The sequence below is a fragment of the Rhodococcus sp. JCM 9793 genome (assembly GCF_055380405.1).
This window is the reverse complement of sequence record NZ_AP043721.1, coordinates 2866685-2923399: the sequence shown is the minus strand read 5'-3', so window position 1 is coordinate 2923399 and position 56715 is coordinate 2866685. Positions and strand designations below refer to the sequence as shown.

Genomic DNA, 56715 nt, shown 5'->3' with positions numbered 1-56715 from the left:
CGCCGGAGCCCCGGCGTGCGATCGTGCGCGTCCCAGCCGAACCGTCGTGCACCTTCACGGAGGCATTCGACCAGTCTCCGGGACGACCACGGCTTCCCCGTCTCCGGATCCACGTCGGGTTCGTTGCGGAGCCGCAACTCGATCGGATCGATCCCGCAGGCCTCTGCGAGTTCGTCCATCGCAACTTCTCCGGCGTACATACCCGGAGCTTCTCCGGGCGCGCGCATCCAGAACGGCGCAGGTACGTCCAACGCCACCGCGCGGTGCGTAGACCTCAGGTTCGGTACCCGATACAGGTTTCGGGACGACACCGCGGCCTGCTCGACGAACTCCGAGACGTGCGACGACTGCGTGTATGCCTCGTGGATCAGTCCCCTGATGGTCCCGTCGCGGTCGGCGGCGATGCGTACATGCGATGCGGTCGGCGCGCGATAGCCGACGTAGCCGAACATGTCCTGCCGCGAGACGGCGAACTTCACCGCGCGCCCGGGTAGCGTCCGGGCAGCCATGGCGGCGAGCACGTCGTGCGCATGAGGCGCACCCTTGGATCCGAACCCTCCGCCGATGTACGGGCAGATCACGCGGATCTTCGAGGGGTCGATCCCGAGGACCGGCGCGAGCGCCTCGACCACGCCGTGCGGATGCTGAGTCGAGTCGTAGAGCGTCAACTCGTCGTGCTCCCACAGTGCCACCACAGTGTGCGGTTCGAGCGGGTTGTTGTGCTCCTCGGGAGTCGAGTACCACTCGTCCACAACCACATCGGCAGCATCGAAGGCGGCGTCGACGTTTCCCCGCTCGCTGTCGGCCGGGTAGCCGCCGTTGACCTTCTCCGGTGCATACATCGCGGGGTGATCGTCCCGGAATCCGGCGTCGTGCGGTTGCCGGTCGTACTCGATCGCCAACTGATCGCACGCCTGCCGGGCCGCTTCGGGCGTCTCCGCGATCACAGCGGCAACGATCTGCCCCCGATACGCGACCTCCGGGCTCTGGAGGACCACATACTCTCCCTCCGCTTCCGCTGTCAGACGCGGAGCATCGAAGGGAGTGAGTACCTCGAGCACACCGGGGACGGCCAGTGCCGCTGCCGTGTCGATGTTCCGAACCGCGCCGCGTGCGATCGTCGCAGTCGCGGGAACGAGATACACCGGATCCGCTACACGGTGTTCGTATGCGTACGGCGCAGTTCCCGTCACCTTTCCAGGTCCGTCCAGCCTTGCGGTCGACGTACCGATGGCACGGTCCTCGATGTGGTTCATGCAGGCTCCTCACGAGAAATCCGGTCGGAAAGCTCTCGCAACACCGCGACGACGGTGCGCCGGAGCAGCACCACCTTGAAGGCATTGCCGTCGAGTGGTTGCGCGTGGGCCAACTCGGCGTCCGCTGCTGTGGCGAACACCGGATCACTCGGGTGGTGCCCCAACAGCGCGTCCTCGGCACGATGCGCCCGCCACGGACGGTGGGCGACTCCGCCGAACGCGAGCCTGCACCCGCGGATCGCACCGTCGGTCACGGTCAGTTCTCCCGCTACCGACACCAGGGCGAATGCGAACGCGGCGCGATCTCGGACCTTGCGATAGGTCGACGCGCTGCCCTGCGGTGGAGGAATGTGGACGCCCACGATGAGATCCTCGCGCGCGAGGTCGGTGTCGAGTTCGGGTGTGTCCCCTGGCAGGCGGTACAACTCCTCGATCGGGATGCTCCGTTCACCTTCCGGTCCGAGAACAACGACTTCCGCGTCGAGGGCGAGCAAGGCCACAGCCATATCGGACGGGTGCGTGGCGACACATGCATCGGACGCACCGAACAGCGCGTGATACCGGGTGTACCCACCGAGAGCCGAACACCCGCTGCCCGGTTCACGCTTGTTGCACGGAGTCGATACGTCTCGGAAATACACACATCGGGTGCGCTGGAGGAGGTTCCCTCCGGTGGTTGCCGAGTTCCGCAGTTGCGGCGACGCACCCGAGAGCAGCGCACGGGACAGCATCGGATACCGGCGACGCACAACGGGGTGCGCGGCAAGGTCGCTGTTGCGCACATTGGCACCGATCCGGACACCGCCGTCCGCGGCATCGACGATGTCGTCGAGCGGCAAGTGCGAGATGTCGACCAGCAGGTCCGGCGTCTCGACGCCGAGCTTCAGATTGTCGACGAGATTGGTCCCTCCGGCAAGGAAGACCGCGTGCGGATTGTCATGGACGAGCGCGACCGCGCCGGCTGAGTCGGCGGCCCGCTCGTAGCGCAACGACTTCATCCCTCGAGCCTTCCGGTCGATACGCCGGTGTCCCTGCCCGCGAACTCGGAAATCGCCGCAACGATGTTCGGATACGCCCCGCACCGGCACAGATTGCCGCTCATTCGTTCGCGGATCTCGTCGCCGTCGAGAGCAACGGTCGCTTCTAGATCCTCGGTGACGTAACTGGGATCTCCGTGCGCAACCTCGTCGAGCATCCCCACTGCGGAACAGATCTGGCCAGGTGTGCAGTATCCGCATTGGAACGCATCGTCCTCGATGAACTGCTGCTGGAGTGGATGCAATTCGTCATCCGAGGACAGTCCGGCGGCGGTGACGATATGGGCCCCGTCATACGAGACCGCGAGAGCGAGGCATGTGGTGACGCGGCGACCGTCGAGCAGCACGGTGCACGACCCGCACTGACCGTGATCGCATCCCTTCTTCGGGGCGGTGACATCGAGGCGGTCGCGAAGAGCGTCGAGAACAGTGGTGCGTACATCGACTGTGACCCGGCGTTGTGCACCATCGACATGGAGCACTATGTCGCGCTCGTATTCGTTCACGACAGAGGTCGACGCGTTTTCCGTTGCCATGGGTGAAACCTCCGAACGGTGGGCTGTGCCCCCAGCATTCCCGTCGGCGACCCGATCCAATCGTTCTCGGGCGGAATCGCGAATGTCGGGCCACCGCATCCACCCCGCAACTTAGGACATGCTGCCCTAACCGTAAGATCGCTTGACGATGCCGCCTCGGCATCACCACGCAGGAGGAAGATCTTGTCCACAACAATGCATCGCCGCCGCACCCGCGGCGCGCGCCTGGTGGCGGCCGTCGGCGCCCTGGCACTCGGAGTCACCATGACGGCGTGCTCGTCCGACAACGGGTCGAACGACGATGCGTCGACGCCGGCCACCGACTCGAGCGAGTCGAGCGGTGAATGGCCTCGCACCGTGGAGACAGCCGATGGCCCCGTCACTCTCGATGCCCAGCCCGAGCGGATCGTATCGACGAGCGTCACTCTCACGGGCACCCTGCTTGCCCTGGATGCGCCGTTGTACGGCACCGCCGCGCAGCCTCCGAGCACCGTGACCGACGGGGACGGTCTGTTCACACAGTGGGCAGATGTCGCAGCCGAGCGCGACGTAGAGGTCCTCTACCAGGGCGAGCCGAACCTCGAGGCGATCACCGCCGCGGCACCGGATCTCATCGTCGTCTCGTCCAGCGGCGCAGATTCCACCCTCGATCAGGTCCAACTTCTCTCCCAGATCGCACCGACCCTCGTCTACGACTACTCGGACAAGTCGTGGCAGGATCTGACCACGCAGATGGCCGAGGCGGTCGGCGCAGAGGACCGCGCGGCCGAACTTCTCGAAGAGTTCGACAGCAAGGTCGACGAAGCGAAGAACACGATCGCACCCGCACTCGCCGAGGACAATACGGTGAGCATCCTCACCTACAATTCGCCCGAGGATTCCCGGATCTTCACAGACGAGTCCGCCCAGGGCCGTCTCGCCACACGGCTGGGCTTCGAGATCGCGTCCGTTCCCGAAACGGCAGGAGCGGCCGCTGCCGGGCGCTCGGACATCATCGCCGTGGCGACCGAGAACCTGCCGCTGGCGCTGACCGGCGGAACCACCTTCATCATCAACGCCCTACCGGAGGACGCCGACCGCTTGAAGACCGATCCGACGCTGGCCAACACGAAGTCGGTCCAGAACGACGCTGTCCACGCGCTCGGCTACGACAGCTTCCGTCTCGACTACTACAGCGCGAACAACGTCGTCGACCGCATCGTCGACGCGCTCGGCTGATCCCCGACACCCGGTCGCGAACGTCTCCGATATCTGTCGCGAAACACACGGCGGGGCCGGAAACCTCAGCGGTTTCCGGCCCCGTTCGCATGCGACGATCGTGATCAGGCGCTGGCGAGAGCCGCCTTCGCGTCGACGAGAGCGGTCACGACAGCAGCGATCTGCTCCGCGGTCTCGGCGTGCTCCTTGGCGTGGGCCTCACCGAACTTGCCGAAGGTCTCTCCGACGGTGAGCGACCCACCCTCGACGACCTTGCCGCCGGCGATACCCACAACCTTGGTTGCATCCTCGAGCGCCCACTTGCCGGCGTTCTTGCTCGGCGACTGGCCCACGATAGCGACCGGCTTGCCGCTCAGGGCACCCACACCGTACGGGCGGGAGAGCCAGTCGATGGCGTTCTTCAGCACAGCGGACAGGGTGCCGTTGTACTCGGGCGTGACGAGCAGGAACGCATCGGCGTCGGCAGCAGCATCACGCAGAGCGGCAGCGGCGGCGGGGACGGTCTCGCCGTCGAGATCTTCGTTGTAGAACGGGACGTCTGCGAGCCCCTCGTAGACGGTGACCTCTACATCGTCGGGAGACACCGCGACGGCGGTCTCTGCGAGCTGACGGGTCACGGCGGCGCTGCGCAGGCTGCCCACGAGGGCGAGTACTCGGGTCTGGGCCATGATCGGATCCTTAGAGTCTGGGAACAACTACGACGAGCATAACCGGACTGCGGTCCGATTCCATTCCGGGTCGGATAAAGTGTGACCTTGTGAACACCCCGCTACCCATGGCCGGCGAAAGCACCGAACGGTGCGACGCCGCCCGCAACCGACAGCGCCTCCTCGACGCCGCCGCGCTGCTCGTCGCCGAACGCGGACCCGACGCGGTGACCATGGACGCCCTCGCAGCGCGCGCCGGCGTCGGCAAGGGAACGGTGTTCCGTCGCTTCGGCTCACGGGCGGGACTCATGGCCGCACTCCTCGATCACAGCGAGTCCGCATTCCAGTACGCCTGCATGTACGGTCCTCCCCCGCTCGGGCCCGACGCCGAGCCGATCGCGCGGCTGATCGCATTCGGCCGGGCACGCATCGAACTCGTCGAAGTCCAGGGCGAACTGCTCCGCGCGGCGGAGAGCTCCGTCGAGACCCGCCACGGCAACGCTCCCAGGCAGGTCTCGCTGATCCACCTCGAGATGCTCCTGCGCACGATCGGGATGGGCACCCGGTCCGGCCTGCTCGCCCACTCACTGTTGGCAGCACTCGACCCCGGCTTGATCCTGTACCAGTGGCACGAGCTCGGCCATTCGCTGAAAGAACTCGCCGACAACTGGGCCGACCTCGCTCATCGGGTCGTCACCGGCGACAGCATTCCGAGCACGGAGTACTCCACATGAACCCGAGTGCAGAACGCTCCACGTAGCGTGAGCGGATGACTCGCATCCTCGGCGTCCTCGCACTGTGTTCCGTGGCAGTCGCTGTCTCCGCATGCAGCACCGGCGCATCCGCCCCCTCCGACTCCGGCTCGGCCGACGACCTCACCGGTCGTACGTTCATCTCGACCGAGGTGACCGGCGACGCGATTCCCGGCGGCGGGCCGCTCGTCGTGGAGTTCCCCGAGACCGGCCGTCTCGCCGCGACCGCGGGCTGCAACCGCTTCGCCGGCGGGATCGACCTCGCAGACGGCACCCTGAGTGCCCCGAATCTCGCAAGCACGATGATGGCGTGTCCACCGCCTGCAGATGGAGCCGATGGATGGCTCAGCACCCTACTCGCGGGTTCACCGCAGTGGAGCCTCGAGGGCGACGTGCTCACCCTCACGGGCAGTGAGACCACCGTCTCCCTGACCGACAAGAAGGTCGCCGACCCCGACCGGCCGATCACCGGAACCGAATGGGTCGTCACAACCATGCGCACCGCCGACGCGGTCATGTCGTCGGTCGCGCTCGAGACCGCCGCTCCGACCCTGGTCGTCACCGACAACGGACAGGTCTCGGGCAGCACCGGATGCAACCGCTTCACCGGAACCGCCCAGGTCGGCGACGGCACCCTCGCGTTCGGCCCGCTGGCGACCACCCGCGTCGCGTGCACCGACCCCGAACTCACCGAGATCGAAAACCATGTCCTCGCGGTCCTCTCGGGTGAGACAGGCTATGTCCTCGACGGGACGGAGATGACACTCACGGCGTCGAACGGAGTCGACGGTCTGGGCTACCGGGCACGATAGCTACCGGGCACGTCAGGCCGTCGGCCCGGTCAGTACCGCTCCTCGAGCCACTGCGCGAGTGCCCGGGCCGCGGCGTCGATCTGCTTCGGCCAGTCCATCGCGGTGTCGTCGGCATGGTCGCTCACGTACTTGACCAGCCGGACCCCCGCTCCCATGTGGGCGGCGGCGTGGGCGATCGCGAAACCCTCCATGTCGACGAGATCGGCCCGCGCGGCCAACGCGTCTCGAACCTCGGCGTCGGAGACGAACGTGTCGCCGGTCGCGAGGACGCTGCCGTCGCCGCCAGCGACCGAGAGTTCGTCCTCGACCGGATGTCCCAGGCTGCGCAGCACCTTGCTGCTGATGTCGTGATTGATCACTGTCGACGGCACGTACAGGCCTCCGTGATGACCGTGCAGCGCACCCGCCGTGCCGATGTTGACGACGAGCGGCCGTGCGTCTTCGGGGAAGCGCGCGAGCGCCGCGGTGACTGTCACGGCGGCTGTGACCTTCCCGATGCCGGTGATGAGGACGTCGTACCGATCGGGCACATGCGCCGCTTCGGCCTTCGTTGCGGATACGACGAGAATCCCGTTCACGTGCTGCCCTTCCCGGTCCGATGGGTCGTCCTCGCACCACTCGGTGCAGCGACAACCAGTTCCCGCACCGTATCGCGGCGCGTCGCACGCGGGCGACGTGCCCGCTAGAGTTCCCGCTAGAGTTCCCGCATGGAGAATCTTCGCGATCGCATCATCGATGAACTCGGAGTCCGGCCCACCCTCGACGCGCGGGCCGAAATCGACGCGCGCGTGCGGTTTCTCACGGATTACCTGCGCAGCACCCCAGCAAAGGGCTTCGTGCTCGGAATCAGCGGAGGGCAGGACAGCACCCTGGCGGGTCGCCTCGTGCAGCTCGCGGCGGAGGCACTGCGCGCCGACGGGCACGAGGCCGAGTTCGTCGCCGTCCGTCTCCCCTACGGTGAACAGGCCGACGAACACGATGCGCGGATCGCGCTCGACTTCATCAGGCCCGACCGCGAGTTCCGCGTCAACGTCAAGCCCGGTGCCGACGCGACGGCCACCGAAGCTGCAGAGGGCATCCGAGAACTCCTCGGACCCGAGACGGGACTCCGTGATTTCGTCCGCGGCAACATCAAAGCCCGCGAGCGGATGATGCTGCAATACGCCATCGCGGGCCAGCTCGGCTACCTGGTGGTCGGCACAGATCACGCGGCAGAAGCCGTCACCGGCTTCTTCACCAAGTTCGGGGACGGCGGCGTCGACATCACCCCGCTCACCGGTCTGACAAAGCGACAGGGCGCGGCGCTCCTACGCGAACTGGGTGCGCCGGACACGACGTGGAAGAAGATTCCGACCGCAGACCTCGAGGACGATCGGCCGGCCCTGCCCGACGAGGTCGCACTCGGCATGACCTACGCCGAGATCGACGACTACCTCGAGGGCAAGGACATCACCCCGGAGGTGGCAGAGAAGGTCGAGCGCGTATTCCTCGCGACGAGGCACAAGCGGACCGTGCCGGTCACTCCGTACGACACCTGGTGGCGCTGAGCGCTACCCGCCGGCGAAGGGCGGCAAGACGTCCACCTTCGCCCCCGCCGGGTAGGTCAGATCGCGGGTGAGTTCGCCACCCCCCGCTCCCGGTTCGACGAGGTACGCGGCGACCGACAGGACCCGCTCCATGTCGGCGCCGTGCCGCTCGATCAGAGCCGCGCGCAGTGCTGCCAGGTCGGAGCCGACAGCGAGGTCGACCGTCTCCTTCTCACGTCCCGCGGCGTCGGCTGCTGCCGCGAAGTACCGCACCTCGATCCCGGTCACCTGATCAACCACCGATAGCTCCCATACTGCGTTCCGGCGGCACGAAATCCGCCGCATCGATGCCGTGTCCGGCCCACTTGTTCCACATCGCACCGCGCCACAACGCGGCAAGCTCCTCATCGGTCGCACCACCGCGCACCGCCGCCCGCAGATCGGTCTCCCGATCGCTGAACAGGCACGACCGGACGGTGCCCTCCGCGGTCAGGCGGGTGCGGTCGCAGTCCGAACAGAACGACCGGGTGACCGAGGCGATGATCCCCACGGTCGCGGGACCCCCGTCGACGGACCACCGCTCCGCCGGCGCCGACGGATCCTCCCGGGGCGCTTCGGTGAGCGTGAACCGGGCACCGAGCACCTCGAGCAGACGCTGGGCGGTGACCATGTTCGCGCGGGCCCACTCACCGTCGGCGTCGAGGGGCATCTCTTCGATGAACCGCAGTTCGACGCCTTCGTCGAGGCACCACTGCAGCAGGTCGGCGGCACCGTCGAGGGTTTCGGGCATGAGCACGGCGTTGACCTTGACCCGGGTGAATCCGACGGTCTTGGCGGCGCGGATGCCGGCGAGGACCGAGTCGAGGCGGTCGCGGCGGGTCAGCCGGGCGAAGTGGTCGCGGTCGACGGTGTCGAGGGAGATGTTGATTCGTGTCAGTCCGGCGTCGCGGAGGCCGTGGGCGCGGTGGGCGAGTCCGACGGCGTTGCTGGTCAGCGCCAAGGGTACGTCGGGTGCGATGCGGTGGCAGCCCGCGATGATGTCTTCGAGGTCGCGGCGCATCAGGGGTTCGCCGCCGGTGAACCGCACTTCCTGTACGCCGAGCCTGCCGGTGGCGACTCCGACCAGCCGCACGATTTCTGCGGTGGTGAGCAGTTGCTCGCGGGGGATGGCGGGCAGGCCTTCTTCGGGCATGCAATAGGTGCAGCGCAGTGAGCATTTCTCGGTGATGGAGACGCGCAGGTCCCGGGCGACGCGCCCGAACCGGTCGAGCAGGTCGGGCACATCGGGACGATCCGACACGTCGTCCGTCTCCGCGCGCACGGACGGCATTCCCACATCCACTGCTGTCACAGAATCACCGCCCTCATGTCGCCAGTATGCCTATCGAACGCGCCCGGCGATACGAATGCCCCAGAAGGGCACCGGTACGGTAGTCGCCATGACAGGCGGCAGGCGGTCCGTGGAGGAACATGCACAGCACGTAGCGAAGCTTCTCGAGCCGCTACGGTCGATACCTTCTGTCCGGGTACCGCTCGCACGCGCGCTGGACCGAACACTTGCCGAGCCGGTCCACGCACCGATTTCACTCCCTCCGTTCCGTAACTCCCAGATGGACGGTTACGCCGTCGATGCCGCGTCGGTGGCCACGGTGCCTGCGACCCTGCCCGTGCATGCTGTGATCGCCGCCGGCGACGCCGTCTCCACCCTGACCGCGGGTGCCGCTCTCAAGATCATGACCGGGGCCCCGATCCCCGACGGCGCGGATGCGGTCGTTCCGGTCGAGGACACAGAGACCGACGAGGCCGCGAGTACCGTCATCGTGCATCGCACGACCACATCCGGCACGTATGTGCGCGAAGCAGGCAGCGATGTGCACGCCGGCGAGCTTCTGCTCACCGCAGGCACCGTCCTGGCGGCCCGGCACATCTCGGTCCTCGCCGCGGTGGGCCTGACCGACGTTCTCGTTCGCGGCCGGCCCCGCGTCGCGGTGATCTCCACCGGAAGTGAGCTCGTCACCCCCGGCGAAGAACTCGGGCCCGGGAAGATCTACAACTCGAACGGTCCCGCTCTTGCGGCCAGCGCCGCTGCGAACGGCGCCGAGGTCGCCTCGATCGCGCACTGCGAGGACGATCCCGAGCAGTTCGCGGACATGATCGCCCACGCCGTGGCCGTCGCCGATGTCGTCTTCACATCCGGTGGTGTCTCGAAGGGCGACTTCGAGGTCGTCAAGGACAGCCTCGAACCCCGCGGCGGCACGTTCGTGTCGGTGGCGATGCAACCCGGCGGACCGCAGGGCACCGCCGTCGTCGACGGCGTGCCGATCCTGACCTTCCCGGGCAACCCTGTGAGCGCACTCGTCTCGTTCGAGGTGTTCGCCCGTCCGCTGCTTCGCGAGATCGCGGGCCTTCCGGTAATCGCCTCGGGCACACGACCGCTGACGACCGGGCTCGAGTCCATCCCGGGCCGTCGTCAGTTCCTGAGGGCCCGTCTCGACGGCGACGGTGTGCTACCGCTTCCCGGGCACGGATCCCATCTCGTCGCGGGCCTGGCCACCGCCGATGCGCTCCTCGACATCGACCCCGACATCACCACCCTCGAATCCGGAGATCTCGTGAAAGTACTTCCACTGTGAGCGAATTGAGCCACCTCGACGATCAGGGCCGCGCTCGCATGGTCGATGTCTCGGCGAAGAGCGACACCCATCGAGTCGCCGTCGCCGCAGGTGAACTGGCGACCACCGCCGAGGTGATCGCACTCGTCCGCGCCGACGACATGCCGAAGGCAGACGTGCTGGCCACCGCCCGCATCGCGGGAATCGGTGCCGCCAAGCGCACATGGGAACTCATCCCACTGTGCCACCAACTTGCCCTGTCGACGGTGAAGGTCACCTTCGGTTTCACCGACACCACGATCACGATCGAGGCCGTCGCGAAGACCACCGGCCCCACCGGGGTCGAGATGGAAGCACTCACCGCGGTGGCCGTCGCCGGACTCACCCTGCACGACATGGTCAAGGCCGTCGATCCCGCGGCGGTACTCAACGGTGTACGGCTGGTGTCGAAGGAAGGCGGCAAGCGGGGGCGGTGGTTCCGTGACGACGCACCCGAGCAATCCGATGCGTCTGTAGCCGAACCGGCGGCGGCACGATCCGCCGTCGTCGTGGTGTCCTCCACCGGCGTGGCCGCAGGTACCCGCGACGACAAGACCGGCCCGACGATCGAGAAGTGGCTCACTGAGCGGGAGTTCACCGTACGGGGACCGCTGATCTACGCCGATGCGCAGATCGCCTCGGGCCTGGCCGACGCCCTCACCGGCGGCCCCTCCCTGATCATCACCACCGGCGGCACCGGAGCGTCCCCCACCGACTCCACGCCCGAAGCCACACTCGCGGTCCTCGACCGCGAGCTGCCCGGTGTCGCCGACTCCATCCGACGGCGCGGCCTCGACGTCACACCGCACGCCGTGCTCTCCCGCGGAGTCGCCGGCCTCGCCGGATCCACCGTCGTGGTGAACCTGCCCGGGTCGCCGGGCGGAGTCAAGGACGGGCTCGCCGCACTCGACCCCATCCTCGATCATCTGTTGGCGCAAGTATCCGGAGGCGGAGCCCATGAGTGACCTGTTGGCAAGAATTTCGTCGGAGCCGTTGGATCCTGCCGCGGTGGACGCCGCAGTCGCCGGGCCCGAGCACGGCGCGGTGGTGGTGTTCACCGGCGCGGTGCGCAACCACGACGGCGGCCAGGCAGTGACGGCGCTCGAGTACAAGTCGCACCCGGACGCCGAGTCGTTCCTGCGGCGCGTCTGCGAGGAGGTGGCCACGGAATCCGGTCTTCCGGTCGCGGCGGTCCACCGGGTGGGCGAACTCACCATCGGCGATCTCGCGATCGTCGCGGCGGTCGCCGCACCGCACCGAGCGGAGGCGTTCGCGACGTGTGCCGAACTCGTCGAACGCATCAAACATGAAGTGCCCATTTGGAAACGGCAGCAGTTCGCCGACGGCATCTCCGAGTGGGTCGGGGTCTGCTGACCCTCCCTCCCCTTCCGAGCGAAGGGCACCGTCGCCGCCTCGGACGCGGCGACGGTGCCCTTCGCTCACATGCGGGGACGCTGGTTCGGCGACGCGTGGGGTAAGCTGGTCCAGTTCGGGTGTCACGACGACACCCACCGTCGTGGGATACCGGCGGCCCGGGATCGTGCCCGGCCCGCAAGCAAGAACAAGCATCGGCTTTCCTCGCGGCGATCACACCGCACCATCTCGGGATCCCTCCCGTGTGCGTGCACACACGCCGCAGTGAAAGGCAGCGCTGTTCTATGACCACATCCTTTTCCGATCTCGGGGTTCCCCGTCCTCTCGTCGCCGCACTGAGCGACTCGGGCATCACCAGCCCGTTCCCCATCCAGGAAGACACCCTTCCCGACTCCCTCGCAGGTCGCGACGTCCTCGGCCGCGGCCGGACCGGTAGCGGCAAGACCCTCGCGTTCTCCATTCCGCTCACCGCTCGCCTCTCCGGAGGTTCGACGCGGGCTGCCGGGCGTCCCCGTGGCCTCGTGCTCGCTCCCACCCGCGAACTCGCAACCCAGATCGCCGCTGTGGTCGAGCCCCTCGCTCACACCTCGGGTCTGCGGGTCACTACCATCTTCGGTGGCGTGTCCCAGAACCGTCAGGTCGAGGCCCTGCGACGCGGCGTCGACATCGTCATCGCCTGCCCGGGCCGCCTCGAAGACCTGATGCGTCAGGGCTTCGTCAACCTCGATTCAGTCGAGCTCACCGTGCTCGACGAGGCCGATCACATGGCCGACCTCGGATTCCTCCCCGGCGTCACCCGCATCCTCAATGCGACTGCCAAGGGCGGACAGCGGCTGCTGTTCTCGGCGACGCTGGACAACGGTGTCGACAAGCTCGTCAAGAAGTTCTTGACCAACCCGATTCTCCACTCGGTCGACGAGGCCAATTCTCCCGTCGCCGCGATGACCCACCACGTGTTCGACGTCGCCGGTGTCGACGCGAAGAAGGACCTCGTCCGCGCCCTCGCTTCGGGTACGGGGCGTCGAATCCTGTTCATGCGCACCAAGCATCAGGCCCGCAAGCTCGCCAAGCAGCTCACCGATTCCGGGATCCCTGCGGTGGATCTGCACGGCAACCTTTCGCAGAACGCACGCGATCGGAACCTCGCGGCATTCTCGTCCGGCGAGGCACGCGTGCTTGTCGCAACCGATGTCGCGGCCCGCGGTGTGCACGTCGACGACGTGCAGCTGGTCGTGCACGTGGATCCGCCCGCCGAGCACAAGGCCTACCTGCACCGGTCCGGACGGACGGCGCGCGCGGGCAGCGCCGGCGATGTAGTGACCCTCGTTCTCCCGGAGCAGCGCAAGGACCTCGCGGCGATCATGCGCAAGGCATCGATCAACGTCACTCCGCTGAAGTCCACCGCCAGCTCCGAGCATGTCCTCGCGCTCGTCGGCGAGATCGCACCGCACGTGCCGCCGGTTCCGAAGCAGGCTGCATCGACCGGGACGAACCGGCCGGCGCGTTCCAATGGTGCACGCCGCACCGGCGGATCCCGCCAGGGCACCGGTGTGCGCAGCGAAAGCGGAGCACGCCAAGGCGGTTCGGGCAGGCAGGGCTCGGGTGCGCGCACCGGTTCCGCCGCACGCCAGGGCAGCACGGGTGGTCGTCGTACCACTGCCGGTCAGGGCGCTGCAGGCGGCGGCCAGCGTCGGGCACCGCGCCGCAGCTCCGCTGCGCGTTAGACACCGCAGCTCCGCTGCACGTCAGACACCGCAGCTCCGCTGCACGTTGGTCAGGCACCCACGTAGGAGAGTTCTTCAGCGTGGCGTGAACCGGTGGACGGCGTACATCGCGTCCGCCGACACCGGTTCACCCGCCACGCACCGATCCAGCTGCTCGCGCACGGCGTCCGAATCCAGATCGGCGCCGATGACGACGAGCCGGGTGGTACCCGGAGCGTCGTCGCCGCGACCGGGTGGTTCGAATCGGATGTGATCGCCGACCGTCTGCAACAGATATCTCGTCGAGCGCAGTCCCGCGGCGACTGTCACATAGCCCTTGATCCGGAAGACTCCTGCGGGCTGATTCTCCAGAAGATCCACGAGCGCGCGCGGATGCAGTGGTGCGTCGCTTTCGAACGTGATCGAGTCGTACCCGTCATGCAGGTGCCGATGGTCGTGCTCGTCGTGGTCGCGCAGCAGGTCGTCGAGGGTCAGCTGTTCGCCCGGCTGCGGCTCGGCGCGCTCGGGGAAATCGAACAGCAGACCTGGGTCGACCCGACCGTGATCGGTCGAGACCACCGCCGCGCGTGCATTGAGTCCGCACAGGCGACCGAGCAGGTCGTCGTGGGTGTCGGTGTCGACGCGATCGGTCTTGTTGAGCAGAATCAGATCGGCCATCGCGACGTGCTGGTCGAGTTCGGGATGCCGCTCCCGCGTCGTGTCGTACTCGTATGCGTCGACGACGAGCACCAGTCCGCCGTAGGTGATGTGCTCGTTCTCCGAGCTCACGACGAGCCGGATCATGTTGCGCGGTTCGGCCAGCCCGCTCGCTTCGACGACGATGACGTCGAGTTCGGATTTCGAGTGCGCGAGTTTGTCGAGCATCGCGTCCATGTCGCTGACGTCGACCGCGCAGCACAGGCATCCGTTGCTGAGGGACACCATGGAGTCGACCTGGCCCGCGACCATCATCGAGTCGATGTTGACCGAACCGAAGTCGTTGACTATCACCCCGATACGAGCGCCACGTGTGTTGCGCAACAGGTGGTTGAGCAACGTGGTCTTTCCCGACCCGAGGAAGCCGGCAACAACGACGACCGGAATCTTCCGTTTCGCCACATGCTCCTCCTCGACGGTCGTTCACCTGGGCAACCCATGCTAGGACGTGCTCGCAGCGGCCGTGGCACCCGCCCTCGACGCACCGGTGCGCGGTTCCGGTAGCGGGTGCTACCGGAACCGTGCACCGGGGTGTCAGCTACCTCTCTTGATCCACTCCTCGAGATGCGGCGATTCGGTACCGAGGGTGGTGCCGTCGCCGTGCCCGGTGTGCACGGTCGTCTCCGCCGGCAGGACGAACAGTTTGTCGCGGATCGACCCGATGATCGTCGGGAAGTCCGAGAACGAGCGTCCGGTCGCGCCGGGCCCACCCGAGAACAGGGTGTCGCCGGTGAACAGCTCCCCGGCCTCCGGCACGTACAGGCAGGTCGAGCCCGGCGAATGGCCGGGCGTCGCGATCGCCTGGATGTCCGTACCTGCAACCTTGATTCGGTCGCCGTCCTCGAGCGTGCCGTGCGCGACCCCCGGGTGAGTGGCTTCCCACAGCATGTTGTCGGCCGGGTTCAGCAGGATCGGCGCGTCGAGCTTCTCGGACAGCTCGGGCGCCACCGTGATGTGGTCGTTGTGCGCGTGCGTGCACACGATCGCCACGACCCGGCGGTTGCCGACGGCGTCGATGATCGGCTGCGCGGTGTGCGCGGCGTCGATCACCACTACCTCGTCGTCGTTGCCGACGAGCCAGATGTTGTTGTCGACGTCCCATTCGCCGCCGTCGAGCGCGAACACACCCGACGTGACGACCCGATCGACCCTGATGGGGCTCGTGGCGCTCACAACACCACCACCGAACGCAGAACTTCACCGCGGTGCATCGTGTCGAACGCCTTCTCGACGTCGTCGATGCCGATGCGCTCGGTGACGAACTTCTCGAGCGGAAGACGACCCTGCTGGTAGAGATCGACGTAGGTCGGGAAGTCGCGCTCGGGCAGGCAGTCGCCGTACCAGGAACTCTTGAGCGACCCGCCGTGCGAGAAGAAGTCGATCAGCGGCAGTTCGAGGGTCATGTCGGGGGTCGGCACACCGACGAGGACAACCGTACCTGCGAGGTCGCGGGCGTAGAACGCCTGTTTGTAGGTTTCGGGGCGGCCGACCGCGTCGATGACGACATCGGCGCCGAAGCCGCCGGTGATCTCCTGGATTCGCTCTACCGGGTCGACACTGGTCGAGTTGATCACGTGGGTGGCACCGAGGTCGGTGGCCCACGCGAGCTTCTTGTCGTCGCGGTCGACGGCGATGATCGTGCCGGCACCCGCGAGCCGTGCACCCATGATCGCGGCGTCGCCGACACCGCCGCAGCCGATCACTGCGACGGACTGGCCGCGCGTGATTCCGCCGGTGTTCACTGCGGCACCCAGTCCGGCCATCACACCGCAGCCGAGCAGTCCCACGACCGCGGGATCGGCGGTCGGGTCCACCTTGGTGCACTGACCCGCGTGGACCAGCGTCTTGTCGGCGAACGCGCCGATGCCCAGCGCGGGCGACAGTTCGGTGCCGTCCTCGAGGGTCATCTTCTGGGTGGCGTTGAACGTCGAGAAACAATACTGCGGTTGGCCACGCTTGCAGGCGCGACACTGACCGCACACCGCGCGCCAGTTCAGGACGACGAAGTCGCCCACATTCACCGAGTCGACACCCGCGCCGACGGATTCGACGACGCCGGCCGCTTCGTGACCGAGCAGGAACGGGAACTCGTCGTTGATCCCGCCCTCGCGGTAGTGCAGGTCGGTGTGGCACACGCCGCACGCGGCGATCGCGACGACGACCTCACCCGGTCCCGGATCCGGAATGACGATGGGCACGACCTCGACGGGAGCACCCTTCGCGCGTGCAACAACTCCCCGGACTGTCTGCGACATGGTGATGTCTCCTTCGTGACTGTGGCGGAACCCTGATCGGTCTCCCCCACGACCCTATCCACCGCCGCGACTCTCCGAACCTGTTCGAAGTACTGGACCGACCTGTCCGAACGACCAGCCCGACGACCGGCGCCCGATCACCGGCCGAAACCTTCGACGACGTCATACACCCCGAATGTTCTGCCCACCATTTTCTGCGAACAATCATCGATATGTAACGCGGCAGTAAGTTCCTGCGACGTGTGTGGTGACCCGCTCGTAATTCCCGCCCGGATTTTCCGAATGGTGTGAACGGAATGGTAATTGCCCATGGCAACTCATAACTCGTCGTCCCGACGCCGGATCCTCGCCGGCGTACTGGCTCCTGTCACGCTCGGCGTCGCGGCCATCGTCGCGGTCGCTGTGGCCCAGCCGACCGTGCCTACCACTGCCGATCCGGCACTCGTCGCGTCGACGCAGGACTGCTACGACATGGTGACCATCTCACTCGGTGGCAGAGGCGACGCGCCGCGCGACCAGAGCAAGATGCTGGTCACGCCGGACGGAACCGTACTGCCGGCAGCGCTGTCGGACGACTACCACAGCCACTGGGTCGACCCGGTCGTCAACGCACCGCGGAACACTGTGGGCGACGAGTCCTACGCGGCGGTCTACGTCGACTACCCGGCACACATGGACTCCTACGAGGAAGCCGTCAACGGCGGCGTCGAGAACACCAAGACGATCATCCAGGCCATTCAGGTCTCGTGCCCCGACACGAAGTTCGCCATCGTCGGCTACAGCCAGGGCGCGGACGTCGCTCGGCGGGCCGCTCAGGAGATCGGCAACCAGAAACCGAACGACGACGGCTCGTACGACATCATCGATCCCGATTCCGTGGTCGGCGTCGTGATCCTCGCCGACGCCGGCCGCGGCGCGGGTGAGGGACCATTCCCGGGTGCTGAGAACGAGTACGGCAATCCGGACGGATTCGACCAGGTGTATCAGGACGGGAAGGACAGCGCCTCCGGAAGCGGTGCGCTGCCCGACACCGGCGGCGGTTTCGGTGCACTCGACGGAAAGGTCGCGTCGTTCTGCTCCGAAGGCGACCTGACGTGCTCGGCGCCCGAGAACATCGCGCTCCTGCAGCTTGCGATCAACGTCGGACGTCAGCTCAACATCGATGCCATGCAGCGTGACGGCCTCACACCGGAAACCGGTATGAACGTTGCCCAGGTGCTCAGCGGGGTGGCCCTCGCGGCCCTCGCGGACATCTCGTCGAACGACGAGTGGATGCGATCGGACGAGACGTTCCTCGACGTGCTGATCAAGGTGTCGGATCCGGCGTACGTTCCGAACGACCCTGCGGTGAAGAATGTTTCAGCAGGCGACACCGAGGAGCCCATCCCGGCCGACCGTCTCGCGAACCTGGCATACCTGCCGGAGAAGCTGTTCAAGGAGGTGGTCGGTTTCATCGAGGACAACCAGAACACTCTCCAGGTGGCGCTGAGCGATCCGTATCAGCAGACCCTCGGTCCCGACACCGGGCACCATTTCGACTACTGGCGCGACAACGGTGAAGGCAAGCCGTTGACCTCCGCCGAGTACGCGGCTGCATGGCTGACCCACCTCGCCGAGCAGGCGAAGAACGGTGAGCCCGTGAAGACCGACGTCGACCCGAACACCGCGAAGCTCGGTATCGCACACGACGAGGTTCTCGCGGCCGAGACCACGACGACCACGGCCACCACATCGTCGACCGAGGTTCCCGCGACAGGCGCCACCGAAGGCACCATCTCGACCGAGGGCACCGCACCGTTGCCGGAAGCCGGGGTCCCCGCGCCGGTCCAGGGCACAGTGCCTGTCGACGGCACAGCACCGGTGGATCCGCTCGCCGTGCCTGCTCCCGGTGCGACCGCACCGGCGGAGGGACTCGACATCCCGGCACCCGAGCTGACCCCGGCGCCCACGACGACGCCCGCTCCGCCGGCCGGCGACGGCAGCGTGACCTCGCCCGAGCAGCAGGTCTCGGGCTCCACTACGACGACGACCAAGGCGCCGAAGCCGACGACCACCACGGCTCCGCAGCAACCCGCAGCGGCCTGAGCTGCGATCCGAAGAAAGCGCCGAGTGACGAACTCGACGTCAGCCCGCGGCTTTGACACCGGCCTCCGCACCGAGTGCCGCTGCCTCGCCGCGGGTACTGACGTCGAGTTTTCTCATGAGGCTCGCGACGTGGAACTTGATCGTGGATTCGCTGACCCCCAAGCGTTCTGCAATCACCCGATTACGCCGTCCCGCGACGAGGTGTTCGAGTACCTCGATCTCGCGAGCGCCGAGACCGGCCAGGGCATCGGCCGCAGCGCCGCCGGTGGCGAGGACCGGAAGGTCCAGTGGCAGTGTCGCGCTCACGCGGCACCCCCATCCGTCCGTCGATTCGGATTCGATGGTGCCGCCCATGGTTTCGACCCGGTCGCGTAGCTGACGTTCGAGTTCGGCCGCGTCGACCTCCCCTCTCCCGTCGTCACGTATATCGACGCCGAGTTGCGCACCGTCGCAGCTCCACGCGACCCGGATACGCGTGACCTCGCTCTGCGCCGACATCGCCAGGACTGCTCCGCGGGCCAGCGCGCGGGCGGCGTGCGCGACCTCGCCGGGCAGCGCTCGTCCGTGGAGAGGTGGGGCCACCATCTCCAATTCGAGGTCGCGGTGGCGGACGAGAGAGCGCACTTCGCCGTGCATCCGGGCGAACGCTGTCGTGACCGCCTCTTCGGCCAGCTCCCGGTGCGCGTCGACCGCCGAGCGCAGTGCGATCAACGCCCCTGTCGCGGTCTCGCGTGCCGTGGTGCGGGCACGGGCGTCGTCGAGATCGTTCGAACGCAAGGTCGCCAGGATCGTTTCCAAGGTGACCGCATGCGCTTCCGTGAGTTCGGCGACGGTACGTGCACGCTCCGCGGACGCTGCCCTCGATTCCGCAAGGTACGCGGGGCTCGCGCTGTGCACCTGAAGCTGGATGCCGGTCGCGACGATCGTGAACAGCGACCGCACGAGCTCGAGAGACGCGGCGGAGGCTCGCGCCCCGCGTGGTACCAGAACGAGAAGTGTGTCGGTGCGATCCAGCATCACGCACACGTCCCGGTCTCGCCCCGCAACCCGTGCGGGACCGCGCCGGATCTCTCCTGCCGTCAGTTCGATGCGAATACGGTCGAGCTCCGCAATCGTGACCCGATCGACGATTGTGGGATCGCCCGCCACCTTGCGCGGCCGCCCGGTGCATTCCCGTGTGAACACGACGAGTGCGCTGTGCGGAACGAGGGCATCGATCAATACCGAGAAGCGCTGACCGATCTCGGTCAACGGACCCACCAGCACGTCCCTCGTGTCGGTGATCAGGATGTCGGGACGAGGCGGTGCAGTACTCACGGACCCACGATATCGGCCGGTATCATCCCATTCATCCCCTGTCGCGGTAGGAGGTGTTCGGGTATGGGCGCCGGAATCGCTCCGAGCACCGACGGCGAGCCCGGCACCGTGCCGCACCTGCTCCTCGACCGAGTGCGTCGCACTCCCGACGCAGAGGCCTACACGTACCCGGATCACGACGGATGGCACCCCGTCACATGGTCGGAGGTATACGCCGCCGTCATGCCGCTGGCAGCGGGGTTGATCGCCCGCGGTGTCGTCACCGGAGCACGGGTCGCGATGTGCGCCGCCACGAGCTACCGCGCGATCCTTGCCGATCTCGCTATCGCGTGCGCCGGGGCTGTCACGGTCCCGATCTATCCGGCCACCCGGGACGACGAGGCCCGCACACAGATCCACCGAGCCGGGGTTGTGCTCACGATCGCCGACCGGCCGGTTCTCAGCAGTCCCGTTCAACGACTCGATCGGCTCGACGATCTCGCCGCGGAAGGCCGAGCCCTGCTGGCGTCGGACCCCGAAGCGGTGTCACGCCGGATCGAGGCCCAGACCGCGGACGATCCGGCGTGGCTGATCTATACGGCGTGCGACGACGGTCGGACGAAGGGAGCGTGTCTGACCCACCGCGCCGCGACCTACGGCGCGGCCGCGGTGGCACAGACCGGCATCGTCTCCCCCGCCGATCGCCAGCTACTGTGGCTCCCCCTCGCGCACGTGTTCGGTCGTGCATTGCTGCTACTGGGGATCCACGTCGGCTTCCCCACCGCAGTGGACGGCCGCGCAGACCGCGTGACCGACAATCTGCGGGCCACCCGGCCGACGTTTCTCGGATCGGTTCCGCACGTACTCACCAAGGTCTGCGCCCTCGACGACAAGGATCTGGGTCGACTGCGTTTCGTGATCTCGGGTTCTGCACGGTTGAGCAGCGACGTGATCGAGATCTTCGATCGCCGCGGGGTGCCTGTCCTCGAGTGCTACGGGATCACCGAGACCGCCGGACCCGCATGCGCGAACCTTCCTGGGATGCGGCGCGTGGGTACCGTCGGTGTTCCCTTGCCCGGAACACGGATCGGCATCAGTGAAGCCGGAGAACTGCTCATTCGAAGCCCGGGGGTCATGATCGGATACGACCACGACCCGGCGGAGACCGCCGCGGCGATCGACACCGAAGGCTGGTTTCACACAGGCGATCTCGCGCGCGTCGATGCGGACGGGTTCGTCACGGTCACCGGACGTAGAAAGGAAGTCTTCAAGACCAGCACCGGAAAGTACGTGTGCCCGGGTGCGATCTCCCAACGATTTCGCGCACTACGGCCGGGTATCGAACTCGTCGTCGATGGCGAATTACGCCCGTACTGTGTGGGACTCGTGTTCACCGCACTCTCAGATCCCGCGGTGGATGCCGTCCTCGGCCGACTGAATTCGACCCTGAACCACTGGGAAAAGGTCCGTCGGTTCGCGGTGATCCGCACACCGTTGGATGCGCAGGACCGGGACGAGGCCGGGAGGCCGATCCGCGACCGGGTGCTCGCACGGTACGCCGCGGTCGTCTCCGGTCTGTACGAGCGCGGTCAGTTCCGGAATTCCGGTTGATCGAGCAGGCGTAGCCAGCTGCCGTCCGGTTGTCGCCGCACCACCTGGGCTCGCGCCCCTGCACCGTCGCCGGGAGGCGTGCTCGTGAGCGCAATATCGTCGCTGACCAGTGTCGGAAGTGGCTCTTCAGGTTCGAATCGTGGCCGGTTCGCGAGGACCGCAGCCCACAGGTCCCGGATTGCAGCTCGCCCGACGGTCGTCTGTCCTGGCGGATACGCCATCACTGCGTTCTCGTCGTAGAGCGCTGCCACGCCGTCCGCGTCGCCCGCGTTCGACCGCTCGACGAAGAAACGGGTGAGGTCCTCCGGGCGGTAAGCCTTCTCGTAGTGCATCTCGTGTGTCATACCTCCAGCGTCGAGCACACCAATCGAGAAGTCCAACAGATTGTTCTTATCAGAACTAGAATCTCTGGTTATGGAACTGAGGCAGCTCGAGTACTTCGTCGCGGTCGCGGAGGAACGCAACTTCACCCGCGCCGCCGAGCGGGTGCACATCAGCCAGTCCGGCGTGAGCGCGCAGATCCGGCAGCTCGAAGGCGAACTGGGCGCCCCGCTGTTCGAGCGTTCCGCGCGTACCGCCACCCTCACTACGGCAGGCAAGGCCGCGCTCGAACATGCCAGGGCAGCACTGAATTCCGCGAAGTCGGTAAGGACTGCGGTCGATGAGGTCTCGACGGTGATCCGAGGCGAGCTGGCTGTCGGAATGGTCACCGCGTGCACGGTGACGCCCCTGTTCGACGCACTGTCGCTGTTCCACCGCGCCCATCCCCGCGTCGAGATCGCCCTGCTGGAGGACTCGTCCGATCGCCTCGTCGAGCGAGTGCGGTCACGCGAGATGGATGTTGCGCTCGTCGGCACGGCGTACGGCCCTCCCGACGACCTCGAGTCGATCCTCCTGGTCCAAGACCGGCTCGTCGCGGTAGTACCCGACGAGCATCCGCTGGCGCGGCGGCCGGGCATCGGGCTCGCCGAGGCCACGTCCCACCCGCTGGTGTGCCTGCCCATCGGTACCGGCATCCGATCGGTCCTCGATATTTCATGCCGCGCTCGCGGCATCGACCCGGCGATGGCGATACAGGCGAGTGCGCCCGATGCGGTCGTCGATCTCGCCGCCCGGGGGCTCGGCGTGGCAATCCTGAGCGAATCGATGGTGTCGCCGCGCGCGGGACTCTCGATCGCGGCGATCGACGACGTCGACATCCCAGCGACGTTGTCGCTGATCTGGTCGGTTCCGCCGACTCCGGCGCTGGGTGTCCTGCTCACCCATCTACGGCACGCCTTCGGTAGTCCGACGGCCGGACACCGGCAATTCGCGTGAACGCGTCGCTGAAGGAGAACGCGTCGGCGTAGCCGACCTCACGGGCGATTCCTGCGATCGTGGAGTCGCTGCAGCGCAACCGATCTTCAGCGAGGGCAATGCGACGCTGTGTGAGATACCGGATCGGAGATTCGCCGACCAGTTCGGTGAAGCGGCGTGCGAACCACGCGCGGGACACACCCGCTTCGGCAGCGAGATCCGCGACCGTCCACGGGTGGGCAAGATGCTCATGGATCAGCGTCAACGCCCGTCCGACGATCGGGTCTGCCTGCGCCCGCCGCCACCCTGGCACCGGTCCGCCCGCCCGGGCACACCAGGTTCGCAATACGACAGTGAGCGTCAGATCGAGCAGCCGGTCGAGCACCAGTTGCTGGCCCGCCACATCCCGAACGACCTCGTCCGAGAGTCGACTCACCACCCAATCCGGGACCTCGGCGGTGGGCACCACCAGCACGTCCGGGAGAGCCGCGAGCAACCTGTCGTCGACGTCCCGTGCGACCTGGTAGGTGCCGTAGACGACGATCGTCGCATCCGCGTCCGGTGTCGCCGATGCCGTTCGCCGGCCGGTCTGCAACTCGTCGGTGACATCGACACCGTCGGGTGTGGTGTAGCGGTCGCCGGGCAGCGCGACGAGTTGCGGAGCGATCCCCGGCTCATCGGCCACCGTGTACGGCGACCGCTCGCTGACGATCGCGACGTCGCCGGGCCCGACTCTTACCGGCTCGGCGTCGTCGATGAGCACCCACATGTGACCTTCGATCACCGCGACGAGCATCAGCGGCGCGCCGTCGGCGATGCGGATCGACCAGCCACGGTCCATCCCGGCCCGATAGAGCACCGCACCGCGGGCCCGGACCCCGTCGAGGAGATCGGTCAGAAGGTCGATGTGACCAGCGTAGACGCCGAGCCTGTCGACTCGTGGACGCGCGCATATCGGTACGAGAGTCGCAGGTATGGATCGCTGGCGGTAGGCGACGTTGACTGGTCATGCAAACGACCTACCACCGGACCGGGGAGATCCTATGACCACCATCGTGATGACGGGCGGTAGTGCGGGATTCGGAGCGGTCGCGGTCGATCAGCTGTCCCGCGAACCGGACGTGCATCTGCTCATCGGCGCACGCACGGCATCGCCGGACTTCATTCCGGTGGATCTCGCGTGCCTCGACTCGGTCCGAGCATTCGCCGAGGCGATTCAACGGCGCATCGGTGACACCGGTATCGACGTACTCGCACTCAACGCCGGGTCGATACTCCCGTCCGACGCTATGCGCACCGTCGACGACATAGAAACGACCTTCGCCGTCAACCATCTCGCGCACTATCTGCTGGTGCGCCTGTTGATGCCTTCATTGGTAGAGGAAGCCCGCATCGTGATCACCACGAGTGGAACACACGACCCGGCCGTCCGCACCGGGTTGGAGGCGCCGCGGCACGCCGACGCCGACCTGCTCGCGCACCCGGACCGAGACCCCGCGCGACACCCGGCACCGCAACGGGCCGGACAGCATGCCTACAGCGCGTCGAAGCTGTGCAATGTACTCACCGTCCGATCGCTGCGCGTACATCCCGACCTCCGCGCCCGGCATGTCACGGCGCTGGCGTACGACCCCGGGCAGGTCTTCGGCACCGGGTTGGTTCGAAGCCTTCCCCTGCCACGACGTATCGCATGGTCGGTGTTCGGGACGGTCCTCGGCGCTCCACTCCGGTGGTTCGACCGCACGATGAACACACGCGTCGCGGCGGGAACAGCCCTGGCATCGCTGGTCTCCGGCGGCACGACTCCTCCACCCGGCCGCTGTTACGCGGCGCTGCGCAACGGGCGTCTGACGTTCCCGGATCCATCCACACTCGCGCGCAGGGACGACGTGGCAGCCGCGTTGTGGAATGACACTGCGCAGATGGTGGGGTTGTCCGTCGCTCGGAATGCCGGCGACGTCAACAGCCGATAGCCCCTGTCGACGGAGCGCCGACCAGAACATCCAGAACAAAAAAGACCGGGACAGACGATGTCTGACCCGGTCTTTTCGGTGGAGCTAAGGGGACTCGAACCCCTGACCCCCACACTGCCAGTGTGGTGCGCTACCAGCTGCGCCATAGCCCCATATTTCATTATCTCTGCGTCCGGGGGAACCCCTCGCGCTGAAAGAAAAACTACACCATCGATCTCTGAGCCAACAAATCGACTGGTCAGAGCGGTGACGAGCAGCAGTGCACGTCACCGCCCAGCCGGTCAGCCTGCGAGCTCGGACACCCAGTTGTCGTTGCCGAGAGCATCGATGACGGTTCCGTTCTGGATGACGGCCGGAGTGCCTGCTGCACCCGTCGTGGCGAGCAGCTGCCGGCCCGCCTCCGCGGACTCCGCAGCCTGCTCGACGCGAGCCCCGTCGGCGATGCACGACACCGCGGCGTCGGATGCTCCGGCATCCCGGGCCATCTGCGCGAGCTGCTCGTTGCTGTGATCGCTGTTGCCGCCTTCGGCCGGCTGATTGTCGGGTGAAAAGAGCGAGGCGTGGAAGGTCGAGAACGCGATCGCATCACCCGTCTCGGCGACACACTGGTTCGCCGCGACGGCGCGGGTCGAGTAGTCGCCGCTGCTCGACAATCGGTCGAGGAACGAGAGGATGTGGTAGCGCACTGCCACGGTCCCTTCGTCGATCGCCTGCGCCAGCTCTTGACCGTGCTTGTGTTCGAGTTCGGCACAGTACGGGCACATCGGATCTTCGAAGACGTCGATGGTGCTGGCAGCGTCCGGCAAGCCGAGCAGGATCGTGCCGTCGTCGTCGAGGGCGACTTCGACGGCAGCGTTACTGACACTGCCGTATCCGTCGTTGCGAGAATCGGTGCTTCCCGACTGCCACAACACTCCGCCGATGACGAGCACCGCAATGATCGCGACCGCGATCCCACCGAGGATGTAGGTGGATGTGTTCGACGTCGGCTCCGGCGAGTATTTGACCGGCTTGACCTTCTTCGCACTCACGAATGCTGTCCTTCGTTCATCGGTGAATTGTCCGGCTTCACTCTGCCACCGCGGTCTGAGTTCGTCCTGAGAGCGGCTCGGGATCGCGGACCGAGCGCAAGGGGTGTGCGCGGAAACACAGCCAGCCACACCGACAGCGCGAGGAAGCCGACGTCACGGGCGATCTCGCCGGCGTAGTCGCCACCGTCGATTCCTTCCGCCACACCGCCGCCCCCGAAGCAACCGCAGTCGATGGACAGTCCCCGGCTCCAGGCCGACACGATCGCGCCGATGAGCACCACCAGCGTCACTCCGGACAGCACTGCAGCGGGTCGCACGGCAAGCCCCACCAGCAGCAGCAACCCGAGGACGAGTTCGACCATCGGAAGCGCCGCGGCCACGGGTCTCACCAGGTCGGCAGGAACAAGCTGATACGCACGCACCGCGACGACGGTCTGGGTCGGATCGGAGAATTTGATCCATCCGGAGATCAGCCAGAGCGCGGCAAGACCGATCCGCGCGGCTGCGGAGACGATGCGAATCCACACGCGGTCGACACTACAGACGAACCGGTCAGCGATCCGTATCTCCGGTCACAGGCGCTTCGGTGACCGGCTCGGTAGCCGGCAGATCCCGACGCGGAGCCCGTGCCAGGGCCCACGGAATCACCGCCGCCAGCATGATCGCTCCGGTCACGCCGAACGCCACCGAATAGGACCAGCGCTCGGCAATCATGCCCGCAACGATCGGTCCGACCACTGCCCCGACGTCCGCGGTCATCTGGAATGTGGCGAGCACCGGACCCCCACGCGCTTTGCTGCCCACCACATCGGCCAGCGCGGCCTGCTGCGACGGGTTGATCAGACCGGACCCCATTCCGGCCACGGCAGACGTGATCAGGAACACCGTGAGATCGGAGGACAAGCCCATCACGACGGTGCTCACACCGCAGACGACAAGCCCGGCGAGGACGAACGGGCGCCGTCCATATCTGTCGGACCACGTACCGGACTTGATCAGCACGAGCGCGTTACCCACCGCGAACGCGGTCAGCGCGACACCCGCGATTCCTTCGCTCTGGTTCAGGGCTTCGACGACGAACAGCGGGACCATCGCAACGCGAACACCGAACACCACCCAGCCGTTGGCGAAGTTGGAGATGAGCGCCGCGCGATAGGTCGACGACCGGAGCGCAGTGCGGAGTCGCATCGCCGGAGCGCCGTCGCCCGTGGCCGGTTGCGCCAAGTGCGACTTGCGCAGGCTGACCCCGACCACGGAGGCCGCCACGAGCAGCGCGACCGCATAGATGAGGAACGGCGCACGCAGGCCGAGCCCGACGAGAGCTCCGCCGAGCAGCGGCCCTGTGATGTTGCCGAGCAGGAAACTCGTCGCATACAGCGCCGACACGCGGCCTCGCGCATCGGGCGGCGCGATGCGCACGAGCAGCCCCAGCGCAGCCACGGTGAACATCGTCGAGCCGATGCCACCGAGTCCCCGGAAGACCAGGAGCTGCCAATAGGTCTGTGCAAAGGCGACCGCGCCCGTCGACACGGCGACGATGAGCACCCCGGTGATGTAGATCGGCCGCTCGCCCAGTTTCTGGACGAGTAGTCCGCTGGCCGGAGCGAAGGCGAGTCGCATGAACGCGAAAGCCGAGATGACGACCGTGGCTGCGGTGATACCCACGTCGAAGCTCCGCGCGAACTGAGGCAACGCGGGAGCGACAAGACCGAAGCCGAGGGCGATGACGAAGCTCGCCGCGACGAGTACCCAGATTTCCCGCGGCAGAGCCACGTCACGTGTACGCATGATTCGGCAATGTTAGCGATGCACACGACCGGTCTCGGTTCGAGCCCGATATGCACCGCGCCGTCAGCCCAACACCGACGACACCAGTTCGCGCGCCGCGTCCTGCACCTGCGCGAGGTGCTCGGGGCCGTTGAACGATTCTGCGTAGATCTTGTACACGTCTTCGGTGCCGGACGGGCGCGCTGCGAACCACGCGTTCTCGGTCGTCACCTTCAGCCCACCGATCGCCGCGCCGTTGCCGGGTGCCTCGGTGAGCGTCGCGGTGATCTTCTCGCCCGCGAGGTCGGTGGCGGTCACCTGCTCGGGCGAGAGCTTCGCGAGGATCGCCTTCTGTTCTCGCGTGGCGGGTGCATCGACCCGCGCGTAGGCCGGATCGCCGTACCGGCCGACGAGGTCGGTATAGCGCTGCGAGGGCGTCGCACCGGTCACGGCGGTGATCTCGGCGGCCAGCAACGCGAGCACGATGCCGTCCTTGTCCGTGGACCACACCGACCCGTCGTGACGCAGGAACGAAGCCCCCGCGCTCTCTTCTCCCCCGAATCCGAGGCTGCCGTCGAGCAGGCCCGGCACGAACCATTTGAAGCCCACCGGCACTTCGAGCAGGTCGCGTCCCAGTCCCGCTGCGACGCGATCGATCATCGACGAACTCACGAGTGTCTTGCCGACTTGGCTACCTTCGGACCAGCCCGGCCTGTTCTGGAAGAGATAGTCGATGGCCACCGCGAGATAGTGATTGGGGTTGAGCAGGCCGCCGTCGGGGGTGACGATGCCGTGTCGGTCGGAGTCGGCGTCGTTGCCGGTCGCGAGGTCGTACTTCCCGCGGGCACCGATGAGTGACGCCATGGCATTCGGCGAGGAACAGTCCATCCGGATCTTGCCGTCGGTGTCGAGCGTCATGAATCGCCAGGTGGCATCGACGAGTGGGTTGACGACGGTGAGGTCGAGGCGGTGCCGATCGGCGATCTCGCCCCAGTAGTCGACGGACGCGCCGCCGAGCGGATCAGCACCGATGCGCAGGCCGGCAGACCGGATCGCGTCGAAATCCACGATGTTCGGGAGGTCGTCGATGTAGATGCCGAGGAAGTCGTAGCGACCGGCCGCTGCCAGCGCGTCGACCGCCGATTCGCGCTTGACGCCCGCGAGACCCGCGGCGAGGAGTTCGTTGGCGCGGTCCGCGATGACAGAGGTCGCGGCGGTGTCGGCAGGTCCGCCGTGCGGTGGGTTGTATTTGAAACCCCCGTCGCGGGGCGGATTGTGGGACGGCGTCACGACGATGCCGTCTGCGGACGCGCCGCCGCCGGCATTGTGGCGCAGGATCGCATGGCTGATCGCGGGGGTCGGTGTGTACCGATCGCGCGAATCGATGACCACCGCGACATCGTTGGCGATCAGGACCTCGAGCGCTGTCGTCCACGCGGGCTCCGACAGGGCGTGTGTGTCGCGGCCGAGGAACAGCGGACCGATCGTGCCCTGTGCTGCGCGATATTCGACGATGGCCTGCGTGGTGGCGAGGATGTGCTGCTCGTTGAAGGCCGCGTCGAGACTGGATCCGCGGTGGCCGGAAGTCCCGAACGCGACCTGCTGAAGCGGGTTCGCAGGATCCGGCCGGACCGTGTAGTAGGAAGTCACCAGATGCGCAAGATCCACCAGGTCCTCGGGCGCCGCCAGCTGTCCCGCTCGTTCATGCGCCATGGGTCCTCCTCGTCGAACGCGTGTGGTGACCATCTTGCCCCGTGACGGGCCGCACCCGCGCGAGATAGTTGAACGCCCGAACCGGACACCATCCCGATGTGGTCGAACATTCAATGAAACCCGTTGAGTCGGTTGATGAAACCCATCGAATCGGTTGTCGGATCAATTCTGTACTGTCGACCGTCGATACGAATCAGAGCAGATGAGTCGGGGGGCTTATGCCGAGGTACGACACGCACAGAACCAAGGTGATGGCGACGCTGGCCGCCGGCCTCATCAGTCTCGCCATCGCAGTGTCACCAGCACATGCCCAGGAGAACATCGACTCGGGACCGCAATACACCCCGACGATGCTCATCCTCGACGCATCCGGATCCATGGACCGACCCGATCCCGCAGGGACCATGATGGACGCCGCCAAGAATGCCGTCCACACGTTCGTCGACACCGCACCGACCGAATCGAAAGTCGGGCTGACCGTCTACGGAACCGGCACAGGCAACGACGACGCGGAGAAAGAAGCGGGCTGCCGCGATGTGCAGGTGCTGCACAAACCCGGCACCCTCGACCGGAACGCACTCAACAGCGCCGTCGACGGCATCACAGCGAGCGGCTGGACACCGATGGGACCCGCCCTTCGTCAGGCTGCCGCCGAACTCCCCGACACCGGACCACGCTCGATCGTTCTCGTCTCCGACGGTGAAGACACCTGCGCACCTCCCGACGCCTGCGAGGTCGCCAGGGAACTCGAGACCCAAGGTATCGATCTCGTGCTGCACACGATCGGGTTCGCGGTCGACGATGCGGCCCGCACCCAATTGACCTGTATGGCAGAGGTAACCGGTGGCACATACACCGATGCCGCCGACGGCGCAGCACTCGAACGAACCCTGCCGCAGGTCACCTCCGCTGCACTGCGCAACTACGACTCCGCAGGCGCCCCGATCACCGGCACACCCGCCTACGACAACACCCCCGTCGCCGAGCCGGGTCAGTACCTGGACACGATCGGCCAGAAGGAAACTCGCTACTACGCCGTCGATGTCCCCGACGGGGCCACGGCTTACTTCAGCGGCACCATCTCGTTCCCTCGCCTGCCCGACATCGAAACCACCGAGGACACGAATGTCCTCAGTTCGAGGGTGTACGGCAGGGACGGTCGAGACTGCAACGAGTTCGTATTCGAGCAAGTGGTCAATTCGAGTGACGGTGCGGCACTGACAGTGGCCGAGGCGTTCACGGGCGCCACCGAGAAGCGCGCCGAGGACGGCAGCAGTGCCGACAAGTGTCGCGGTGGGGGGCGCTACTACTTCACCCTGGAATGGAGCACCGTTTCCGCCGGCGTGCCGGAGCGACTGCCGATCGAGGTGCTCGTCGGAATCGAACCTGCTGTCATCGATCCCGGGCCGAGTTCCTCCGCGTCGCCGATCGCCTTCGTCGAGCCGGACGACGCCGGCACCGCGGTCGTCGGTGGTGGCTCCTTCAACGCCGCCACCGAGTTGGGTGGCAGCGGCCGGTACACCGACACCGTCCGACCCGGCGAATTCGTGTTCTATCGAGTCCCATTGGACTGGGGTCAAGGACTTGCGTATCGCGTGCACTTCGATGCGAACGGCACGCGCGGAGTCGAGAACGTCTCGAATATCACGACCACCTTGTACGCACCGACCCGCGAGGAGATCGTCGGCGACTTCACCTCGTATACAGGTACCGACAACGTGCTGCCCTCGAACGAGCCTGCACTCGCGACAGCACCGATCCGCTACGACAACCGCAACTCCGACGAGCTCGATATTCGCAAGGAAGCGCTCACCGGCTGGTACTACATCGCGGTCAAGGTGGGATCGACCCGAGAAGGGGGCGAGAATCGTCCGGTGCCGATCCGACTCGACCTGACCGTCAGCGGGAACACCGAGCAGGTTCCCTCCTACTCGGCTCCGATGGCCGACGGCATCTTCGGCGAGAACTCGGTCGCGAACGCGTCCTCCGGTGATGGCCGGGCGAAGGTCGACGGTAACGACGGAGAAGCAACCGCATCCGACACCACTGCCGAAGATCCGGCAACGACCATCGGGGTCTCCCCTATCGGTATCGCTGTCGCAGCCGGTGTGGTCGTACTCGTCGCCGTCGCAAGTGGGTTCGCCGTCCGCGCGCGCCGCAAGTAACACCGACCTCGAACATGACGAAGGCCCCGGAGCGATCACCATCGGTGATTCGGTCCGGGGCCTTCGTCCGTGTTGGTGGAGCTGCCGGGAATCGAACCCGGGTCCTCCGCCGCCTCGCCAAGGCTTCTCCGTGTGCAGTCCGCTATGTCTCTGCTTGGATCTCCCGGTCTCGCGAACAAGCCGTGATGACGATCCCAGTCACTGTTTGATGTCCCATCCGACTCCGTGACCGAGCCGGTAGGTGAAGCCCTCTAGCTGATGCCAGTACCCGACCCGAGGGCGAGATCGGACTGACAGACACGCTTCGCTACTTAGGCAGCGAGAGCGTAGTCGCGCTGATTGGAATCGGCGCTTAATTGGTTGCAGCGACGCTTACGGTGGTCTCTTGCCTGCACCGACACGCTTCCCTTGACTCAACGTACGCAGTCGAAACCGTTCAGCCCCGTACGCGCCTGCGACGTTCGCAGGACTACCTACATTAACGCCACACGCACCCGATGTCATTCCCTTTTCCGGCAATGTCCGGATGACGCCGCTCACACCATCCGATGGTTCGTCCGGTCGCGCAGGTGGCGGCGGTGTTCATCACGACGGAGGCGAGCAGGACTGCGGTCAACGCATTCCCTTCACACGCCTTCCGAGCTCGCGGGTCACTTCACGTTCGGCGGTGCGGCGGGCGAGATCCTGCCGCTTGTCGTAGTCCTGCTTACCCCTCGCCAGCGCCAGTTCGACCTTGACCTTGCCGTCGGAGAAGTACATCGACAGCGGGACCAGCGTCTGGTTTCCCTCGCGGGTCTTGCCGACCAGCGAGTCGATTTCGCGCCGGTGCAGCAGCAACTTGCGGGTTCGACGCGGTGCATGGTTGGTCCAGGTACCGTGCCCGTACTCCGGGATGTGCAACCCGCGCAGCCACACCTCGCCGTCGTCGACCGTCGCAAAGGCGTCGACGAGCGACGCCTTCCCTTCCCGCAGGGCCTTCACCTCGGTACCGACAAGCGCGATACCCGCCTCGTACGTGTCGAGGATGGCGTAATTGTGTCGCGCCTTACGGTTCGTGGCGATGACCTTCCGGCCCTTTTCCTTCACGTGCAGGCCTTTCAGATCCACGATCGGTCGAACAGAACACACTCCAGCATAGGAACCCGCACAACTCGTTATTCACGCACGTACAGGCGCAGGGTCGCGTACGCGGTGAGCGCTGCCATGCCGACACCGACGATCACGAGGAACGGGGCGACGAGCAGGATGTCGCTGTCGGTGATTCTCGCGACGATGTTCGCGCCGTATACCTCGGAGAGCATGTCGTCGAGGAACAAGGATTTGGCTGCGAACAACCCGCCGATGGCGAGGGCCGCGCCGATGATCGCGGCAACGACGGCCTCGACGAGGAACGGAAGCTGGGTGTACCAGCGGGTCGCGCCGACCAGACGCATGATGCCGACCTCGGTGCGGCGGGTGAATGCCGCGATCTGCACGGTGTTGGCGATGAGCAGGATCGCCGCGATGGCCTGGATCGTCGCGATTGCGAATGCCGCGTTGCGGATGCCGCCGAGCACTCCGAACAGCCGCTCGACGAGGTCCTGCTGGTTCAGGACGCTGTCCACACCGGGGCGCTCCGCGAAATCGGACTGGATGATCTCGAAACTCGACGGATCCGACATCTTCACCTTGAACGACGCGGGGAAACTCTCGGGGCTGACCAGCGCAGCCAGCTCCGGCTGGTCGGCGAACACACGGTCGGTTGCATCTGCCACGGCATCGTCACGGCTGAGGTATTGCACCGACACCACGTCGTCCGTGTTCTCGAGGTCGGTGCGCAGGGTGCTGCAGAGATCTTGTTCGCATCCCGGGTCGAGCGACGAGATGTCCTCGGTCAGGAACACCTGGATTTCCACACGGTCGAGGAAGATCTGCTGTGTCTTTCCTGCCATCTGGACGACCAGCAGGCCCGCGCCGAACAGTGCGAGCGAGATCGCGGTGGTGAGGATCATCGCGACGGTCATGGTGAGGTTGCGGCGCAGGCCGGTGGTGACCTCGCTGAACAGGAAGCTGGCGCGCATGGGGTGTGAAGATCCTTCGGTTGCCGGATGGACTGGTCTCGGAACGGACTACTGGGTTACCGGCCCACGCCGTACACACCGCGGGCTTCGTCGCGGACCACCCGGCCGAGATCGAGTTCGACGACCCGGCGACGCATCGCGTCCACGATGTGGTGATCGTGAGTGGCCATCAGCACGGTGGTGCCGGTGCGGTTGATGCGTTCGAGAAGCAGCATGATGTCCTGGCTGGTCTCGGGGTCGAGATTGCCGGTGGGCTCGTCCGCCAGCAGCACCAGAGGCCGGTTCACGAACGCCCGCGCGATCGCGACACGCTGCTGCTCGCCACCCGACAGCTCGGTGGGCAGGCGCCCCGCCTTCCCGGACAATCCGACGAGTTCGAGTACCTCGGGCACGGTCCGTTCGATTACTGAACGGGGCTTACCGATGACCTCGAGCGCGAAGGAGATGTTCTCCGCCACCGTCTTGCGCTGCAGCAGGCGGAAGTCCTGGAACACGCACCCGAGGTTCTGGCGCAGTTTCGGTACGCGCCGCGCCGACAGCGTGTTGACATGGAAATCGGCGACGTGGATCTCACCGCTGGTGGGCGCCTCTTCCCGAAGCAGGAGTCGCATGAATGTCGACTTGCCGGAACCTGACGGCCCGATGAGGAAGACGAACTCGCCTTTGCCCACCTCGACGGACACACCGTCCAGCGCGGGCCGGGTCGACGTCTTGTAGGACTTGGACACATTTTCCAGGCGGATCACGACGCCATGCTAGCCGTTACCCGAAAGTGATCTACTGTCCCGGTTCGCCCGTCTGTTCCGTACTCGATTCTCCATCGAATCCCGGGAGTCCCGGGATCTGCGGCAATCGGAACGGATTCGCGTCGGTCGTCGTCGTGGGCAGCTGCGTACCGGTCGTCGGAGCGGGCGTGTCGCCCGATGTCGTCGGCGGGGTCGTGCTGGTCGGGGCGGTGGTCGAGGGCACGACCTCGGTCGTGGTCGTCGGATACGACTGTTCGGTGGTCTGCACGGGCGGAACATACGGGACGTAGGGCGTCTCGGAGATCAGAACGGCCTCGGCCGGCGCGGCGGCGGTCTCCTCGGGCTGGTTGAGGACCAGGTACGTCGCCCACAGGGCGAGCCAGAGCACACACAGTGCGAGCGTGCCGGTACGGACACGTCCGTGGAACAGGTGGGTCGGGATCCGCACAGGGCGGGAACCCTCGTCGTCGGTCACGGCTCCTCCGATCGTTCGACGACGCTCACGGTATCGAGTTGGGGGCTCACCGTGATCCCCTTGGCACGCAGGGCGCCGGCGATTCGGGCGCGAAGCAGTCGTCCGACCTGAAACTGTTTCCCCGGCAGGGTGCGGGCCACCATGCGCACACTGACCTGGTCGACTTCGAGGCTCTCGACACCCATGACGCTGGGCTGGTCCAGTAGGAGTTCACGCACCCGCGGTTCCTCGTAGGCGGCGATGCCGACATCGCGGAGAATGTCGTTGACCACACCGATGTCGGCACTGACCGGGATGGGCACGTCGACAACGGCGCGTGCCCAGTCCTTCGACAGGTTGATGGCCTTGTTGATCTGCCCGTTGGGCACGGTGATCACCTCACCTGCCGTGCTGCGGACCCGCGTCACCCGAAGTGTGACGTCCTCGACGGTTCCCACGGCGTCCTCGGACGATCCGGTCACCGAAATCTGCACCGTGTCGCCGAAACCGTATTGCCGTTCGGTGATGATGAAGAAGCCGGCGAGGATGTCCTGGACGATGCGCTGCGCACCGAAACCGAGTGCCGCACCCAACACGGTTGCAGGAGCCACGAGAGAGCCGATCGGCAGGCTGAGGTAATCGAAGATCTTGAGCGTCGCGACGATGTACACGAACGCGATGACGATCCAGGTGACGACCTGCGCCACCGAATGCCGATGTTTGGTCGCCTCCGATCGCACCAGGTCGTCGGACTGCCGGTAGCGATCATCGATCCGCCGAGTCACCCGGCCACCGATCCACGCGACGAACCGTGCGATGAGGACCGCACCGAGGATCGTCAGTGCGATCAGCAGGCCGCTGGAGGTGACCCAGTTCAGCAGGACGTCTGTGGGAAACAGCGCTCTTCCCCTTCCGAAGATGGACCCGAGCCGGGACCTACACGACCCCGGTTACCAGCTCAGGATTTCTGCTCTTCGCTCATCCGCCAGCGGATTCCGGCTTCGAGGAAGCCGTCGATGTCGCCGTCGAGCACCGAAGACGGGTTGTTGACCTCGTATTCGGTGCGCAGATCCTTGACCATCTGGTAGGGGTGCAGCACGTAGGAACGCATCTGATTGCCCCAGGAGCTGCCGCCGTCGCCCTTGAGCGCATCCATCTCGGCGCGTTCTTCCTGGCGCTTGCGCTCGAGGAGCTTCGCCTGCAGGACGCGCATCGCGGACACCTTGTTCTGCAGCTGCGACTTCTCGTTCTGGCAGGTGACGACGATGCCGGTGGGAACGTGCGTCAGGCGCACCGCGGAGTCGGTGGTGTTGACCGACTGTCCGCCCGGGCCGGACGACCGGTAGACATCCACACGGACGTCGTTCTCGTCGATATCGATGTGGTCGGTCGTCTCGACCACCGGCAGCACCTCGACCTCGGCGAAGGAGGTCTGACGTCGGCCCTGGTTGTCGAAGGGGCTGATGCGGACGAGCCGGTGGGTGCCCATCTCGACCGAGAGGGTGCCGTACGTGTACGGCGCCTTGATCGCGAAGGTCGCCGACTTGATACCGGCTTCTTCGGCGTAGGAGGTGTCGTAGACCTCGACGCCGTAGCCGTGCTTGTCGGCCCAGCGGATGTACATGCGCATGAGCATCTCGGCCCAGTCCGCGGCGTCGATGCCACCGGCGCCGGAGCGAATGTTGACGAGGGCGTCGCGCTGGTCGTACTCGCCCGACAGCAGCGTGCGCACCTCCATGGCCTCGATATCGGTGCGCAAGGTCTCGCGCTCGGAATCGGCGTCGGCCAGCGCGGAGGCCATGGCATCGCCCTCTTCGCCCTCGGCGAGCTCGTAGAGCACGGGCAGGTCTTCGAGACGCTGCCGCAGTTCCTCGACACGGCGCAGTTCACTCTGCGCATGGGAGAGCTGACTGGTGACCTGCTGGGCGTGTTCCTGGTCGTTCCACAGGTCGGGATCGGCCGCCTGATGTTCGAGCTCGTCGATGCGACGACGCAGCTCTTCCACATCGAGAACCGACTCCACCGTCCGGAGGGTCGTTGCGAGCTCGGCCAGGTCTGCGGAAACATCGGGATGCACGATTCTCTAGGCTACCGGCTAGGGGCTAGCGTCTGACGCATGGCCACCGACTACACCGCCGATCTCGATCTCGCGCTGCGTCTCGCCGACGCCGCCGATGCGCTCACCCGCGACCGTTTCGGCGCCCTGGATCTGAAAGTCGACGACAAACCCGACCTGACACCGGTGTCCGACGCCGATCTTGCGGTGGAACGTCTGATCCGAGGCACACTCGCTTCCGAGCGACCCGGCGATGCGATCCTGGGCGAGGAATTCGGGGGTGAGCCGGTCTTCGAGGGCCGACAGTGGGTGGTCGATCCGATCGACGGCACCAAGAACTTCGTGCGGGGTGTGCCCGTGTGGGCGAGCCTCATCTCGCTCCTCGTCGACGGGGTGCCGGTCGTGGGTGTGGTCAGCGCTCCGGCGCTGAACCGCAGGTGGTGGGCCTGCGCGGCCTTCGGCGCGTGGACGTCGCACGACGGCGGCGAGCCACGCCTCATCACGGTGTCCGACGTGCGTTCGCTGGGGTCGGCGTCACTGAGCTTCTCGAGCCTGTCGGGCTGGAACGACCGCAGCATCCGCGACCGGTTCGTCGAGCTGACGGACCAGGTGTGGCGTGTACGCGCGTACGGCGACTTCTTCTCCTACTGCCTCCTGGCGGAGGGCGCACTCGAGATCGCGCTCGAGCCCGAGGTCTCGCTGTGGGATCTGGCAGCACTCGACGTGCTCGTCCGTGAGGCAGGTGGCGTGTTCACGAGCCTCGACGGCGCTGCGGGACCGCATGGCGGGAGTGCGGTCGCGACGAACGGCGCAGTCCACGACGAGGTCCTCTCCCGACTGAAGCCCTGACGCTCAGTCCGTCACTGCCCGCGCCGCGCTTCACCTGCGGCGCGGGCAGTGTTGTCACACCCGCTCCACCCGAACCTTACTTGAAAGTAGACATCAATCTTACTCCGGAGTAAGATCGGTTCTCGTCCGCTCCGATACAAGAAACTTCTGGTGATCATGAGCAAGCAAGACAGTGTGGCCCGGAACAACCCCCGCGATACGTCCGCCGTCGGCCTCAACCCGATCAAGCGGGACGCCATGGGAGCAGCGATGCGCGTGCTCACGCGGATCACCGGCTCCGAACTCGCCGACCGCTACAACTTCCGCCAGGCGATAGACCGAGTGACGTACGAGTCCACCAAGACCGGCTTCAAGACCCTCGGCGCCGCAACTCGCACGTTCAAGAAGGTGTCCGGCGGTAATGGGCCCGAGCGTCTCGCCACCGCGAAGAACGCGGACTACTTCGACCTCACTCCCACCGACGATCAGCAGATGATCGCGGAGACGGTGCGCGACTTCGCCGCCGAGATCCTGCGTCCGGCCGCACACGACGCCGACGAGGCTGCAGCCGCACCCGCCGACCTGCTGGTACGCGCCGCCGAACTCGGCATCACGCTCGTCAACGTGCCCGAGGCATTCGACGGCGCTGCCGCCGAGCGCGGGGTCGTCACCAACAGCCTCGTCGCAGAGGCCCTCGCGCACGGCGACATGGGTCTGGCTCTTCCGATCCTCGCGCCGAGCGGCGTCGCGGTGGCTTTGACCGAGTGGGGCACCGAGGAGCAGCAGAAGACCTACCTGCCCGCGTTCGCCGGCGAGGATGTTCCGCAGGCATCCGTTGTCATCGCCGAACCCCGCGCACTGTTCGATCCGTTCGCGCTGCGCACGAAGGCCGTGCGGTCTCCGAGCGGATACCGACTCAACGGAGTCAAGGCGCTCGTCCCGGCAGCGGGTAGCGCCGAACTGTTCATCGTGGCAGCGGAACTCGACGGCAAGCCGTCCTTCTTCATCGTCGAGGCAACGAGCAAGGGCGTCGTCATCGAAGCCGATCCCAGCATGGGTCTGCGTGCCGCCGGACTCGGCCGCCTCCTGCTCGAGGATGTCGCAGTGCCGCAGTCGGCTCTGCTCGGCGACGAGAACCCGGACGTCCGCGCCGAGCAGTATGCCGACGCGGTGCGGTTGTCGCGCCTCGGCTGGGCGTCGCTCGCCATCGGCACCGGCCAGGCCGTCCTCGACTACGTCGTACCGTACGTGAACGAGCGGGAGGCATTCGGTGAGCCGATCAGCCACCGTCAGGCGGTCGCGTTCATGGTCGCAAACATCAAGATCGAACTCGACGGACTCCGCCTCGTCACTCTTCGCGGTGCAGCACGGGCCGAGCAGGGCCTTTCGTTCGCCCGCGAAGCCGCGCTCGCCCGCAAGCTTGCGACGGACAAGGGCATGCAGATCGGTCTCGACGGCGTCCAGCTGCTCGGTGGCCACGGCTTCACCAAGGAACATCCCGTCGAGCGGTGGTACCGCGACCTGCGCGCCATCGGCGTCGCCGAGGGCGTCGTCCTCGTCTGAGCGGCCCGGACACACACAAGGAACCTGTGATGATCAATCTCGAACTTCCCAAGAAACTCAAGGCTTCTGCGAATCAGGCCCACCAGGTCGCTGCCCAGATCTTCCGACCCGTCTCCCGCAAGTACGATCTCGCGGAACACGAGTACCCCGTCGAGCTCGACACGATGGCGGCAATGGTCGAGGCGCTCAACGATTCCGGTCAGGGCGCTGCCGGCGCGACACTCGGCCGCGAAGGTAAGGCCAAGGAGTCCGATGGCGAAAATGCCAACGGCGGAAACATGGCCGGACTCCTCAACGTCATCGAAACTTGCTGGGGTGACGTCGGATTGACGCTGTCCATCCCGTACCAGGGTCTCGGCAACTCCGCCATCGCTGCGGTCGCAACCGACGAGCAGCTCGAGCGATTCGGCAAGGTCTGGGCCTCGATGGCCATCACCGAACCCAGCTTCGGTTCGGATTCGGCCGCTGTCACCACAACCGCCGTTCTCGACGGCGACGAGTGGGTCCTCAACGGCGAGAAGATCTTCGTCACCTCCGGCGAGCGTTCGTCGCATGTCGTCGTCTGGGCATCCGTGGACAAGTCGAAGGGCCGCGCCGCGATCAAGTCGTTCGTCGTCCCGCGCGATGCTCCCGGACTGAGCGTCGCCCGGCTCGAGCACAAGCTCGGCATCAAGGCTTCCGACACCGCGGTTCTACTGCTGCAGGACTGCCGCATTCCCAAGGACAACATCCTCGGCTCACCCGAGGTCAACGTCGAGCAGGGATTCGCAGGGGTCATGCAGACCTTCGACAACACGCGTCCAATCGTCGCCGGCATGGCGATCGGTCTCGGTCGTGCCGCACTCGAAGAACTGCGCGGCATCCTGTCCGAGGCCGGCGTCGAGGTCGACTACGACACCCCTGCGAACAACCAGCATGCGGCCGCCGCCGAGTTCCTTGCTCTCGAGGCCGACTGGGAGGCCGCATACCTGCTCGCGCTGCGGGCGACGTGGATGGCCGACAACAAGAAACCCAATTCGCTCGAGGCGTCGATCTCCAAGGCGAAGGCCGGTCGTACCGGTACTGCCGTTTCGCTCAAGGCCGTCGAGCTCGCGGGCAGCTACGGCTACTCGGAGCGACCCCTGCTCGAGAAGTGGTCGCGCGATTCGAAGATCCTCGACATCTTCGAAGGCACGCAGCAGATCCAACAGCTGATCGTGGCCCGTCGAGTACTCGGCAAGTCGTCCTCCGAACTGAAATGACCGCAGAACTGAAATGACCGCATTGAAGTGACTGCACCGAAGCAACCCCCTTCAGCAGTCACTCGGGGATTCGACCCGGGGAGAAGAGATGCCCTCGCCACTCGTGTGTGGCGAGGGCATCTCGATACCGGTCCATCGGAACGAAGAAAAGCGAAGGCCGGTCTTCCGAATTCGGAAGACCGGCCTTCGCATTGGTAGCGGGGACAGGATTTGAACCTGCGACCTCTGGGTTATGAGCCCAGCGAGCTACCGAGCTGCTCCACCCCGCGTTGCAAGAACAAAGTTACACGAACGGGGAAACGAAAGGCAAATCGCCTGGGCTACCGCCACTTTGGCCCAGAAAGAGGTGACCTGGGCCACATTTCACCCATGATCCCCGACACATAACGAATGAATAACAAGTTCATCACGGATGCGAGTTTTTCCCCGATGACCTGCGGAAATTGCGCTCACAATCTCACATTTTGGACATCGATGGTTGAACTCGGCAGGATGACTCCTCCCCCGATCCCCTTGTACGGTCGGTCCCGGCTCGAATTCACCGAACCACCACCGGACCGCCGCCGCCGAGTCTGCCCCGCGGGAGCCGGTGCCTACGAAGACCTTCGGAGGGGCAGAGGCACGCACTATCCATCAGGACACGACATGTCTGTCGAGGGAGTGCCGTTGCTGCGAGCGCGAGAGGAATCATCCAGCATGATCACACTGTTCAAGAAGCACGCCCTTCGTACCGTCGTCGTCACCGGCGCACTGGCCGCAGTTCCCCTCGGCCTCGCCGCGGGCACCGCCTCCGCTGCTCCTCACAACTGGGACGGTGTTGCGCAGTGCGAAAGCGGCGGGAACTGGGCGATCAGCAGCGGCAACGGCTACTACGGCGGCCTGCAGTTCTCCCAGAGCACCTGGAACGCCAACGGCGGTACCGGAAGCCCCGCCGATGCTTCGAAGGAAGAGCAGATCCGGGTCGCCGAGAACACGCTGCAGACTCAGGGACCCGGCGCGTGGCCCGTGTGCGGCCAGTACCTGAGCACCGAGTCCGCACCTGCGGAACCCGCCCCCGCACCTGCACCGGAGGCACCTGCGGCTCCGGTCGTTCCCGATGCTCCGATCGTCGAGGTACCGGCCCTTCCTGCCGAAGCTCAGCAGCTCTTCGACGCCGCGTCCGACCTCGCCGCGCAGCACGGATTCGACGCTCAGTTCTCGCAGCTCGTCAGCGTCGCCGGACTCTGATCCAGCCCCGAACGACGACGAGGCCCCGCCATCGGCGGAGCCTCGTCGACTCGTCATGTGGCGTGGTGCCACCGACCGTCACAACAGATGATCAGCCTCCACTCGACTGGTAACTCTCGACCGCACGCTGCACACGCGCGAGCGCATTGCCGTACGCATCGAAGTCTCCACTGCGCTGCGCATTGGCGAGCTCGTCGAGTGCCGAATCGAGCTCGGTCACCGCGGCCTCACGACTCGCAGGTGGAACCGCCACCGGAGGAACTCCGGGCTCCGGCTGCTGACCTTCGTCAGGCACCGCACCTTCCACGCCTTCGGATCGGGTATCGTCCTCGACCTCCGCGCTCGACACCGCCGAACCGCCCGGAGCCGTCGCAGCATCGCCGACACCCTGACCGAACACCTGATCCAGGGCTGCCGCCAAGGTCGGTGCGTAACCGATCCGCACTCCACCGCCGGAGCCCGGCTCTCGGTAACTGACCAGCACACGCGAGAGCTGCGGGAAGGTGGAGGTACTGCCCGCCGTCGGGTTTCGCTCGGTGTACATCGGCTGGACGTAGAGAATTCCGCCCTCGGCGATAGGCAATGTCAACAGATTGCCGTACTGGATCCTGTTGGATCTCTCGAGCAGTGTCCGCTCGGATGCGACACGGGTGTCGGAGATCATCGCGTTCTGTGTCTGTTCCGGGCCGAAGGTCTGCGTATCGGTCGGCAACCGCAGAATCGTGAACTGCCCGTAGTTCTCCGGGTCTGCCTCCACCGAGATGTAGGCGGACAGGAACTGACGGTTGTAGCCCACCATCGCGGACGTCAAACGGAATCTGGCATCCGCGGTCTTCTCGTCGCCCATCAGCAGGTAATACGGCGGCTGATTGGCGGTGGTATCGACTGTCGGGTCCGCCGGAACCGACCAGAACGCGTTGTTCGTGAAGAACTCGAGCGGCTCGTCGACGTGGTATTTCGCGAGCATCTCCCGCTGAACCTTGAACAGGTCCTCGGGGTAGCGGAAGTGCGAGCGGAGCTCATCGGAGATCTGGTCCTCCGCCGTCACAGCGTCCGGGAAAACCCCCATCCACGCGTTGAGGACGGGATCCTGTTCGTCGACCTGGTAGAGCGTGACAGTGCCGTCGTATGCGTCGACGGTCGCTTTCACCGAGTTACGGATGTACGAGACCTCCTTGCGGGGCAGCAGGCGTCCGGTGTTCTGGTCGACGCTGTCCTCGAGGAGTCCTTCGAGGGAGCTGCGCTGCGCGTAGGGGTAGTTGTCGAGCGTGGTGTACGCATCGACGATCCACACGATCCGGCCGTCCACCGCTGCCGGGTAGGCATCGCCGTCGGCCGTGAGCCACGGTGCAACCTTGGTGACACGATCTCGCGGGTCGCGGTTGTACAGGATCTTCGAATCACTACCGATAGCGCTCGAGAAGAGAATGTTGCGCTCGGCGTACGACGCGGCGAAAGCGAAGCGGTTGATCCAGTTGCCGATGTCGACGCCACCCTCACCCGTATAGGTGTAGGTCTCTGTGTCGGTGTCGTACTCGCGGGGTGCTGCACCCTCACTGCCACCGACGATCGCGTAGTCGGGATCTGCCTCGGATATCACCTCGCCGAAGTAGATACGAGGCTGCTCGACAGGGATGACCTGGTTGCCGGCCGCTTGTGACGCGAGGTCGCTGATCATGTAGACCGGGTAGCCACTGTTGCTGTTCGCAGCCTCTTCCGCAGAAGTACTCGCGGCGGCATTCACCCGGTTTGCGGGAGCCGCAACGAGACCGTTGCCGTGTGTGTACACGGTGTGCCGGTTGATCCAGTCGGTCTGGTTGCCGGTCAGGCTCGTGGGCGACAACTCACGAGCGGCAACGACATAATCCTCGACACGACCGTCGACCGAGTAGCGGTCGATGTCCAGCGACTCGGGGTAGCCGTAGAAGTTCTTGAGCTGGGTCTGCTGCGTGAAGGTGCGGGGCAGCACGTTCGGATCGAGAAGACGGGTGTTCGCGATCGTCGTGAGATCGGCCGGAACCTCCTCGGGAGAGACGGTACCCACTCCGGGATAGTCCTGGTACGTGACATTGTCATCGGTGATTCCGTATGCCTCACGTGTGGCCTCGATGTTCCGTTCGATGTACTCACGTTCCTTGTCGGCGGCGTTCGGCCGGACCGAGAACTGCTCGACCATGAGCGGGTAGACCGCGCCGACCAGAATCGACGAGAGCACCAGCAGGGCCGTTGCGAGGGCGGGGATCCGCAGATCCCGGAACACGATCGCCGCAAAGAACGCGATCGCACAGATGATGGCGATCGCCATGAGGATCAACTTGCCGGGCAGAACCGCGTTGATGTCGGTGAAGCCCGCGCCGCTGAAAGTGGGTTCTTTCCGACCGCTCCACAACAATTCGTACCGGTCGAGCCAATAGGCCACCGCCTTGAACGCGACGAACAGACCCGCAAGGACGGCCAGCTGGATACGCGCCGCGTTGGAGATGTGGCCACCGCTACCGCCCCGGCCCGCGATGCGGATTCCGCCGAAGATGTAGTGCGTGACCAGACTCGCGAAGAACGCCAGGATGATCGCGACGAACAGCCAGTTGAGGACGAAACGGAAGAACGGCAGGTCGAATGCGTAGAACCCGACGTCCAACCCGAACTGCGGATCGGTGGTTCCGAACGACCCCCCGTTGAAGAACATCTGGACTGTCACCCAGCTCGACTGGGCAATCAGACCGGACAACACACCGACGCCGATCGGGATGCCGAGTCCGAAGGCGCGCATCCGGGTCATGACCGTCGTCCGATACCGCGCGATCGGGTCGCCGGGCCCGGCTGTGGGCACGAACACCGGACGCGATCGGTAGGCGAGGAACAGTGCAAGCCACAGCACCGCCGCCACGAAAACTCCGACGACGAGGAACAACGCCACTCGCGTCAGGAGGACCTTGACGTATACGCCGCGGAAATCGACGGAGCCGAACCACAGCCAGTTGGTATAGGTATCCAGGATTCTCGGGCCGAGAAGCAGCAACACGGCCACCACCAAGGCGAGAATCAACAGAGCCTTGCTCCGCTTCGACAGACTCGGTACTCCGGTCGGGGGCCTCATGCCCACGTGCCACGCTCCCAGCTAGTACGGCGACGCGGTTATCCGCGCCGTCTTTACCTCGTGTCACAACCCGGTGACCGTTTCGCCCTACTCTACGGAAAACGGCGGACGGTGGGGGCACCCCCCGCTCCGGTGAACACATCCCGATCTCTCGGATGTCAGGATAGGCATGTGAACGATCACCTTCCTGTTCCTTCCCCCGATGCGCTCTCGCATACCGTGCACGAGATCATCGATTTCGTCGATGCGGAGGGCTGGGACCGACCTCCGGTGATGTTCGCCCTGGTCCCCACCGCGCTGCTCGCAGCCGCGGAACCGACCCTCAGTGACCAACTCGACGACGGGCGCGAATACACGCCGATCGTCCAGGATGTGCTGCCCGACGACATCGAGGGCGGCAGCCCTGCACTGGACGAGTTCCTCGCGACCACCAGCTGGCCGGACTCGGTGTCCGGTTGTGCGCTCGTGCAGGAAATCGTCGTGCTCCCCCCTAGCGCGGAAACCGACCTGGACGAGGCGCTCGTCCCCCGGCTCGCCGACCGGCATGCGGCCGACGACGCGGCGCTCGGCACCGCGCGTGCGCATCCCGACCGTCGCGACGCGCGCCTGATCACTGCCGTGCTGCGCGACGGCCCGTCGATGAGCCTGCTCGAGCTTCGTCCCACCGACGATGATCCGTTCGCCGGCGCCGAGCTGCGCACGGCCGACGATCTCGCGCCGAACGTCGTCGCGGCACTGTATGCGACGCTCGAGGCCGGCGAGGACGACTGACCGGGGAATTACACCCGGCCGGTCCTCACCCGGTCACTCGCAGGTGGGCGCGTCGCCACCCGAAGTAACGGACGCGAGTGCGTCGATTGCGCCTTCGAGGGTCTCCACCTTGATCAGCCGGATACCGTCGGGCGTGTCGGACAACGCTTCGGCGCAGTTGTCGGCCGGCACCAGGAAGAGCTCGGCGCCGCCCTCCGCGGCCGCGGTCAACTTGTGGGTGATGCCGCCGATCGGTCCGACGACACCGTCGGAGTCGATAGTGCCGGTACCCGCCACGTGCATTCCACCGTTGAGTGCACCCGGGCTCAGCTTGTCGACGACGGCGAGGCTGAACATCAGACCCGCCGACGGCCCACCGACGTCGGCGAGGTTGAACGAGACGGTGAACGGCACGTCCGGAATCTCTTCGGTACCGATACCGAGGAAGCCCTTGTCCGGGTCGCTCGGGCGCCCCCCGACTGTGACGGGAACGACTTCCTCGACGCCGTCACGTTCGATCGTGACCTCCAGGTCGCTGCCCGGAGCGGTGTCGCCGACCGCGCGCTGGACCTGACCGGCGGTGCCGACGGTCTCACCGCCCACCGCGAGAATCCGGTCGCCTTCGTGGAGCACACCCGTAGCCGGTGCGTCGTCGGCCACCTGCGCGACCCGGAGGGTGACGGGCATGTCCAGGTAGTGGAGTGCCGCCAGTTCGGCGCTGAGTTCGGACTGCGTGAACTGTGCGTGGTCTGCCGCCTTGACGTCGTCCTTGCTGCGGGTCGGCGGGTACACCTGTTCACGCGGCGACAACCCGTAGCGTCCGCTGAACCAGGCCAGGACGGTCTGGGCCAGGGTCAGGTTGTCGGTGACACCGACCGTGGTCATCACCAGTTCGCCGGTAGTGGGGTCGGGTTCTACGCCCTCGATTTCGATGACCGGTGTCCCCTCGACGTCACCGAGGGTGTCGAAGGTCGGCCCCGGGCCGAGTGCAACATAGGGCACTCGCACATTGAATGCCAGCACCGCGAGGACCACTACCGGGAGCAGGACGGCAAGGGGCATCACGAGGCGTCGATTCACCCGGCCAGGGTAGCGGGCGCGCGATGTTCGCGTTCAGCGTGACCACACCGGCCGTTCCTTGCTCCGTCCCCTTGTACCGTTGACGGTATGAGCGATACGCCCTTCGGATTCTCGAATCCCGACGACGATCCCGACCGGAAGAAGGACGGGGGGTCCGACGGCGGTGCAAGCGGCTCCGAGGGTGGATTCCCCTTCGGATTCGGAGCCCCTGGCACCGGCGGTGACAACCCGTTCGGCGCGCAGGGCTTCGACCCCTCCCAACTCGGGCAGATGCTGAGCCAGTTCGGCCAGATGCTCAGTGGCATGGGCAGCGCGATGGGTACCGGCGAGTCCGGTCCGGTCAACTACGACGTCGCCACCAAGCTCGCCCGTCAGCAGATCGGGTCGGTCACCCCGGTGTCCGCCGGCACCGCCGATGCCGTGCGCGACGCCGCGCGCCTCGCGGAGTTGTGGCTCGACGCTGCGACGACATTGCCTGCCGGTGCGACCAAGGCCGTGGCCTGGACACCGGTCGACTGGCTCGACAACACGCTCGACACGTGGAAGCGTCTCGCCGACCCGATCGCCGAGCAGGTCAACGGCATGATGGTGCAAGGGCTTCCCGAGGAGGCCCGAACGATGGTGGGGCCGATGATGGGCATGTTCGCCCAGATGGGCGGCCTCGCGTTCGGTTCTCAGCTCGGTCAGGCACTCGGCCAACTCTCGAAGGAAGTACTCACCTCGACCGACATCGGGATTCCTCTCGGGCCCGAAGGGACAGTGGCGTTGATGCCCGCTGCGATCGAATCGTTCGGGGAGGGACTCGAGCAACCGGCGCAGGAGGTGCTGGTGTTCCTGGCAGCACGCGAATCCGCCCACCAGCGGCTCTACAGCCACGTGCCGTGGTTGCGTCAGCGGTTGCTGGGCGCAGTGGAGGAGTACGCCCGCGGAATCAAGATGGACTTCTCGGCCATCGAGGATCTTGCGCAAGGTATCGATCCGGCGTCGCTGACCGACCCGTCGAAGATCCAGGAACTCCTCGGTCAGGGCGCGTTCGAGCCTCAGACCACTCCGGAACAGAAGGCTGCGCTCGAGCGGCTCGAGACGATGCTTGCACTGGTCGAGGGCTGGGTCGAGATCGTGGTGTCGGATGCCCTCGGCGATCGCCTCCCCGGTGTGTCTGCGCTGAGCGAGACTCTCCGCCGTCGACGCGCCACGGGCGGTCCTGCGGAGCAGACCTTCGCGTCGCTCGTAGGCCTCGAACTCCGGCCACGGAAGCTGCGGGAGGCCGCGGCGCTGTGGCGACGCCTCACCACCGACGCCGGTGCGGACGCACGCGACAAGGTCTGGGCGCACCCCGACCTGCTCCCGGATTCCTCCGACCTCGACAATCCCGCTTCGTTCGTCGACCGGGTGATCGGTGGCGGCACCGATGCGTTCGACGACCCCATCGCGCAGCTGCAAGCGACGATGGAACGGGAGAAGGCCGAGCGTGAGAAGAACGCGGACGACGAGAATCCCGACGAATCGAACTGAGACCGCCTTTACGCTGGTCACAGGCGTTCAGACCTGTGGATAACCCGGTCTGAACGAACTCGGGCGGACCGACACGGCTGCGAAGCTTCCCGGTATGACCAGTTCCGTTCGTACCCAAGCCCCGGTCGAGACCGACCCACACGTCGGTCTCTCGTTCGATCCTGCACTGCTCGTGTTGAGACGTGCCGATGGTCGTGTCCAGTTGGGATGGGGGCCGGAGACCGGTCGCGTCATCGTGCCGCCCGAGGGTCTCGACGAATTCGATGTGCGCACCGTCCTGCAGTTGCTGGACGGCCGGCACACGGACGACGAACTCGTCGAGACCGCGGTCGAGCGAGGCGCGGACGCGGCCGGCGTTCGGTTGCTGCTCGACGACCTCGTGGCCACCGGGATCGTCCGGGGGCCGGCACCGTCCCGGAGCCGCGTCGCACCTGAGCCCGCGCATCGAATCCGGATCTACGGCGACGGTCCGCTTGCCGATGCACTGTGCACGCAGCTGGCGTTGCGGGACACGAAATGGATCCGGGCGGGTAGGTACACCGGCGACGAACGCCTCCAGGAGGACCTCGCGTGTGTGATCCTCGCCGACATCCAAGTGCCCGATCCGCTCGTGGTGCGCGACCTCATGCGGCACCGGGTCCCGCATCTGACGATCCGCACGAGGGACGGACGTGGGATCGTCGGTCCGTTCGTCGTCCCGGGCAACACGAGCTGCCTTCGATGCGCAGATCTGACCCGTACAGATCTCGATCCATCGTGGCCCATCCTCGCTGCCCAACTGTGGGATCGGCCCGGGCACGCCGAGCGCGCGGTGGTTCTCGCCACTGCCGCCGTCGCGTTGGGGGAACTCGATGCGATTCTTGCCGGGTCCAAGTCACCCGCTGTTGCCGATCACACCGTGGAAGTCGATCTGTCGTCATATCGGCTATCGAGGCGCCGCTGGTTCCGTCACCCGGACTGCGAGTGTGCCACGTGACCCGACCCCGGGGCGGAGATGATGCGAGCTCGGTCAGGCATGATGGTGTGCGTGGCAGACATCCCGCGCAGAAGCTCTTCCCGCACCGCCAAACTCGCGAGCATTCCATTGGGAATGGCGGGACGCGCCGCAGTGGGCTTCGGCAGGCGCCTGGCCGGGGGCGATCGCGACGAGATCGACGCCGAAATGGCCGCGAAGGCCGCGGAACAGTTGTTCACCGTGCTGGGCGAACTCAAGGGTGGCGCCATGAAGCTCGGGCAGGCGCTCAGCGTAATGGAGGCCGCGGTCCCCGAGGAGTTCGCCGAGCCGTATCGAGAGGCCCTGACGAAACTCCAGGCGGAGGCGCCGCCCCTGCCGGCCAAGGCTGTGCATCACGTGCTCGACCAGCAGCTCGGCACCAAGTGGCGCGAGCGGTTCGCGTCATTCGACGATGTGCCGACCGCGTCGGCCAGCATCGGTCAGGTGCATCGGGCAGTGTGGTCCGATGGCCGCGAGGTTGCGGTCAAGGTGCAGTACCCGGGCGCCGACGAGGCCCTGCGCGCAGACCTCAAGACGTTGTCGCGATTCGCGAGTCTGTTCTCGACCATGATGCCTGGCACCGATGTGCGGGCGATCCTCGACGAACTCTCGGCCCGCACCGAGGAAGAACTCGACTATCGCAGCGAGGCGGACAATCAGCGTGCGTTCTCGAAGGCCTTCGAGAACGACCCCCAGTTCATGGTTCCACGTGTTGTCGCAAGCGCGCCCAAAGTCACTGTGACCGAATGGCTTTCCGCCACACCATTGTCGTCGATCATCACGGGCGGATCACGGGAGCAACGGAACCGCGCAGGCGCCCTGCTCGCCGAGTTCCACTTCTCCTCACCGATGCGAGTGGGGATGCTGCACAGCGATCCGCACCCGGGCAATTTCATGCTGCTCGACGACGGACGTCTCGGCGTGATCGATTTCGGCGCTACCGCAGCGATGCCGGACGGTTTCCCACCGGTGCTGGGCAGGATGGTCCGGCTTGCGCTCGACGAGCGGTTCGACGAACTGACGGAACTGTTGTACGACAACAAGTTCGTGTTGCCCGGCCGGACCGTGACGGATCGGGAGATCGCCGGCTATCTCCGTCCGTTCACCGACCCGATACGGACCGAGTCGTTCCATTTCACCCGTTCCTGGCTGCAGCAGGTGGCGGGTGTTGCCACCGACTTCTCCAGTCCTCAGTTCCGAACTGCACGCACGTTGAATCTTCCGCCCGAGTACTTGAGCGTCTTCCGGGTCCTGTTGGGTTCGGTGGGGATCTGCGCTCAACTCGACGCGTACGCGCCCTACATGCGGATCCTCACCGAGTGGCTGCCGGGGTTCGTCGACGAGTGACCGCCCCGGGCGGCCGGGGGTCGGTCCCCGCGGCCGTCCGAGTGGATCATGCACACACCAATTCCTTCTCCTTGTCGGGATCGCCGACGACGGGATGCTTGCGCGGACGCCCACGTGGACGCTTACGGGCGACGACCGTTCCGCGGTCGAGGATTTCGCCGCCCCACACTCCCCAGGGCTCCTCACGGTCGAGGGCGGCAGCGAGACACCGCGAACGCACCGGGCATGCGGAACACAGTTCTTTGGCACGTTCGAGGTCGGCGGGCGTCTCCGCGAACCACAGGTCCGGGTCGTATTTGTGGCACGGCAGGATACCGGCACGCGCAGCGGTATCCTCCTCGGAATCGTGCGGGGCGGTCGACAGAATGTCGCTCGGCACGAGAGCTCCTTTTCGATGGTTCGGATGAAATGCGGTGCGAACCGGGCCGAAAAGCAAGAAGGCCACGGTCCGCTGGGCGGGGTCCGTGGCCTGGAATTCGTAATCGTCTACCGGAGGCAAACCTCGAGCAGATCCCTGGCCACGGACGAAACAGCTGCGGCACGCGCACGACGGGCGCGCGGAGCAGCCACGTCGGCTGCCCCGGCGACGGGGGCAGCGATGAGTGCGAGCGCTGTGAAGCCGAGCATCGGTGCTACCTCCTGCCGCGTGGTTCGTGCACGGGCTCTCCCGTGACATCGTCATCCAGAGTAGTGATGCCCACTCGGATGACACAAGTTATTTTCTACCTGCATTTTTGTTCGTCTCCGCCGAGAGTTACGGTGGATCCATGGCACTCGCGACGACGAGATTCATCCCAGTGCTCGACTGCCCCGACCCGCGTGCTCTCGCCGGTTTCTACCGCGACCTGCTCGGCTGGCGCATCTCGGATGACCGGGACGAGTGGGTGGAACTCGCCCGGGACGATGCCACTGCGCTCGCGTTCCAGCGTGCACCGGACTTCATTCCTCGCATGTGGCCGGGAGAGGGCGTCTTCGCCCACCTCGACTTCCACGTCCCTGACCTCGATGATGCCGAGCGAGTGGCACTCGACCTCGGCGCCACCCGCATCGACGGGCTCGAGCCGGCAACGACCTTCCGGGTGTTCCGCGATCCGGCAGGACACCACTTCTGCCTGTGCAACGGCTGACGTGCCCTACTATCCGGTCGCTTCACCTGCACGAACAGAGTCGACTCCGCCGCCCATGTCTATCTCGACATAACAAGTATCTCGATGTATCGAGCTATTTCGGGAGGTTCAGATGCCCGCTGTACCGATCACCGACTTCGCCGCCACAGCCGAGGGCGCCGCGTTCTACCGCGCCTACGATCGAGTGCTCGAGAAGTGGCCGGCCGACGTCACCAGCACGGATCTGGATTCGGAGTACGGGACGACCCGCGTGAACTCCTGCGGTCCTGACGGCGCGCCGCCCGTCGTGCTACTGCCTGGCGGCGGAGCGACGTCCACGGTGTGGTTCCGCAACGTCGCGGCTATCGCGGCGAGGCATCGGGTGCACGCGATCGACCTGATAGGAGACGCCGGCCGGAGCATCGCCGACGGCACACCGATCAAGTCCACGAGCACCTTGCTCTCGTGGCTCACCACCGTCGTCGACGGAGTGGGCGCCGAATCCTTCGGACTGATCGGCCATTCGTACGGGGCGATGATCGCCCTCGCCTATGCACTGCGCACACCCGATCGCGTCGAGAAGCTGATCCTGCTCGACCCCACTTCGTGCTTCGCCGGGATGCGCCCTCGGTATCTGGCCCGCGCGCTGCCCGTATTGCTCCGCCCGAGCGAGAAGCGTCAACGCAGCTTCATCGTGTGGGAGACGAACGGCCACGCGATCGACGAGCACTGGCTGGACTTGTCGGCGCAGGGCGCCGCATACTTCCCGGCGACGAAGACCGTCGTTCCACCTCGCCCTGAGCCGGCCCACCTTCGTTCCATGAAACCCGACACGACCATCATCCTCGCGGCAGACAGCAAGGCCCACGACAGTCGCCGCGTTGCCGCCGACATCGCGAAGACACACCGACGGATCCGGGTGGTGACCCTTGACGAAGCCACACATCACACGATGCCGATGACACCCGCGGCCGCACTCGACACGGAACTGATCGGCGCTCTCCACCCACAGAGGTGAGTGAGGATCTCCGGTCCGAGACCCGATCGCAACCGACCCAACATCGCCCCGCAACCTCTTGCGACTTGTGGCGTGCAACTATCTGGTGGTGCAGAAGTTGTGTGTGAGTTCAGTGTTGCGTGTGTTGTCGATTTCGGCTGCCGCCGTGGTGCTCGGGGTCGGAGCAAGCACGCCGGCCGCAGCGCAGCCCGCGGCAGAGCCGCAACCACCGGAGGCTACTGAGGTCTCGAACCGTGCACCGCATGTGGTGGAGACCCGGGCGGTCTCCCCCACCCATACCGTCGTCGACGTCTACTCTCCCGCAATGGATCGGGTGATCTCCAACGACGTTCTACGACCTGCACACGGCGGCTCGCTTCCCACGCTGTACCTCCTCAATGGCGCACTCGGCGGCGAGGACGGCGTCGGCTGGATGAACAATTCGCAGGCACCCGCATTCTTCGCCGACAAGGACGTGACGGTAGTGCTACCCATCGGCGGACGCTTCAGCTTCTACACCGACTGGGGTGCTCCCGATCCGATCCTGGGAATCAACATGTGGGAGACCTATCTGACCCGGGAACTGCCGGGCGTGATCGACCGCGAATTCGGCGGGACCGGACTCAACGCCGTCGCGGGGTTGTCGATGAGCGGCGGGCCTGCGCTGGACCTTGCGATCCAAGCGCCCGAGTTGTACCAGGCTGCCGCATCATTCAGCGGATGCCCGGCCCCGAGCAATCTCCTTGCCACCGTGGGTATCTCGACGATGATCGCGAGCGGGCTGAACAACCCGTTCAACATGTGGGGCCCGCCCGGCAGCCGGGGGTGGAAAGCACACGACCCTGCCGCCAACGCCGCGAAACTCGCCGGTACCGCCGTGTACGTCAGCGCGTCTCGCGGGGCTGTGGGCGCGGTGGACCAGATCCCGGAGGGTGCGGTCCCGCCGGTCGGCGGCATGGTCGTCGAAGGACTCGTCTACCGATGCACCGCAATGTTCGTCGATTCGCTCGAAGCAGCCGGTGTCCCGGCGACGGTGTCGATGCGCGAGACGGGCGCCCACACCTGGGCACTGTTCGAGGATCAGCTGCGGGAAGCGTGGAACACCACGATCGCCCCGGCACTGCAGACGCGCTGAGTCCTACAGATCGGTCGAGTCCTACAGATCCAGGGTGTCGGCGGTCCGCTCCCCGCGCACGAGCGCAAGGACATCCGCCCCGAACTGTTCGAGCTTCCTCGCCCCGATTCCCGGGATCGACACGAGCGCCCGATCGTCGGCGGGTTGCTGTTCGGCGATCGCGACCAGGGTGTTGTCGGTGAACACCACATAGGCAGGAACCTTGAGTTCCTTGGACCGGTCGCGTCGCCAGTCCTTCAACGCCACCAGCAGGTCTTCGTCGAGGTTCGACGGACATCCCTCGCACCGGCCGAGTTTCGTGGAGGTCGACGTCATCAACGGCTTCCCGCAGACTCGGCATTGCGGGCGCTTCTTCTTGGTCGACGCCGGTTCGATGATCTTCGACGCCGGCGAACTGTCGGGGATCAGACCCAGCAGGAAGCGTGACCGGCGACGGGTCTTCCGCCCACCATCGGTGCGTGACAATGCCCACGACAACTGCAGATGCACGCGCGCACGCGTCACCCCGACATACAGAAGCCGGCGTTCCTCTTCGATACCGGCTTCGTCTGGCGGGGTGTCCTTGTCGCCCGTGACGTGCGTGATCGGCAGCATGCCGTCGGTCAGCCCGACGAGGAACACGGCATCCCACTCGAGCCCCTTCGCCGCGTGCAGCGACGCGAGGGTGACGCCCTGCACGGTCGGTGGCTGCCGGGCTTCGGCGCGCGCCGCGAGATCGCGCAGCAGGCTCGCGAGAGTGAGGTCCGGTTCGTGTTCGAGGAGTTCCTCGGTCAGCTGCACGAGGGCGGTGAGCGACGCCCACCTCTCGCGCGCTTGGGTGCCTGCGGGTTCGGCGTCGGTCAGCCCGAGCGGGACGAGAGTTGCCCGGACCAAGCTGATCAGGTTGGTTCCGCGGTCCGCGTCCTCGGGCAGGTCGTCGCGCGAGCCGGTCTTACGCAGTTCGTTCACCGCCTGGCGCACCTCGGCGCGCTGGAAGAACCCTTCGCCCCCGCGTACCTGGTAGGGGATGCCGGTCTCGGTGAAGGCCTGTTCGTAGGCCTCGGACTGAGCGTTGATCCGATACAGCACAGCGATTTCGGACGCCGTCACACCATCGCGGAGCAGCGTGGCGATGGCCTTCGCGACAGCTTTCGCTTCGGCAGGTTCGTCGTCGTACTCGGCGAAGACCGGCTCGGGCCCGGGCGAGCGCTGTCCGATCAACTGGAGCCTGGTTCCGGCGATCCGGCCCCGAGCCTGACCGATCACCCGGTTCGCAAGGTCGACGACCTGCGGGGTCGATCTGTAGTCGCGTTCGAGCCGGACCATGGTGGCCTCGGGGAACCGACGTGAAAAGTCGAGCAGGTGCTTCGGTGAGGCTCCCGTGAACGAGTAGATCGTCTGGTTCGCGTCGCCGACCACCGTCAGATCATCTCGATCGCCCAGCCATGCGTCGAGCACGCGCTGCTGCAACGGAGTGACGTCCTGGTATTCGTCGACGACGAAACAGCGATATCGGTCGCGGAACTCCTCCGCCACCGTCTGATTGCTCTCGAGAGCGCCCGCCGTCTGCAACAACAGATCGTCGAAGTCGAGATAAATGCCGTCCTCGCCCCGGTTCTTGAGCGATTCGTACCCGGCGTAGACCTTCGCGACCCGCTCGGCGTCGGCAGGTGGCTCACGCCGTGCCCGAGCCGCGGCCGCTGGGTAGTCCTCGGGTGCGTGGAGCGACCCTTTCGCCCATTCGATCTCGGACAGGAGGTCGCGGACCGTGTCGGTGTCGGTCGGGAATCCGGCGCGATGCGCTGCCTGCGACACAACCGCGAATTTGCGGTCGAGCAGGTGCCACGGAATGTCTCCGACGACCTGCGGCCAGAAGTAGCGCAGCTGCCGCAGAGCGGCGGCGTGGAAGGTACGGGCCTGCACCTGCGGACCCGATCCGCCGACCCCGAGCTCCCGGAGCCGCGACCGCATTTCCCCTGCAGCGCGCGCCGTGAAGGTGACGGCGAGGACCTGCCCGGCCGAGACGTGGCCGTCGGAGACGAGGTGCGCGATCCGTCGTGTGATGGTGCGGGTCTTGCCGGTACCGGCGCCGGCGAGCACGCACACCGGCCCCCGCGGTGCGAGGACTGCTGCTGCTTGTTCCGGGTCGAGACCGTCCACCGCTGCTTCCACACGCATGGCCTCCATCATGGCAGTGCGGACCGACATCGCGGCCGACCGGCGTCACCATCCCGCGCGCCACCTGTGTCGGAGAACACATTTCAAGGGTCGGTGGAACAGATCAGCGCCCCTGCGACGTTGTCGCCGTCATGACGACCACCGATACGACGACCACCGACACACACGCCCTCACCATCTACTCGACCACGTGGTGCGGGTACTGCAAGCGGCTGAAGAAGCAGCTCGACGAGAACGGCATCGGCTACGCCGAGATCGACATCGAGGCCGATCCCGCAGCCGCAGAGTTCGTCGGCAGCGTCAACGGCGGCAACCACGTCGTTCCGACGGTCAAGTACGCGGATGGAACCACCGCGACCAATCCGCCGCTGTCGGCGGTCAAGCGCGCACTGGGCGTGTAGTCGGCCCTGAGCGGGCGGTGCCGGCCCGTTACCTGCACCGCCCGACCCGTCCGGTAATACTCATTCGCCGGGAGCCGGGACGGCAGACTCCGCGGCCCGGCTCACCTGCTCCCATTCCATCCAGGTGTCGACGCGCTGTTTCGCCGCGTCGACGGCGGCGTCGAGCACCGCACTGCCGAGGATGAGACGTAGTGGCGGCTCGTCACTGTCGACGAGTGCCCTGATCGCCGTCGCCGCGAGCGCCGGTTCGCTGTCGATGCTGGTGTCCGCGAACTGTTCGGCAATCTGCGCGCGGAGTTGCTCATAGTCGTCCGACGGTTCGGTGAATCCCATTCCCGTATAGAGGTCGGTCCAGTATCCGCCGGGTTCGACGATGGTGACGTCGACGCCGAAACCCGCGAGTTCCGCGGCGAGCGCCTCACTCGCTCCTTCGAGCGCGAACTTGCTGGCGCTGTAGATTCCCGAGGTCGGGCCGGTGACGACGCCGCCGATGCTCGAGATCTGCACGAGATGACCGTCTCGCTGCCGCCTCATCGCCCC

The 56715-nt window shown here is 66.1% G+C and carries 54 protein-coding genes, 2 tRNA genes and 1 other RNA gene (2 of these 57 only partly in view); 25 read left to right on the top strand and 32 right to left on the bottom strand.

What is annotated here, in order from left to right:
• The 3 genes in view from ACZ46K_RS15585 to ACZ46K_RS15575 are tightly spaced (each overlapping or abutting the next) and all read right to left on the bottom strand, a layout consistent with a single transcriptional unit that may run on beyond the window.
• A protein-coding gene (locus ACZ46K_RS15585; RefSeq protein WP_464749150.1) for a xanthine dehydrogenase family protein molybdopterin-binding subunit crosses the window boundary here: on the bottom strand, positions 1 to 1256 show its 5' portion. Its footprint begins 835 nt before the window's first position; the window shows 1256 of its 2091 coding nt (coding positions 1-1256); it begins with the start codon at positions 1254 to 1256; the stop codon falls past the left edge of the window.
• Positions 1253 to 2254, bottom strand: a complete 1002-nt coding sequence (locus ACZ46K_RS15580) for an FAD binding domain-containing protein (RefSeq protein WP_464749149.1) — start codon at positions 2252 to 2254, stop codon at positions 1253 to 1255. The genes ACZ46K_RS15585 and ACZ46K_RS15580 overlap by 4 nt, the downstream gene beginning before the upstream one ends.
• A complete protein-coding gene (locus ACZ46K_RS15575) occupies positions 2251 to 2829 on the bottom strand; it encodes a 2Fe-2S iron-sulfur cluster-binding protein (RefSeq protein WP_054806938.1) in 579 nt (192 codons plus the stop codon). Before ACZ46K_RS15575 ends, ACZ46K_RS15580 begins: the two co-directional genes overlap by 4 nt.
• Positions 2830 to 3012: 183 nt before the next feature.
• Between ACZ46K_RS15575 and fepB the strand changes: the two genes are divergently transcribed.
• Positions 3013 to 4047, top strand: a complete 1035-nt coding sequence (gene fepB / locus ACZ46K_RS15570) for a Fe2+-enterobactin ABC transporter substrate-binding protein (protein ID WP_464749148.1) — start codon at positions 3013 to 3015, stop codon at positions 4045 to 4047.
• A gap of 104 nt (positions 4048 to 4151) precedes the next feature.
• On the opposite strand, the gene ACZ46K_RS15565 is transcribed toward fepB, so the two are convergent.
• Entirely contained in the window at positions 4152 to 4715 is a 564-nt protein-coding gene (locus tag ACZ46K_RS15565) for an NAD(P)H-dependent oxidoreductase (protein WP_464749147.1), read from the bottom strand.
• A 107-nt stretch (positions 4716 to 4822) separates the two neighbouring features.
• Here ACZ46K_RS15565 and ACZ46K_RS15560 point away from each other — a divergent pair, with 107 nt between their 5' ends.
• Together ACZ46K_RS15560 and ACZ46K_RS15555 are read left to right on the top strand one after the other, a co-directional pair.
• On the top strand, positions 4823 to 5428 hold the full coding sequence (locus ACZ46K_RS15560; protein ID WP_464749334.1) for a TetR/AcrR family transcriptional regulator: 606 nt from the start codon (positions 4823 to 4825) through the stop codon (positions 5426 to 5428).
• Between the two features lie 35 nt (positions 5429 to 5463).
• Positions 5464 to 6258 carry an META domain-containing protein gene (locus ACZ46K_RS15555; protein WP_464749146.1) on the top strand — a complete coding sequence of 265 codons (795 nt, stop codon included), beginning with the start codon at positions 5464 to 5466 and terminating at the stop codon, positions 6256 to 6258.
• A gap of 29 nt (positions 6259 to 6287) precedes the next feature.
• Here the strand turns inward: ACZ46K_RS15555 and ACZ46K_RS15550 are convergent, their stop codons facing one another.
• A complete protein-coding gene (locus ACZ46K_RS15550) occupies positions 6288 to 6836 on the bottom strand; it encodes a nucleosidase (RefSeq protein ID WP_054807393.1) in 549 nt (182 codons plus the stop codon).
• A gap of 129 nt (positions 6837 to 6965) precedes the next feature.
• Between ACZ46K_RS15550 and nadE the strand changes: the two genes are divergently transcribed.
• Complete coding sequence (gene nadE, locus ACZ46K_RS15545; protein WP_054810626.1) at positions 6966 to 7805, top strand: ammonia-dependent NAD(+) synthetase; 840 nt, start codon at positions 6966 to 6968, stop codon at positions 7803 to 7805.
• 3 nt (positions 7806 to 7808) lie between these two features.
• Here the strand turns inward: nadE and ACZ46K_RS15540 are convergent, their stop codons facing one another.
• Both ACZ46K_RS15540 and moaA read right to left on the bottom strand, forming a co-directional pair.
• A complete protein-coding gene (locus tag ACZ46K_RS15540; protein ID WP_464749143.1) occupies positions 7809 to 8129 on the bottom strand; it encodes a MoaD/ThiS family protein in 321 nt (106 codons plus the stop codon).
• Positions 8077 to 9135: a GTP 3',8-cyclase MoaA gene (gene moaA, locus ACZ46K_RS15535; protein WP_464749141.1), complete on the bottom strand. Its 1059-nt coding sequence runs from the start codon at positions 9133 to 9135 to the stop codon at positions 8077 to 8079. Before moaA ends, ACZ46K_RS15540 begins: the two co-directional genes overlap by 53 nt.
• 88 nt (positions 9136 to 9223) lie before the next feature.
• Between moaA and ACZ46K_RS15530 the strand changes: the two genes are divergently transcribed.
• From ACZ46K_RS15530 to ACZ46K_RS15515, 4 genes are all read left to right on the top strand, one after another.
• The gene (locus ACZ46K_RS15530; protein WP_464749139.1) at positions 9224 to 10417 is read left to right on the top strand and encodes a molybdopterin molybdotransferase MoeA; all 1194 of its coding nucleotides are present in this window, start codon (positions 9224 to 9226) and stop codon (positions 10415 to 10417) included.
• A complete protein-coding gene (moaCB, locus tag ACZ46K_RS15525) occupies positions 10414 to 11400 on the top strand; it encodes a bifunctional molybdenum cofactor biosynthesis protein MoaC/MoaB (RefSeq protein WP_464749137.1) in 987 nt (328 codons plus the stop codon). The genes ACZ46K_RS15530 and moaCB overlap by 4 nt, the downstream gene beginning before the upstream one ends.
• On the top strand, positions 11393 to 11809 hold the full coding sequence (locus tag ACZ46K_RS15520; protein ID WP_464749135.1) for a molybdenum cofactor biosynthesis protein MoaE: 417 nt from the start codon (positions 11393 to 11395) through the stop codon (positions 11807 to 11809). Before moaCB ends, ACZ46K_RS15520 begins: the two co-directional genes overlap by 8 nt.
• Positions 11810 to 12093: 284 nt before the next feature.
• On the top strand, positions 12094 to 13533 hold the full coding sequence (locus tag ACZ46K_RS15515) for a DEAD/DEAH box helicase (protein ID WP_464749133.1): 1440 nt from the start codon (positions 12094 to 12096) through the stop codon (positions 13531 to 13533).
• A 75-nt stretch (positions 13534 to 13608) separates the two neighbouring features.
• Here the strand turns inward: ACZ46K_RS15515 and ACZ46K_RS15510 are convergent, their stop codons facing one another.
• From ACZ46K_RS15510 to ACZ46K_RS15500, 3 genes are all read right to left on the bottom strand, one after another.
• Positions 13609 to 14631 (bottom strand): CobW family GTP-binding protein, encoded by a 1023-nt coding sequence (locus ACZ46K_RS15510; RefSeq protein ID WP_464749131.1) that lies wholly within the window; start codon positions 14629 to 14631, stop codon positions 13609 to 13611.
• 132 nt (positions 14632 to 14763) lie between these two features.
• Positions 14764 to 15402: an MBL fold metallo-hydrolase gene (locus ACZ46K_RS15505; protein ID WP_464749129.1), complete on the bottom strand. Its 639-nt coding sequence runs from the start codon at positions 15400 to 15402 to the stop codon at positions 14764 to 14766.
• The gene (locus tag ACZ46K_RS15500) at positions 15399 to 16484 is read right to left on the bottom strand and encodes an S-(hydroxymethyl)mycothiol dehydrogenase (protein ID WP_054807493.1); all 1086 of its coding nucleotides are present in this window, start codon (positions 16482 to 16484) and stop codon (positions 15399 to 15401) included. Before ACZ46K_RS15500 ends, ACZ46K_RS15505 begins: the two co-directional genes overlap by 4 nt.
• 309 nt (positions 16485 to 16793) lie before the next feature.
• On the opposite strand from ACZ46K_RS15500, the gene ACZ46K_RS15495 reads away from it, so the two are divergent.
• Entirely contained in the window at positions 16794 to 18569 is a 1776-nt protein-coding gene (locus ACZ46K_RS15495) for a cutinase family protein (RefSeq protein WP_464749126.1), read from the top strand.
• 39 nt (positions 18570 to 18608) lie between these two features.
• On the opposite strand, the gene ACZ46K_RS15490 is transcribed toward ACZ46K_RS15495, so the two are convergent.
• Positions 18609 to 19886: a helix-turn-helix transcriptional regulator gene (locus tag ACZ46K_RS15490; protein ID WP_464749123.1), complete on the bottom strand. Its 1278-nt coding sequence runs from the start codon at positions 19884 to 19886 to the stop codon at positions 18609 to 18611.
• A gap of 63 nt (positions 19887 to 19949) precedes the next feature.
• Between ACZ46K_RS15490 and ACZ46K_RS15485 the strand changes: the two genes are divergently transcribed.
• Positions 19950 to 21476, top strand: coding sequence for an AMP-dependent synthetase/ligase (locus ACZ46K_RS15485; protein WP_054807364.1), 1527 nt, complete (start codon positions 19950 to 19952; stop codon positions 21474 to 21476).
• Here ACZ46K_RS15485 and ACZ46K_RS15480 read toward each other — a convergent pair.
• Positions 21455 to 21820, bottom strand: a complete 366-nt coding sequence (locus ACZ46K_RS15480; protein ID WP_464749121.1) for a YybH family protein — start codon at positions 21818 to 21820, stop codon at positions 21455 to 21457. The genes ACZ46K_RS15485 and ACZ46K_RS15480 overlap by 22 nt on opposite strands.
• Before the next feature lie 70 nt (positions 21821 to 21890).
• Here ACZ46K_RS15480 and ACZ46K_RS15475 point away from each other — a divergent pair, with 70 nt between their 5' ends.
• Positions 21891 to 22793: a LysR family transcriptional regulator gene (locus tag ACZ46K_RS15475; RefSeq protein ID WP_054807363.1), complete on the top strand. Its 903-nt coding sequence runs from the start codon at positions 21891 to 21893 to the stop codon at positions 22791 to 22793.
• Here the strand turns inward: ACZ46K_RS15475 and ACZ46K_RS15470 are convergent.
• A complete protein-coding gene (locus ACZ46K_RS15470) occupies positions 22735 to 23670 on the bottom strand; it encodes a cupin domain-containing protein (RefSeq protein ID WP_464749332.1) in 936 nt (311 codons plus the stop codon). The genes ACZ46K_RS15475 and ACZ46K_RS15470 overlap by 59 nt on opposite strands.
• 145 nt (positions 23671 to 23815) lie before the next feature.
• Between ACZ46K_RS15470 and ACZ46K_RS15465 the strand changes: the two genes are divergently transcribed.
• Complete coding sequence (locus ACZ46K_RS15465) at positions 23816 to 24745, top strand: SDR family NAD(P)-dependent oxidoreductase (RefSeq protein WP_464749119.1); 930 nt, start codon at positions 23816 to 23818, stop codon at positions 24743 to 24745.
• 79 nt (positions 24746 to 24824) lie between these two features.
• Here ACZ46K_RS15465 and ACZ46K_RS15460 read toward each other — a convergent pair.
• The 5 genes from ACZ46K_RS15460 to pgm form a co-directional block, all read right to left on the bottom strand.
• Positions 24825 to 24897: transfer RNA gene (locus tag ACZ46K_RS15460), tRNA-Ala, on the bottom strand.
• A 129-nt stretch (positions 24898 to 25026) separates the two neighbouring features.
• The gene (locus ACZ46K_RS15455) at positions 25027 to 25776 is read right to left on the bottom strand and encodes a DsbA family protein (protein WP_054806421.1); all 750 of its coding nucleotides are present in this window, start codon (positions 25774 to 25776) and stop codon (positions 25027 to 25029) included.
• Positions 25773 to 26303, bottom strand: coding sequence for a MauE/DoxX family redox-associated membrane protein (locus tag ACZ46K_RS15450; protein ID WP_054806422.1), 531 nt, complete (start codon positions 26301 to 26303; stop codon positions 25773 to 25775). The genes ACZ46K_RS15455 and ACZ46K_RS15450 overlap by 4 nt, the downstream gene beginning before the upstream one ends.
• A gap of 25 nt (positions 26304 to 26328) precedes the next feature.
• Positions 26329 to 27564 (bottom strand): MFS transporter, encoded by a 1236-nt coding sequence (locus ACZ46K_RS15445; RefSeq protein ID WP_464749116.1) that lies wholly within the window; start codon positions 27562 to 27564, stop codon positions 26329 to 26331.
• 63 nt (positions 27565 to 27627) lie between these two features.
• Positions 27628 to 29256 (bottom strand): phosphoglucomutase (alpha-D-glucose-1,6-bisphosphate-dependent), encoded by a 1629-nt coding sequence (gene pgm / locus ACZ46K_RS15440; RefSeq protein WP_464749114.1) that lies wholly within the window; start codon positions 29254 to 29256, stop codon positions 27628 to 27630.
• Between the two features lie 251 nt (positions 29257 to 29507).
• Here pgm and ACZ46K_RS15435 point away from each other — a divergent pair, with 251 nt between their 5' ends.
• The gene (locus tag ACZ46K_RS15435) at positions 29508 to 31421 is read left to right on the top strand and encodes a vWA domain-containing protein (protein WP_464749112.1); all 1914 of its coding nucleotides are present in this window, start codon (positions 29508 to 29510) and stop codon (positions 31419 to 31421) included.
• A gap of 73 nt (positions 31422 to 31494) precedes the next feature.
• On the opposite strand, the gene ssrA is transcribed toward ACZ46K_RS15435, so the two are convergent.
• From ssrA to prfB, 7 genes are all read right to left on the bottom strand, one after another.
• Positions 31495 to 31865: a transfer-messenger RNA gene (gene ssrA, locus ACZ46K_RS15430) on the bottom strand.
• Positions 31866 to 32033: 168 nt separating this feature from the next.
• Positions 32034 to 32507 (bottom strand): SsrA-binding protein SmpB, encoded by a 474-nt coding sequence (smpB, locus tag ACZ46K_RS15425; RefSeq protein ID WP_054806431.1) that lies wholly within the window; start codon positions 32505 to 32507, stop codon positions 32034 to 32036.
• Positions 32508 to 32575: 68 nt separating this feature from the next.
• On the bottom strand, positions 32576 to 33481 hold the full coding sequence (gene ftsX / locus ACZ46K_RS15420) for a permease-like cell division protein FtsX (RefSeq protein WP_054806425.1): 906 nt from the start codon (positions 33479 to 33481) through the stop codon (positions 32576 to 32578).
• 56 nt (positions 33482 to 33537) lie between these two features.
• Positions 33538 to 34227 (bottom strand): cell division ATP-binding protein FtsE, encoded by a 690-nt coding sequence (gene ftsE, locus ACZ46K_RS15415; RefSeq protein WP_054806426.1) that lies wholly within the window; start codon positions 34225 to 34227, stop codon positions 33538 to 33540.
• Positions 34228 to 34258: 31 nt separating this feature from the next.
• Positions 34259 to 34702, bottom strand: a complete 444-nt coding sequence (locus ACZ46K_RS15410; protein WP_054810018.1) for a hypothetical protein — start codon at positions 34700 to 34702, stop codon at positions 34259 to 34261.
• Entirely contained in the window at positions 34699 to 35535 is an 837-nt protein-coding gene (locus ACZ46K_RS15405) for a mechanosensitive ion channel family protein (protein WP_464749331.1), read from the bottom strand. The genes ACZ46K_RS15410 and ACZ46K_RS15405 overlap by 4 nt, the downstream gene beginning before the upstream one ends.
• A gap of 104 nt (positions 35536 to 35639) precedes the next feature.
• The gene (prfB, locus tag ACZ46K_RS15400; RefSeq protein ID WP_054806429.1) at positions 35640 to 36758 is read right to left on the bottom strand and encodes a peptide chain release factor 2; all 1119 of its coding nucleotides are present in this window, start codon (positions 36756 to 36758) and stop codon (positions 35640 to 35642) included.
• Between the two features lie 39 nt (positions 36759 to 36797).
• Between prfB and hisN the strand changes: the two genes are divergently transcribed.
• From hisN to ACZ46K_RS15385, 3 genes are all read left to right on the top strand, one after another.
• Positions 36798 to 37586 carry a histidinol-phosphatase gene (gene hisN / locus ACZ46K_RS15395; protein ID WP_054806430.1) on the top strand — a complete coding sequence of 263 codons (789 nt, stop codon included), beginning with the start codon at positions 36798 to 36800 and terminating at the stop codon, positions 37584 to 37586.
• Positions 37587 to 37736: 150 nt separating this feature from the next.
• Complete coding sequence (locus ACZ46K_RS15390; RefSeq protein ID WP_464749110.1) at positions 37737 to 39128, top strand: acyl-CoA dehydrogenase family protein; 1392 nt, start codon at positions 37737 to 37739, stop codon at positions 39126 to 39128.
• Positions 39129 to 39157: 29 nt separating this feature from the next.
• The gene (locus ACZ46K_RS15385; protein ID WP_464749108.1) at positions 39158 to 40369 is read left to right on the top strand and encodes an acyl-CoA dehydrogenase family protein; all 1212 of its coding nucleotides are present in this window, start codon (positions 39158 to 39160) and stop codon (positions 40367 to 40369) included.
• Between the two features lie 192 nt (positions 40370 to 40561).
• Here the strand turns inward: ACZ46K_RS15385 and ACZ46K_RS15380 are convergent.
• Positions 40562 to 40638 (bottom strand) — tRNA-Met (locus tag ACZ46K_RS15380).
• 427 nt (positions 40639 to 41065) lie between these two features.
• On the opposite strand from ACZ46K_RS15380, the gene ACZ46K_RS15375 reads away from it, so the two are divergent.
• Positions 41066 to 41596, top strand: a complete 531-nt coding sequence (locus ACZ46K_RS15375; RefSeq protein WP_054810019.1) for a transglycosylase family protein — start codon at positions 41066 to 41068, stop codon at positions 41594 to 41596.
• 91 nt (positions 41597 to 41687) lie between these two features.
• Here ACZ46K_RS15375 and ACZ46K_RS15370 read toward each other — a convergent pair whose 3' ends face one another.
• Complete coding sequence (locus ACZ46K_RS15370; RefSeq protein WP_464749106.1) at positions 41688 to 44699, bottom strand: UPF0182 family protein; 3012 nt, start codon at positions 44697 to 44699, stop codon at positions 41688 to 41690.
• Positions 44700 to 44864: 165 nt separating this feature from the next.
• Here ACZ46K_RS15370 and ACZ46K_RS15365 point away from each other — a divergent pair, with 165 nt between their 5' ends.
• Positions 44865 to 45464, top strand: coding sequence for a PPA1309 family protein (locus ACZ46K_RS15365; RefSeq protein WP_464749104.1), 600 nt, complete (start codon positions 44865 to 44867; stop codon positions 45462 to 45464).
• A 33-nt stretch (positions 45465 to 45497) separates the two neighbouring features.
• On the opposite strand, the gene ACZ46K_RS15360 is transcribed toward ACZ46K_RS15365, so the two are convergent.
• Positions 45498 to 46523, bottom strand: a complete 1026-nt coding sequence (locus ACZ46K_RS15360) for a YlbL family protein (RefSeq protein WP_464749101.1) — start codon at positions 46521 to 46523, stop codon at positions 45498 to 45500.
• An 87-nt stretch (positions 46524 to 46610) separates the two neighbouring features.
• On the opposite strand from ACZ46K_RS15360, the gene ACZ46K_RS15355 reads away from it, so the two are divergent.
• The 3 genes from ACZ46K_RS15355 to ACZ46K_RS15345 all read left to right on the top strand — a co-directional run bounded on the left by ACZ46K_RS15355 (position 46611) and on the right by ACZ46K_RS15345 (position 50379).
• Complete coding sequence (locus tag ACZ46K_RS15355; RefSeq protein WP_464749099.1) at positions 46611 to 48038, top strand: zinc-dependent metalloprotease; 1428 nt, start codon at positions 46611 to 46613, stop codon at positions 48036 to 48038.
• A gap of 94 nt (positions 48039 to 48132) precedes the next feature.
• On the top strand, positions 48133 to 49014 hold the full coding sequence (locus ACZ46K_RS15350; RefSeq protein ID WP_464749097.1) for a TOMM precursor leader peptide-binding protein: 882 nt from the start codon (positions 48133 to 48135) through the stop codon (positions 49012 to 49014).
• Positions 49015 to 49053: 39 nt separating this feature from the next.
• Positions 49054 to 50379, top strand: a complete 1326-nt coding sequence (locus tag ACZ46K_RS15345; RefSeq protein WP_054810498.1) for an AarF/UbiB family protein — start codon at positions 49054 to 49056, stop codon at positions 50377 to 50379.
• 46 nt (positions 50380 to 50425) lie between these two features.
• Here the strand turns inward: ACZ46K_RS15345 and ACZ46K_RS15340 are convergent, their stop codons facing one another.
• Complete coding sequence (locus ACZ46K_RS15340) at positions 50426 to 50743, bottom strand: WhiB family transcriptional regulator (protein ID WP_464749330.1); 318 nt, start codon at positions 50741 to 50743, stop codon at positions 50426 to 50428.
• Positions 50744 to 50865: 122 nt separating this feature from the next.
• Complete coding sequence (locus ACZ46K_RS15335; protein WP_464749095.1) at positions 50866 to 51006, bottom strand: hypothetical protein; 141 nt, start codon at positions 51004 to 51006, stop codon at positions 50866 to 50868.
• 140 nt (positions 51007 to 51146) lie between these two features.
• Here ACZ46K_RS15335 and ACZ46K_RS15330 point away from each other — a divergent pair, with 140 nt between their 5' ends.
• From ACZ46K_RS15330 to ACZ46K_RS15320, 3 genes are all read left to right on the top strand, one after another.
• On the top strand, positions 51147 to 51506 hold the full coding sequence (locus ACZ46K_RS15330; RefSeq protein WP_054806919.1) for a VOC family protein: 360 nt from the start codon (positions 51147 to 51149) through the stop codon (positions 51504 to 51506).
• Between the two features lie 112 nt (positions 51507 to 51618).
• Positions 51619 to 52503 (top strand): alpha/beta fold hydrolase, encoded by an 885-nt coding sequence (locus ACZ46K_RS15325; RefSeq protein WP_464749093.1) that lies wholly within the window; start codon positions 51619 to 51621, stop codon positions 52501 to 52503.
• Positions 52504 to 52606: 103 nt separating this feature from the next.
• A complete protein-coding gene (locus ACZ46K_RS15320; protein WP_464749091.1) occupies positions 52607 to 53617 on the top strand; it encodes an alpha/beta hydrolase in 1011 nt (336 codons plus the stop codon).
• Between the two features lie 21 nt (positions 53618 to 53638).
• Here ACZ46K_RS15320 and ACZ46K_RS15315 read toward each other — a convergent pair whose 3' ends face one another.
• The gene (locus tag ACZ46K_RS15315) at positions 53639 to 55774 is read right to left on the bottom strand and encodes an ATP-dependent DNA helicase UvrD2 (protein WP_464749088.1); all 2136 of its coding nucleotides are present in this window, start codon (positions 55772 to 55774) and stop codon (positions 53639 to 53641) included.
• 131 nt (positions 55775 to 55905) lie between these two features.
• Here ACZ46K_RS15315 and ACZ46K_RS15310 point away from each other — a divergent pair, with 131 nt between their 5' ends.
• Positions 55906 to 56175 (top strand): mycoredoxin, encoded by a 270-nt coding sequence (locus ACZ46K_RS15310; protein WP_054810660.1) that lies wholly within the window; start codon positions 55906 to 55908, stop codon positions 56173 to 56175.
• A 60-nt stretch (positions 56176 to 56235) separates the two neighbouring features.
• Here the strand turns inward: ACZ46K_RS15310 and ACZ46K_RS15305 are convergent, their stop codons facing one another.
• On the bottom strand, positions 56236 to 56715 hold the 3' portion of the coding sequence (locus ACZ46K_RS15305; RefSeq protein WP_054807706.1) for an SDR family NAD(P)-dependent oxidoreductase. Its footprint extends 363 nt past the window's final position; 480 of the gene's 843 nt are visible here — the last part of the coding sequence; its start codon lies off the right edge, out of view — the gene reads right to left on this strand; it ends in the stop codon at positions 56236 to 56238.

Bases quoted from the DNA above. Each gene is read 5' to 3' on its own strand.
- ACZ46K_RS15580 (WP_464749149.1), bottom strand. From the start codon at position 2,254: ATGAAGTCGTTGCGCTACGAGCGGGCCGCCGACTCAGCCGGCGCGGTC.
- ACZ46K_RS15575 (WP_054806938.1), bottom strand. From the start codon at position 2,829: ATGGCAACGGAAAACGCGTCGACCTCTGTCGTGAACGAATACGAGCGC.
- ACZ46K_RS15565 (WP_464749147.1), bottom strand. From the start codon at position 4,715: ATGGCCCAGACCCGAGTACTCGCCCTCGTGGGCAGCCTGCGCAGCGCC.
- ACZ46K_RS15560 (WP_464749334.1), top strand. From the start codon at position 4,823: ATGGCCGGCGAAAGCACCGAACGGTGCGACGCCGCCCGCAACCGACAG.
- ACZ46K_RS15555 (WP_464749146.1), top strand. From the start codon at position 5,464: ATGACTCGCATCCTCGGCGTCCTCGCACTGTGTTCCGTGGCAGTCGCT.
- nadE (WP_054810626.1), top strand. From the start codon at position 6,966: ATGGAGAATCTTCGCGATCGCATCATCGATGAACTCGGAGTCCGGCCC.
- ACZ46K_RS15540 (WP_464749143.1), bottom strand. From the start codon at position 8,129: ATGCGGCGGATTTCGTGCCGCCGGAACGCAGTATGGGAGCTATCGGTG.
- ACZ46K_RS15530 (WP_464749139.1), top strand. From the start codon at position 9,224: ATGACAGGCGGCAGGCGGTCCGTGGAGGAACATGCACAGCACGTAGCG.
- ACZ46K_RS15520 (WP_464749135.1), top strand. From the start codon at position 11,393: ATGAGTGACCTGTTGGCAAGAATTTCGTCGGAGCCGTTGGATCCTGCC.
- ACZ46K_RS15515 (WP_464749133.1), top strand. From the start codon at position 12,094: ATGACCACATCCTTTTCCGATCTCGGGGTTCCCCGTCCTCTCGTCGCC.
- ACZ46K_RS15500 (WP_054807493.1), bottom strand. From the start codon at position 16,484: ATGTCGCAGACAGTCCGGGGAGTTGTTGCACGCGCGAAGGGTGCTCCC.
- ACZ46K_RS15495 (WP_464749126.1), top strand. From the start codon at position 16,794: ATGGCAACTCATAACTCGTCGTCCCGACGCCGGATCCTCGCCGGCGTA.
- ACZ46K_RS15485 (WP_054807364.1), top strand. From the start codon at position 19,950: ATGGGCGCCGGAATCGCTCCGAGCACCGACGGCGAGCCCGGCACCGTG.
- ACZ46K_RS15480 (WP_464749121.1), bottom strand. From the start codon at position 21,820: ATGACACACGAGATGCACTACGAGAAGGCTTACCGCCCGGAGGACCTC.
- ACZ46K_RS15475 (WP_054807363.1), top strand. From the start codon at position 21,891: ATGGAACTGAGGCAGCTCGAGTACTTCGTCGCGGTCGCGGAGGAACGC.
- ACZ46K_RS15465 (WP_464749119.1), top strand. From the start codon at position 23,816: ATGACCACCATCGTGATGACGGGCGGTAGTGCGGGATTCGGAGCGGTC.
- ACZ46K_RS15445 (WP_464749116.1), bottom strand. From the start codon at position 27,564: ATGCGTACACGTGACGTGGCTCTGCCGCGGGAAATCTGGGTACTCGTC.
- pgm (WP_464749114.1), bottom strand. From the start codon at position 29,256: ATGGCGCATGAACGAGCGGGACAGCTGGCGGCGCCCGAGGACCTGGTG.
- ACZ46K_RS15435 (WP_464749112.1), top strand. From the start codon at position 29,508: ATGGCGACGCTGGCCGCCGGCCTCATCAGTCTCGCCATCGCAGTGTCA.
- ftsX (WP_054806425.1), bottom strand. From the start codon at position 33,481: ATGCGCGCCAGCTTCCTGTTCAGCGAGGTCACCACCGGCCTGCGCCGC.
- hisN (WP_054806430.1), top strand. From the start codon at position 36,798: ATGGCCACCGACTACACCGCCGATCTCGATCTCGCGCTGCGTCTCGCC.
- ACZ46K_RS15385 (WP_464749108.1), top strand. From the start codon at position 39,158: ATGATCAATCTCGAACTTCCCAAGAAACTCAAGGCTTCTGCGAATCAG.
- ACZ46K_RS15375 (WP_054810019.1), top strand. From the start codon at position 41,066: ATGATCACACTGTTCAAGAAGCACGCCCTTCGTACCGTCGTCGTCACC.
- ACZ46K_RS15355 (WP_464749099.1), top strand. From the start codon at position 46,611: ATGAGCGATACGCCCTTCGGATTCTCGAATCCCGACGACGATCCCGAC.
- ACZ46K_RS15350 (WP_464749097.1), top strand. From the start codon at position 48,133: ATGACCAGTTCCGTTCGTACCCAAGCCCCGGTCGAGACCGACCCACAC.
- ACZ46K_RS15345 (WP_054810498.1), top strand. From the start codon at position 49,054: ATGATGGTGTGCGTGGCAGACATCCCGCGCAGAAGCTCTTCCCGCACC.
- ACZ46K_RS15335 (WP_464749095.1), bottom strand. From the start codon at position 51,006: ATGCTCGGCTTCACAGCGCTCGCACTCATCGCTGCCCCCGTCGCCGGG.
- ACZ46K_RS15330 (WP_054806919.1), top strand. From the start codon at position 51,147: ATGGCACTCGCGACGACGAGATTCATCCCAGTGCTCGACTGCCCCGAC.
- ACZ46K_RS15325 (WP_464749093.1), top strand. From the start codon at position 51,619: ATGCCCGCTGTACCGATCACCGACTTCGCCGCCACAGCCGAGGGCGCC.
- ACZ46K_RS15315 (WP_464749088.1), bottom strand. From the start codon at position 55,774: ATGCGTGTGGAAGCAGCGGTGGACGGTCTCGACCCGGAACAAGCAGCA.
- ACZ46K_RS15310 (WP_054810660.1), top strand. From the start codon at position 55,906: ATGACGACCACCGATACGACGACCACCGACACACACGCCCTCACCATC.